This is a genomic window from Hymenobacter psychrophilus (assembly GCF_900107135.1).
Classification (GTDB): domain Bacteria; phylum Bacteroidota; class Bacteroidia; order Cytophagales; family Hymenobacteraceae; genus Hymenobacter; species Hymenobacter psychrophilus.
Map to the genome: position 1 here is coordinate 459,478 of NZ_FNOV01000002.1, position 57,671 is coordinate 517,148.

Below are 57,671 nucleotides of genomic sequence, written 5' to 3' on the forward strand. Positions count from 1 at the left end.
GGGCCGGCCGGTAGAATCAGACGTCAACCTGACATTTACCAACAACGTCACGGGCCAGCCCGAGTACAACTACGTGCACTACCGCAACGCCCAGGGCCAGCCCGACGCCCTCGAAATTGATGCGCTCCAGAGCTACGATTTAACCATCAACACGGTGCCGCCGGTACGGGCCGCCAACCTGGCCATCAAGCCCGGCCGGGCCAACGTGCTCACCTACAAAACGCCTCAGGGTACGCTGCGGCTACAAAACCCCAACCTCTCCCCCAACCTCTACGGCCGGGTGCAGGCCGTAGTGCGGGCCCGTGGCAACCCCGAAACCGTGCTGGCCCTGCCCTTCGGCAACCGCCAGCAGCTGCTGGCCGGCGACTACGAAGTGGAACTGCTGACGCTGCCCCGGCAGCTACGCCGCATCAGCATCCGGCAGGGCCAGGAAACGGCCGTTACTTACGAGGCACCCGGCATTCTCAACAGCATCTCCGACTACAAAGGTTATGGCAGCATCTACCAGCTCGGCCCCGACGGGGAGCAGACGTGGGTGTACGACCTGCCCGCCGGCGGCAGCAGCAAAATCAACCTGCCGATGCAGCCAGGGGCTTACCGCCTCGTATTCCGCACTGCCACCGCCACCGGCAGCCGCTTCACCGACGTGCGCAACTTCACCATCCGCTCGGGCCAAACCAGCTCGGTTAGCTTGTTTGGAAGATGAAGTGGCGAGGAGAAACAGCCGTAAACAGAACGTGTCATGCTGAGCATGACAATATTCCATCCAGACCCTAAGACTCCCAGACCCCATACCATGAAAGACTTTCCCTACACCGAATCGAAGGATACCCGCAGCGGCTTTGGTGCCGGCCTGCACGAGCTGGGCAAAACCAACCCCAACGTGGTGGCCCTCTGCGCCGACCTCATCGGCTCCCTGAAAATGGATGCCTTCGTGAAGGATTTCCCCCAGCGGTTCTTCCAGGTGGGCATTGCCGAGGCCAACATGATGGGCCTGGCGGCCGGCCTCACCATCGGCGGTAAAATCCCGTTCACGGGCACCTTCGCCAACTTCAGTACTGGCCGCGTCTACGACCAGATTCGCCAGAGCATCGCCTACTCGGGCAAAAACGTGAAAATCTGCGCCTCCCACGCCGGCCTCACCCTGGGCGAAGACGGCGCCACCCACCAGATTCTGGAGGATATCGGGCTGATGAAGATGCTGCCCCACATGTGCGTCATCAACCCCTGCGACTACAACCAGACCAAAGCCGCCACCCTGGCCATTGCCGACTACGAGGGCCCCGTGTACCTGCGCTTCGGCCGCCCCGTGGTGCCCAACTTCACCCCCGCCGACCAGCAGTTTGAAATTGGTAAGGGCGTACTGCTCAACGAAGGCGCCGACGTGAGCATCTTCGCCACCGGCCACCTGGTATGGAAGGCCATCCTGGCCGGCAAGCTGCTGGCCGACAAGGGCATCAACGCCGAAATCATCAACATCCACACCATCAAGCCCCTCGATGCGCGCATGATTCTGGAATCGGCCCGCAAAACGCGCTGCGTGGTAACGGCCGAGGAGCACCAGATGAACGGCGGCCTCGGCGACTCCATCGCCCAGCTGCTGGCCCGCGAGGAGCCCCTGCCCCTGGAAATGGTCGCCGTCAACGACTCCTTCGGCGAGTCCGGCACCCCCGATCAGCTCATGGAGAAGTACGGCCTCAACGAAAAGGCCATCGTGGCCGCTGTGGAGAAGGTAATGGCCCGGAAGGCCAAGTAGCTTTCGGTTAATTCGCAATACAGCAAAAAGCGCCCGCAACGTAGAGTTGCGGGCGCTTTTTTTTGATAACCGCTAACGGGCAGGGCTTGGCGAAGGTGTGGAATTAGCATTCCGTCCGCCCGGAACCGCTGCCTGGCTTTTTAATAAAGTTAAATAGTTAGTACCAAAGCTGGGCTTTATTCGTCAAGCCACGAACCGAAGTGCAGAAAAGTTACCGCTGCTCATTGTTATTCCGTCAAGCCACACTTGCACAAAACCCAATGTTGTGCACCGTTTTGGTTAGAAAAGTGAGTCCCAGTCATAAGTGTCGAAAAATCCACCATTTTGTGATTTCTCTAATCCTTTAACTAATTCCAAGGCTGTCTTGTAAGCATTATTAAGTTTGGAAGTACTGTCCGTTTGGGCTGTGTCAAAATGTGCATGAGCTAGCTGATTACGCACTTCTCTTAAATTTAGTATATCTAACTTAGTAATTCCAGAAACAAAATTATTATCAATCAAAATTTCCAAAAACCGTTCAAAAAAATGAGAACGTGGAGTCACGAATTTTGAAGTTGATGTCTTGTAACCCTTTCTAGACAAGCTATCAAACTCATTTTGTAAAAAGCCGAATGCTTGAATTATTGCCAAGTCAATTGAGAATTTTTTTAGTTTGTCCAACTGAAGAATTTCACTTCCTTCCAAACCTAAAAACTCAAGCTGGGCAATATCCAAATAAACAGCTAGCTCTTCTTTAAGTTCTATCGCAAATTCGTCTTTTAAAAATCGCTTGAAAAATGATATAATTCCGCTTAAATAATAGTAGACCGCTTCTTTATTTGGAAAACCGAATCTATGCTGGATACTATTTCTGTCATCGATTAAAAGTTCCAAAAACGCACGTTCAGGAATTTGAATATTCATTTTGCCTAACTCTTTCATGCAATCCCATATGCCAATGGTTCTATTGGTATTATTAATGTAAATAGTAATTCCAGAAGCGACCAACTTGTCTTTTAGTATTAGTTCTACAGCATTTGCTAAATGAAGGATGATGAATTTATATTTCTTGTCATCGTCGGTCCTAAATAATTCTGTCGAATGAGCCAGCAATTCAATAGAACTTATAAACAGAGGTGATTTTGGCAGCATGATGTCGGTTTAAGTGGCATATAACAGTAGGGTTGGCGAAGGTATGAGTTTCGTTAACCATACCTCAGTACGTAAGTAACCTTCGTTTACGGCACTGAATTGGACCGGTAAACGAAGGTTTACAAGTCGATGGTATCGAGTGGTGAGGGTGGGCGGCTATGTTGGGCAACGTGCGTATAGATTTCGGTCGTTTTAATGCTGCTGTGGCCGAGCAGGTCCTAGATGATGCGAATATCGGTGCCGGCTTCCAGCAGATGCGTGACGGAGCATGTGCAGCGTGACGGGGCGCGAGATACCAGCGCGGGCCGCAGCCTGCTTTATTACCAACTGCAGGCTGCGGGGGCTGTAGGCTTCGTTGGAACTCTGCCTCATGGGCTACGCCTCCCACTCCCGGCGCAGCATGGCGTATTGCCGCTCGCTGCCCCATTGGCCCTTGAAGAAAATATTGTCGCGGAACTCGCCTTCGAGGCGGAAGCCCAGGCTTTCGAGCAGGGCAATGGAGGCGGCATTTTCCGCGTCCACGGTTTCCACTACGCGGTGGAAATCGGGGAGGTTGAACAGGAAATTGAGCAGGGCCTGCAGCACCTCGCGGGCGTAGCCCTGGCGCTGGGCGGCGGGCGCGATGGTGATGCCGATTTCGGCCATCCTGGCATCTCGCTGCTGCAGCTGCACGGCGCAGTCGCCGATGAGGCGGCCGGTGCGCTGGCTTTCGATGCCGTACTGCACCCACTGCCCGGGCTGGCCGAATTCCAGCGGCAGCTGCTGGGCGATAAACGCGGCGGCCTGCTCGCGGCTGAATACGTCGAAGCCCTGGTAGCGGGTCACGGCCGGGTCGGCGCGGTAGGCGTGGAAGTCGGCCAGGTCGGTGGGGCGCAGGGGGCGGATGCGCAGCCGGGGGGTTTCGAGTGTGAGCAAGAACGGATCCATGAGTGCGTTTGTGGGCTGGGAATAATACGGACCGAAGCCGCATTTATGCAACTTAACAGCAGCTTCTGCAGCTATTGGCCCATCGACTCGTTCTTCTTCTCTTCCGCTGCTTCGCGGGCCAGCGACACCTTGGCTTCGGAGCGGTGGATTTCGAGGATGTACATGCTCTTGAGCTGGTCGTAGAAGCCGTGGCGGTTGACGAGGTTGGACACCAGGTTGGCCAGCAGGGCCGTAAGCATCAAATAGAAGATGATGTTGTGGCTGTTGGTCATCTCAATCACGAGGATGGATGAGGTGAAGGGGCTACGGGTAACGCCCGTCAGGAAGCCGACCATACCGCAGAGGATCAAGAGGTTGGTGGCCGTATCGGAGAGGTACATCCAGCCGGCTACCACGGCCCCGATGCTGGCCCCGGCGCTAAGCGCGGGCGCGAAAATGCCGCCCGCCACGCCCGTCGAAAACGAGAGAATGGGGCCGATGATGCGCAGCAATGGCACGTACCACGCCAGATGCTTGTGCTTGGTAAACAGCGTATCGAGCATAATTTCCTTGCCCGAGCCGAACATACGCTCATCAACCAGTATGGCCAGCAGGGCAATCAGCAGCCCGCATACCAGCGGGAATACGACCTTTTCGACGCTGGAGGTAATCCGCTCCTTGCGCCGCATAATATAGAGGATGGCCTCGCCCATACCGCTGGCCACAAAACCACCGATTACGGCCACCAGCATTACCACAAAAATTATCCAGATGGGAATGTTATCGAGGCGCGGGTAGCCCAGATACAGGTAGGGGCCGAGCAGGTTGAGGGCCGTGAGGCCGGCAATGATAACGCCGGTAAGCAGCGCCGATTTGAAAAAGTTGAGGTGGGTGCGCGTCAGCTCCTCAATGGCAAACACAATACCGCCCAGCGGCGTGTTGAAGGCCGAAGCCAGGCCGGCGGCCGCCCCGGTAATGAGCATGTTGCGCTTCGATATTTTGGGGTACCAGCCCGGCAGCCAGCGGTTGATCTGCCGGAAGATGGCCGCCGAAATCTGGATAGTAGGGCCCTCGCGGCCGATAACGCCGCCGCCCAGCACCACAAACAACGAGCTAAGCACCTTAATGCCGATTACCCGCATGCTCAACAACCGGTTGACCTTGTAGTTGTGGCGGGGATTGGAGAGGTCGATGGCCGCCGTAACCTGCGGAATGCCGCTGCCCCGCGCAAACGGCGCGTAGCGGTTTACCAGCCACCAACCCACCAGAAAGCACAGCGGCGTGAGCAGCACAAACCACCACTTCGACTCGGGCGAATGGTGGTACACGTAGCGGGTGCCGGCCTCGGCCCAGGCAAATAGCTTGGCGTAGAGCACCGCCACCAGCCCCGTAATAATGGCTCCTACCCAAAATGGCAGGGCATTGAGCAGGTCGCGTTTAAGGTGGATATTATCAATGGCATCGTAGCGGTGCTTCAGTTGCTTCCTGATTCTGTCCAGCGTTTTTATCATGCCAAGGCGGGGCGCCGCCGAAAAAAACGGCAGCAATACGTGCAAAGTGGTGGTTCCCCGCAAAGGTCAGGTATTTTGGGTGAAGCAGGCATGAGGGGATAATGTTCTGCTTCTACGCCCCTTACGCCTCCCCTCGCGCCTCCAAATTATCCACCCGAAACTTCGGGGCTTCGTAATCTTTGGGCAGGTACTGGGCCGGGATGTTGACCTGGCTGCCGTCGCGCACGGCGCGGAAATGGGGCGACATAATTTCGACGCCGGCCTCGTTGAAGCGGTCCTGGATGTTCTGGTGAATGCGCGAGTAGATGCCGGCCTGCCGGTTGGCGGCGCGGGTGTAGAAATTGAGCTCGTAGGCCACGTAATAGTCGTCGAGGCTGGTCTGGAGCACGAACGGGGCGGGGTCAGTCAGCACATCGTCGGCAACGGCGGCGGCCAGCAGCAGCTGATGCACCTGGGGCCAGGGCACGTCGTAGCCGATGGTGACGCCGGTGTGCATAATCAGGCCCAGCGTGGGGGCTACGGTGGTGTAGTTGGTGGTGTAGGAGCTCATCACCGAGGAATTGGGAATCGTGATTTCCTCGTTCTTGACGGTACGGACGCGGGTCACGAGCAGGGTTTTCTCCACAATGTCGCCCGTGACGTCGCCGATTTTCACCCGGTCGCCAATCTTGTAGGCCCGCATGTAGGTGAGCACGAGTCCGGCCACAATGTTGGAGAGCGAACCAGCCGAGCCGAATGTGAGCAGAAAACCCAGAAACACCGACACCCCCTGGAAAACGGGCGAGTCGGAGCCCGGCAGGTAGGGGAAAATCACGACCAGCGCGAAAGCCCACACCAGCACCCGCACAATCTGGTAAGTGGGGTTGGCCCAGTCGGCATAGAAGCCGTCGATGGTCAGGTTGCCCTCCCTGATTTCTTCCTTGATCGAATAAACGGCCTTGAGCACGTAGCGGAACACCGTCACAATCACGATGATGGTGAACAGGTTGGGCAGGTAATTCCAGAAGGCCAGCGCAATGCGCTTGAGCGGGTTGAAGATGTAGCCCAGCAGCGTGTCGGCAATGTCCTGGGTGCCGGGGAAGATGCTGAATACCACCGGCAGCACCAGGTAGATGGCCAGCAGTACCACCACCCACTTCAGCGCCGTAACCAGCAACAGCACGGTGCTAAGCTGGCGCTGCTCGTTGAAAAACTCGTAGTTGCCAAACTTGATGCCCTTAAACCAAGTCCCGCCCTTGGCTATCAGTTTCTGGCTCAGCCAGCGAAAAAAGACGAGGATGTACTTCACCGTGAAGAAAAGCACGATGAGCACGAGCAGCGTCAGGCCGATTTCCTTGGCGATGTTGAGCAGGCTGTTCTGCTGCTTGTACTGCTCGATAGCCACAATGATGCGCGCCCGGTGCTGTCGGGCGAGTGAGTCGCGGCTTACGTTGTGCCAGAGCGCATCGTTTTCGCTGATGCTTTGCAGCACCTGCTCGCCGTACATCAGGTCGGTGCTTTGCTCGGCGGGGTAGATGCGCAGCGAGTCGGGGCTGAAAAACACGGCCTTTTCGAGGCGCTTGATTTTGGCTTCCGTCAGCTGGGCCCGCTCCTGGGGCGAGAAGGGCCCGAGCTTGGTGTACACGTAGAACAGCGTGTCGTTGTGCGGGGCTACCGGAAAGCCTTTGGCATTGACCTTCAGCGAGTCGATGTAGCGGCGCGAGCGGGCCTTGCGTACCGAGTCGACCCGGCGCAGGGCGTCGAGCTCGGTCACCAGTTCCCGCTCGCGGCGCTTGTCGGTCGTGCTGGTTTTGAGCGTCAGCAGCTCGGTTTGAATTTGCTCCAGCCGGCTGGTATTAGCCCGCCGCAACGAGTCGATGCGGCGCAGTACTTTGGTATCGGTTACCAGATCTTCGGAGCGGGCCGAGTCCCGGGCCGTAGCCGGGGCAAGCTTTACCACGCCCGATTTGGCGGCCGTCGGGGCCTGCTTCATGGGCGGCGGAATCACCTGGGCTTCGGCCGGCCGCAGCCCGCTCACCCATACTACCAGCGCACAAAGCGCAACGCGAAAATGCATAAGAACAGCTTGCTGATGCGGCTGCCAGGAGCCGCTACGGGTTTCAGTTTGGGAGTAATGATACTAAAAAGCCACCTGCTTTGGGGCGGCGCACGGCCCGGTTTAGCCCTAAAAGCCATTTTCTTCGGCCAACACCTCCGTTTGGCCCGCTTACCTTTGATGCCGGGGAAGCCTTATTGCCCTTCGTGCCAACTTTTTGCCCGGGCATCGGCCTACCGCCAGTCCTGGGTGTTCACCCTTTCTGATGCCCAAACGCTACCTTCTGCCCGCCGCGCTGCTGCTGTTTACTTCGCCTGCCCGCGCCCAAAGCGCACAACCCACCGACACTACCCTTATCGTGTACGCAGGCCAGCTGACGGGCGCCTACAGCAGCGGCGGCGTCAACCGCACGCTGCTCTCCACTACTCACGACATCACTATTACGCGGGGCAAACGCTTCGGCCTGCCCATCAACGGTCGTTTTGCCTATGGTAAGCAGAGCGGCCTGCTGCAGGAGCGCGAGCTGCTGCTCACTACCACTCCCTACTACCATCGGGGCCGTTTTCGGGCTTATGCGCTGGGCGGCTTCGAGCGCAGCAACCTGCGCGGCATTACGCGGCGGGTGCAGTTGGGAGCCGGGCCGGGCTGGGCCTTTTACACCGATTCGCTGGGGCGCGAGCTGTCGGTGAGCAACCTTATCATTCGCGAGCAAACCAATTTCCTCGACGGCCGCACCGTAGTAACGGCCCGCAACTCGGCCCGCCTGAAAATGGTGTACTCCTACAAAAACCTCACCTTCAACTCCACCACGCTTTACCAGCCTTCGCTGGAAAAATTCAGTAACTACCGCTTCAGCAACGTGTCGTCGGCCGCGCTCAAGCTTATCAGCAACCTGGCCGTGGCCCTAACTTATAGCTACACCTACGACTCGCAGTTCAGCGAAGGCAAAGTGCCGGAAAACACCCATATTACGGTAGGCTTCTCTTACTCCACGAAGCGGTAAGCAGTGCACCAGCACTAGGGCTCCACTTCCACTGGCCTAGGCCAGCTCTGCCTCGGCGGCCGGCGCAACTGCCAGTGCCTTGGCCGCCACCGCGGCCCGGTACAGAACCATGCAAATAATAAAGCGCAGAAACCAACCACTGGTGCCAGTACTGCCCTCCCGGGGGGCCGCCATCATCGTCGTAGCCAGCACATCCAGCACCAACAGGCCAATGGCCAGGTAAAAAGCCAGCGAAGACTTTTTGGTGCGGGCCCACCATTCCAGCCCAATAAACAGGACCCCGAACCCCACTGTGCCGTAGCCCATGCCAAGCTCCTGCAACGAGTCAATCTGCCCGAACTCGACCAGGAGCCCCAGCCCAATATTGAGGGCAGCCACCAGCCAGAGCATGTAGCGGCCGTATTTAAACTGTTGCTGCGGATCGGTGGCGCTGCCCGGCAAGGGTTGCCCGTCCAGTAGCAACTCCAGCTGCTGCTGGCCCATCGAAGATCGGAGCTGCGCCGAAAGATTCCGGCCATCGGGCAGCATAAACATCACGCCTTCCTTCAGCGCCTTGCTCGAACTTAGCTGCCCAATTTCCTGGCCCTGGTACGCTACCGTGAAATCGCGCCACAGCATTTTCCAGCTTACTTTCAGTGCCTGGGTACGGGCGGCGTCGAGATAATAGATTTTAGCAGGCACTGCAACAGACGTAAAAGATGAATATTTTTAGCGAGTTGCAATATGAGGGTTTGGGCGACACGGAAAAAGCGTTTCATCCGGCCGCTCTAAAAAAAATGGCTGGCGCTTAAACCCTCGGGCCGTATTACCCTCCAACCGGCTCATCACCCGCTACCTCACCCGCCTTGCCTGCGCCCTTTGGAAGACCAGGAGATACTTGCCAAGTTCCGCGACCCGGCCTCCCGCAATGTGGCCTTCAACCAGCTTGTGCGCAAATATCAGCGCCAGGTTTACTGGCACGTGCGCAAAATGGTCATTGGCCACGACGATGCCGACGACCTGACCCAGGACGTATTTATCAAGGTCTGGAACCACCTCGAAGGCTTTCGGCAGGATGCTTCGCTCTACACCTGGATTTACCGCATTGCCACCAACGAGTGCCTGAGCTGGCTGAAAAGCAAGCGCCGCAAGTTTCTGCTGCCCCTCAACGATATCACGGCGGAGCTAGGTGCCCAGCTCGAAGCCGACGAAAGCCTGGCCGGCGACGAAATCGAGCTGAAGCTGCAAAAAGCCATTCTGACGCTGCCCGACAAGCAGCGCCTGGTTTTCAACCTGCGCTACTACGACGAGATGCCCTACGAACAGATGGCCGAAGTAACCGGCACCAGCGTCGGGGCTCTCAAAGCCTCTTACCACCACGCCGTAAAGAAGGTCGAGGCCTTTGTTACCGCTGCTTAAATCACGAGCAATCAGCGAGAATCAGTGATTACTTTAAACCTATTGCCCGCGACCTCCTCTAAACACTATGAACACGCCTTTTAACCTGGATGAACACCGCCGCAGCCGCCCCCGGCCCACGCTGGCCCCGCCGCCCGAGCGCTACTTCGAGCAGCTGCCGATGCGGATGATGCAACGGGTGCAGCCAGCCCCAACCGCCACCGCACCCGGCTGGGGCTGGCTGGCGGCCCTCACGGCTCCGGTACGTACTGCCCTGGCTTCGACGGTGGTGCTGGCCGGCTTTGCGGCCGCGTTCTGGCTAACCCCGGCCGCTCCGATAGTCGCCAGTTCCGATGCGCTGGCCCGCGTGCCGCAGGAGCAGCTGCTCAGCTACCTGCTCGCCTCCGACCAGCGCATCACGCTCACCGATCTGGCCGAGGTGCCCGGCACGGCTCACGCCACGCCCGCCAGCACCTACTGGCAGGCCTCGCCCGACGAGCTGCGGGAGCTGCTCGACCAGCAGTCTGCCGACGAAGGCTATCTGTAAACTCCGCTTTTCTTCTTTTTTCGCTTTCCCTTTATTCGCATGAACTACCTGTTTCGCACCCTGCTGCTGCTGAGCCTGCTAACGGCTGGCCTGTTGCCCGAAGCTGCCGCCCAGCGCGGCGGCGGAGGCCAGCGGCCGGAGCGGCTGAGCCAGCTCGAAAATGCCCGCGTGGCCTATATCACTCAAAAAGTCTCCCTTACCCCCGAGCAGGCCCAGAAGTTCTGGCCCGTTTACAACGAGTTCACGGGCAAGCGCCGCGACCTGAACCAGCGCCTGCGCCAGCTGCGGCCCAGCCAAACCGACGGCCTGAGCGACCAGCAACTGCGCGACAACCTCAACCAGTCGTTCAAGCTTCGCCAGCAGGATATCGAGCTAGAGAAAGACTACTTCGAGAAATTCCAGCGCGTTATCAGCGTACGGCAGGTAGCGGCCCTGTTCCTGGCCGAGCGCCAGTTCACCCGCGAAGTGCTCAAGCGCGTCGCCAACCGCCCCGGCCCCCAGGGCATGGCCGACGAATAGCCATTTTGTGCGTAGTGCTTTGTAGTTAGTGCTTAGGCCATTCAATCGTCGCCTGAATACCAACCGCAAAGCACTACGCACTAGCGAGCCGGGCGTACCTTTGTGGCTATGCTTACTCCTCGCCAGCTTTTCCTGCGCCACCAGGCCCAGACCTCCGATTTTCCGTTACTACTGGAAATTGAGCGGGCCGAGGGCGTGTACATGTACGCTCCCGATGGCACCCGCTACCTCGATTTAATTTCCGGCATCGGCGTCAGCAACGTGGGCCACCGCCACCCGCGGGTGCTGGCCGCCATTCAGGGGCAGCTCGATAAATACCTGCACCTGATGGTGTACGGCGAAGTGGTGCAGGCCCCACCGGCCCAGCTGGCCCAGGCCCTCACCGCCACGCTGCCCGCCCGCCTCGACAACGTATTCTTCACCAACTCGGGCACCGAGGCCGTGGAGGGGGCCCTGAAGCTGGCCAAGCGCCACACCGGCCGTACCGGGCTCATTAGCTGCCACAACGCCTACCACGGCTCCACCCACGGCGCCCTCAGCATCACCGGCTCCGAGGGCTTCAAGAACGCCTTCCGGCCCCTGCTGCCCGACGTGCGCCACATCCGTCACAACCACTTCGACGACCTGCAGCTCATCACCGAGCATACGGCGGCCGTGGTAATTGAAACCGTGCAGGGCGAGGCGGGCGTGCGCGTACCGGCTCCCGGCTATCTGCCGGCCCTGCGCCAGCGCTGCACCGAGGTGGGCGCCCTGCTGATTCTGGACGAGATTCAGTGCGGTTTCGGGCGGACGGGCACGTTCTGGGCCTTCGAGCAGTTCGGCATCGAGCCCGACATTCTGCTTACGGCCAAAGGCATGGGCGGCGGCATGCCTATCGGGGCCTTTATTGCGCCTCAGGCCATCATGGCGGGCTTCAAAACCGACCCCATTCTGGGCCATTGCACCACGTTTGGGGGCCACCCGGTGTCGTGCGCGGCCTCATTGGCCACGCTACGGGTTATTCAGGAAGAAAACCTGCTGGCCGGGGTAGAAGCCAAGGCGGCGCGATTCCGCGAAAAGCTCGTCCATCCCACCATCCGCGAGGTGCGCAACTGCGGACTGCTGATGGCCGTCGAGTTCGACTCATTCGCGGTGCTCAAGCCCCTGATCGACCGTGCCCTCTGGGACCAGCACCTACTCACCGACTGGTTTCTGTTCTGCGACAATTCGCTGCGCATTGCCCCGCCCCTCACCATCACTATGGAGCAGATAGAGGAAGCCTGCGCGGGGCTGCTTGAAGCAATTAGCAATTAAAAGGGAGGAGGTAAAAATGCCGTTGAACGGCCCGTCCTGGGCGTGTTCAACGGCATTTTTACCTCCTCCCTTTTAATTGCTAATTGCTAAGCAGCTTCATAGCCTCTGATTTAACCCGTTCGCGGGGCAAACCGTCGCGCACGCCCTGGGAGATGCTGCGTACTAGGCTGGCCACGATATTGGGGGCGAAACCCAGGCGCTGGGCCATATCGATGCAGAAACGCATTTCGGTATCGTCTACCACGCCGTCGGCCAACATCATATCCACGAGGTCGAAAATCTGGTCGAAGCGCTCCGAATCGTTGTCGGGCAGCAACATGTCGGTGGCGCTGGCATTGCCTACCAGCGCCCGCACTTCGCCGGCACGCATTCCGCTTTTGCGGCCCACAGCTACAATAAAGCTCATTTCCCGCTCGTCAATGTGGCCGTCGGCCTTGGCCAGGGCGGCCAGGTTTACGAGGTGGCTTTTGACCTTTCTGGTCTGCTCACTTTCAAAAAAACCGAACATGGGGCGGGTATTTGGCAGGGAAGAACGGGAGATAAGCAAGGGCATCCGGGTAGCATCGGAGTGGGGGTGCCCGCATGCAATTAAGGTTAAGTTAGGGCTTTAGCAGCCAATACGCAATAATGCCGATACGCAACTGCCGGAAAAATGGCTGACCCTGCTAATGGCTGGTTTGCATTTAGCGGGACCGACAGCGTACTTTCAGCGCGAATTCCGCACCTTTGCCAGTTACGGCCCGGTGGGCCGGTTTGCCCATAAATAAGAGCCAAATGAGTATGATGAAGCGCATTGCAGTTTTCACCAGCGGGGGCGACGCCCCTGGCATGAACGCCTGCATCCGGGCTGTAGTACGCACTGCCGTTTACCACGGCATTGAAGTGTATGGAATTATGCGCGGCTACAGCGGCATGGTGAAGGGCGAGTTCGTGAAACTGGATTCGGCCTCCGTTTCCAACACCATCCAGAAAGGCGGTACGATTCTCAAATCGGCCCGCAGCCAGTCGTTCCAGACACGCGAGGGCCGGCAGCTGGCCTTCGATCAGCTCGTCAACCACGGCATCGACGGGTTGGTGGCCATTGGCGGCAACGGCACGTTTACCGGCGCCACGCTCTTCGAGCAGGAGTTCGGTATCCCGATAGTGGGCGCGCCCGGCACCATCGACAACGACCTGTACGGCACCGATTACACGATTGGCTACGACACGGCCGTAAACACAGCCCTGGAGGCCATCGACAAAATACGGGACACGGCCGACTCGCACGACCGTTGCTTTTTTGTGGAGGTGATGGGGCGCGACTCGGGCTACATTGCTATTCCCTGCGCCATCGGGGGCGGGGCCGAAATCGTGATGATTCCCGAAACCCAGCTCTCGACTGAGGCAGTCATCGAAACGCTTAGAAGCGGCCGTAACCGCTCCAAAACATCGTTTCTGGTGGTTATTGCCGAAGGCGATGAGGAAGGCAATGCCCATGAGGTAGCCCGGCAGGTGAAAGCCGCCATTCCGCAGCTCGATACCCGCGTTACCGTTATCGGCCACATTCAGCGCGGCGGCGCCCCCTCGGCCGCCGACCGCATGCTGGCCTCGCAGATTGGCATTGCGGCCGTCGAAGGCCTCATGAACGGTATGCACAACGTAATGGCCGGCATCGTAGACCGTAAGCTGGTGTATACTCCTTTCGCCGACACCATTCACAAGCGCAAGCTCATCAACCAGAGCTTTATGCGCATGGTGGAGATTCTGAACGCCTAGCCGTTGTAAAATACGTTGAGCTTGCTCTCCCCGCCAGCGCCTCCGGGCGCTGGCTTTTTTTTGCCTGGGATTTATTAAACCAGCGTGTCCGTCATACTGAGCTTGTCGAAGCATCTCTACCGCTTCGTTGGAAAAGCCCTTAGCAAAACAGTAGAGATGGTTCGGCAAGCTCAGCATGACAATTCCCAAACACACTCTAAGTGTAACATCCTGTTGAAGCACAAATTCTCCTGTCTCAGCAACAGCAATTATTTAAATAGTATAATTATATCAACTTTAAAAGCTATATTTATTCAACAGTTTTACCATGCCGGACAGGCTCCTGATTCCCTGATTATATGCGGCAACGCTACTTTCTCCTGATTCTACGGCCGCTGGCAGGTGCTTGCGTGTCAATAATATTGCTGCTATTAAGCAGCTGCCAAACGGAGCTGGAGGTAGCTCCCGCAGTGCCTCCGGCGAGCAGCTACGACGCAGTAGTAGCTACCAAGTGGAGCGCCCTGACGCTGCAGCTCGTGCGCCAAAGCCCCGGCTTTACGCCGCCCGTAGCGGCCCGGGCACTGGGCTACGCCGGCCTTACGCTCTACGAATCGGTAGTGGCCGGTATGCCCGGCCACCGCTCGTTGGCCGGGCAGCTCCAGCAGCTCGGCAGCCTGCCTCAGCCCGAATTCGGCCCGGCTTACCGCTGGCCCTTGAGCGCCAATGCGGCCCAGGCTTCTATCCTGAAAAACTTATTTGCCAACGCCCCGGCCGCCAGTCGCGCCCGCATCGATTCGTTGGAGGGTGCTCTGGCTCGCGCGTATGCCGGCCCCGACGTGGCCACGGCTGAGCGCTCGGCTGCATATGGCCGGGCCGTGGCCGAGGCTATTTTTGCGTGGTCGAAAACGGATGGTGGCCATGAAGGCTACCTGCGCAACTTCCCCTCCAGCTACGTGCCCACCACCAACCCGGGCGATTGGCAGCCCACCGAGAACGGGCTGGGCCCGATGCAGCCCTACTGGGGCAGCAACCGCACCTTTCTGGCCCTCGATGCGGCCATGCCCATGCCCGCGCCGCTGCCCTACTCGGTGCTGCCTACCTCGCAGTATTACGCGCAATACCTGGAGGTGTATGCCAAAAATATCAGCCTGACCCAGGAGGAAAAGGAATTAGCCGTGTGGTGGGCCGATGACCCAAGCGACACCTTTACCCCCCCCGGCCACTCCTACAATCTGGCCCGCATTGTGGTAAACGCCACCCAGGCCGATCTGGGCAAGGCGGCCGAAACATTCGCCCGCACGGGCATTGCCGTGGCCGATGCCTTCGTTATCTGCTGGAAGTGCAAATACACCTTCAACAACGAGCGGCCCTACACCTTCGTGCGCCGGGTTATCGACCCCAACTGGGTGCCTTTCTGGCCCTCCCCGCCGTTTCCGGGCTACTCGTCGGGGCATGCTACGCAGTCGGCCGCCACGGCCGTGGTGCTGGAGGGCCTCTACGGCAGCCTCACCTTCACCGACGATTCGCACGTGGGCCGCGGGCGCGACGTGGGCCGGGCCACCGATTTCAAGGCCCGCACCTTCCACTCGTTCTGGGAGACGGCCGAAGAGTCGGCCCTCTCCCGCTTCCTGGGCGGCATCCACTCCCGCCAGGATAATGAGGTGGGCCTGCGCGAAGGCCGTAAAATCGGCCAGCACATCAATAGTTTGCAGTGGAAGTGAGAGAGGAAAAACGCTGTCATCCTTACCCCAGCAAACCCAACACCTCAGTGGGGTGCAGCCACTGGTACTGCGGGTCGCGGCGCAGCCAGGTGAGCTGGCGCTTGGCGTAGCGGCGCGAGTTGCGCTTGAGCAGACGCACGGCCTCGGCGTAATCGTAGTGGCCCTCGAAGTAGCCGAACAGCTCCTGATAGCCCACCGTCTGCAGCGCGTTGTGGTGGCGGTACGGGTGCAGGGCGCGGGCTTCGGCTTCCAGTCCGGCGGCCAGCATCAGCTCCATCCGTTCATCAATGCGCTGGTACAGCTCGTCCCGCTCGCGGGTAAGGGCTATTTTGATGACGCGGAAGGGCCGGTCGGCGCTGCTTTTGCGGCCGTGGAAAGAGCTGAACGGCTGGCCCGTGGCCCGGCAGATTTCCAGCGCCCGCAGCACCCGCTGGTGGTTTTGCAGATCAATGCGGCCGTGCGCTATGGGGTCGAGGCGGGCCAGCTCGGCTACCAGCGGCTCCAGGCCGTGGGCGGCCAGCTCGGCCTGGAGCGCCGCCCTGATTTCGGGTGGCGCTGCCGGCAACTCATCAAGGCCTTCGGTTACGGCCTGCAGATACAGTCCCGAACCGCCGGTCAGGATAACGGTGCTGTGGTGTCGGAACAGCTCGGCCAGCCGCGTCAGGGCATCCTGCTCGAAGCGGCCGGCGTTGTAGTCGTCCTCAATGCTGTGTGAGTCGATGAAGTGGTGCCGTACATCGCCCATTTCGGCCGGGGTAGGCTTGGCCGTGCCGATGCTCATCTCCCGGAAAAACTGCCGCGAATCGGCCGACACGATTTCGGTATCGAGCCGCCGGGCCAGCTCCACGCATAGCGCCGTTTTGCCCACGGCCGTCGGGCCGGTAATCACGAGCAGCGTCGGTTCAGCAGGAATAATCAGGTCGGCCAGCGGATTCATAGGAGCGCGTAAAGAGCCGCAAAGCTACGGCCGATTCGGGCTTATGCTCCGGCGGCCCCAGCCAGCCCCGTATTGGGCAGCAGCCCGGCGTACAGCCGCAGCAGCTCCCGCTCCTCGTGCTGCCAGCTGAGCACTGGGCGGGCCCGGCGGGCATTTTGGGCCAGTTGCCGGTAACGGTTCGCATCGCCACCGGGTAGCAGGCGGTTGAGGGCGGCGGCCAGCGTGGCCGGCTCCAGATCGGGCACCAGATCGGCTACGTCGTACTGCTCGTTGAGGGCGCGGTACTCTGGGAAATCAACCACCACCTGCGGTACGCCGGCGTGCAGATAGTCAAAAAACTTGTTGGCCAGCGAATAATAGTAGCTCAGGCCCACGTTGCGCAGCAGGTTTACACCTACCGTGGCATGGCGCGTCAGCTCGCGCAGGTTGTCGGGCCGCACGAAGCCCCGAAACTCCACCTGCCCCGATTGCAGCAGCCCCAGTGCCTCCGCTTGCCGGCGTAGGGGTTGCGACAGGTCGCCCTCGCCGCAGAGCACCAGCCGGCCGTTTATGTGGGGCATAGCAGCCAGCAGCTCCTCCAACCCCCGGCCGGTGTTCAGTGCCCCCTGGTACAGAATAAAACCGCTTGCCGGCGCCGCCGCGGGAGCCGGCGGCAGCGTTTCGGCGCTGAGGCGGCTGATGTTGCGCACCACGGCAAACGGCCGGCCGTGGCGCTGCTCGAACAGCCGGGCCAGCGCCGGACCCACGGTGTAGGCCAGCGCGGCCCGGGGTACAATAAAGTTCTCGACCCAACGCCACAGCCGCTGCACGCCGGGGCGGGCCATCACTTCGGGCACTTCGGTAAACAGCTCGTGGGCATCGTACACGAAGGGCTGCCCGCCCAGCCGGGCCCGCAGCCACACGGGCAGGGCCGTATCGAGGTCGATGGCGCACCACGCCGCGGCACGCTGGCCCGCCAGAAACAGCAGCAGGCGCAGGTTGTACTCTACATAGAATAATTTTCCGCGCTGAAAAAAACAGCGTAGCCGGTGCTGGGCGTAGGGCTGCGGCCCCAGGGGCAGCGCGCCCGGCCCCTGCCGGCCCACCAGCAGCACGGCGTAGCCGGCACGGGCCAGCGAGGCGCAGATGCGCTGCATCCGCTGGTCGTAGTTGAGGTCGGTGGTGACGGTGAAAACCAGGCGGGGCAGCAAAGCAGGCAGAAAGGTTGGTAACGCGAAAAGATGGATTATTCGGGAATTGTCGCCAATTTAAGAACTTCGTTCGGGGACCCGCTTGTTGGGGAAGCCACTTTGCCATTCTCTGCCTTCTTCATGCCTCCTTCTCCGAGCAATTCGGCTGCCGCCACATCCGCCGCACTTTCGCCCGACCTTTACCGGGCACTGTTCGAGCAATCGGCCGATGGGCTGCTGCTTTACAACGTTCGTGGAACGCTGCTCGACTGCAACCAGCGCGCCGTCGATTACCTGGGCACTACCCGTGCCATGCTGCTGGGCAGCGGCCTGATGGCCTTTGCCGGAGCCAATGTATCCTTTACGGACGCTGCACTTTCTACCGCCCCCTCGCCTGCTACGGATGCCGAGCTGAGCGAGCTGCTGGCGAGTTGCGCCCACTCGGGCGAGGCCCGCTCGTGGCGCTGGCACGGGCAGCAGGCGGGCGACGGCAACCGGCTCGAGGCCTGGGCCCTGGTTAGCCGACTGGCCGGGCCGGCCGGCGAAGGCGAGCCGTTGCTATTGCTGGCCCTCCGCGACCTGCACCAGTTCGCCCCGCCGGCACCAGCTACGGAGGCCCAGGAATTCCTTTCCGATAACTTTTCGCGCAGCCAATTGCGCGACGTGCTCAGCCGGGCCGGCATGTGCTACCTGCTGCTCAACCGCCAGGGCATGATTCAGGACGTCAACTCCTATTTCTGCGAAGTAACCGGGCACTCGGCCGAGGCGCTGACCGGACGCGAATACTTCGGCCTGTTTGCGCCCCCCGACGAGCAGGAACCTCGCCGCTTCGCCTTCCAGCGGGCCTTGGACCGGCAGGAGCTGCAGGATTTTTTTGAGCACTCGCTGCTCACAATCTATGGCCGGGGGCGCACCTTTTTCTGGCACTCCGAGTTTGAGCGCGACGCCGAGGGAACCATCAGCGGGGTGCTGTTTGTGGGCCGCGACATCACCGACAAGCAGGTGGCCGTGCGGGCGCTGACCGACAACCGCAACCGCCTGCAGGACTTTCTTGACAACGCCCACGACCTGATTCAGAACCTGAGCATCGACAACCGCTTTCTGTTCGTGAACAAGGCCTGGAAGGAGAAGCTGGGTTATGAAGACGACGAACTGCCGTCGCTGACGCTGGCCAGCGTGGTGCACCCCTACTACAAGGCCAAGCTGCTCTACCAGTTGCGCAACCTGTACAAGGGCGAGAAAGTCAACAAGCTCGAAACCGTATTCCTGACCAAATCGGGCAAACCCGTCCATCTGATTGGCTCCATTTCCTGCTCCTGGCAGGATAACGAGCCGGTAAGCACCCGCGCCATTCTGCACGACATTACCGACCGCATCAAGGCCGAGCGACTGCAGAAGGTGTATTACAGCATCGCCAATCTGGCCATCAGTTCCAAGGATTTGCTCTCCCTCTACGGGGCCATTCATCGGGAGCTGAGCAAGATTATCGAGACCAACAACTTCTACATCGCCCTCTGCGATGAGGCCCGCACCCAGCTGCAGTTCGCCTATTTTGTTGATCAGAACGCCCCCGGCGAGCAGGCCATGATGACGCGGCCCTTCTCGACGGGCGTTTCGGAGTATATTATCCGCACGGGCCGGCCGCTGTACTTGCTGCGCGACGATTTGCAGCAGCTCGTGGCCGGCGGCGCCATAACAGCCTACGGGCTGATGCCGGAAGTGATGCTGTGCTCGCCACTGAGCATTGGCGAGCGGATTATCGGCGTAATTGCGGTGCAGGACTACCAGAAGGCCGACGCCTACGCTCCCTCCGACATCGAGATTCTGCATTTTATCTCCAACCAGGTGGCGCTGGCCATTGAGCGTAAGCGCAATGAGGTGCAGATTCAGAAGCAGAACGCCCGGCTGAACGCCATTTTTGAGAGCGGCTCGCACCTGATGTGGTCGTTGGATACGCGGGCCCGGCTGGCCTCGTTCAACCGCAACTACGCGGCCTATTTCCTGCGCCGCAATGGCGTGTACCCGGCTCTGAGCATGAACATGTGGCAGGCCGATGTGGCCCTGATGGACCCCGAGGCCCGCGAGGCCTTCATCAGCAACTACCGCCGCGCCTTCCAGGGCCACCCGCAACGTTTCGAGGTGCGCCTGCGCGACGCCAAGGGCCAGGACTCGTGGCGCGAAATCTACCTCAACCCCATTTACCTCGACGACGGCTCGTTTGAGGAAATTTCGGGTATTGCCCACGACATCACCGACAAGAAACGTTCGCAGCTGGAGCTGGCGGCCCAGGAAGAGAAGTTCCGCGCCATTTTCGAGTCGTTTCAGGACGTGTACTACCGCACCGACCAGCAGGGTATCATCACGCTGCTTAGCCCGTCGGTCCACGATATGCTGGGCTACCAGCCCGAGGAGGCCCTCGGCCGGTTTATCGGCGACTTCTACATCAATCCACAGGAACGCGACAACCTACTGGCTCAGGTGCGCGAGCTAGGCGAAGCCCGCAACTTCGAAGTGGCCATGCGCCACAAGGAAGGGCACGCCGTGAGCGTGCTGGTTAACGCGCGCCGGCTGCTGGGCGATGAAGCCAACGGTACCCTGAACGGAACGGAAGGCATCGGGCGCGACATTACCGGCCTTAAGCAGATGCAGGATGATTTGCGCCTGGCCAAGGAAGAAGCCGAGCAGGCGCTGGAAGCTAAAACACTGTTTCTGGCCAACATGAGCCACGAGCTGCGCACGCCCATGAACGGCATCATCGGCATGATTGACCTGCTGCACCAAACCGTGGCCAGCGAGGAGCAGGAAGAGTATGTAGACACGCTGCGCAAGTCGTCGGACGCGCTGCTGGCCATTCTGAACGATATTCTGGATCTGTCGAAAATCCAGGCCGGCAAGCTCCAGCTCAACGAGGTGGGCATCGACCTGCACTACACGCTCGAGAAGATTTACTCGCTGTTCTCGAACCGCGCCGGCCAGAAGCGGCTCAAGTTCACTTACCACTTTACGCCCACCGCGCCGCGCTTCATCATCACCGACGAAACGCGCCTGCTTCAGATTCTGAGCAACCTGACTTCCAATGCCATCAAGTTCACTTCGCAGGGCACGGTCAGCATCATTATATCAGCAGTAGCCGCTGTGGGCACCGAGGAGGTGGGCACCGAGGCTGCGGATGCTGCGGATGACGGGTACGTGGTGCGCTTTGCAGTGCAGGATTCGGGCATCGGCATCTCGCCCGACGATGAGAAGCTGCTCTTTACCAACTTCACCCAGCTCGACACCACGCCCACCAAGGCTTTTGGTGGTACCGGGCTGGGGCTGGCCATCAGCAAGCAGCTGGCCGATATGCTGGGCGGCGAAATCGGGGTGTACTCCAATGTGGGCGAGGGCTCCACGTTCTGGTTCACCATTCGCTGCCAAGTGGCTTACAACGAGGAGGAAATCGTGCAGGAGCGCCGCTTGGCCCGCGAACGGCCGCAGGAGGTAGTGCGCTTCGAAACCAACCCGCGCATTCTGCTCGTCGATGACAACCCCATCAACCAGAAAGTAGCCTCGCGCCTGCTCGACAAGCTGGGCTGCACGGTAACGGTGGCCGCCGATGGCTTCGAGGCCATCAGCCGGGCCATCACGCCCGATACGCGCTACGACCTCATTTTCATGGATATTCAGATGCCGGAAATGGACGGCGTGACGGCGATGCGCGAAATCCGCCGCCGCCTGGGCCCCAGCTGCCCGCCAATAGTGGCCATGACGGCCTACTCGATGCGCGAAGATGCCGAGCGGTTTGTGCAGGAAGGCATGGACGACTACATTGCCAAGCCCGTAAAAAGTCAGGATTTACACGCCATGCTACGCCGCTGGAGCACGCCCATTGCCCCAACCGTGCACAGCCAGGTAACGCCCGCCGCCACCGGCACCCCGACCGCCGAAGCTCCGGCGACGGGAACAACCGAAGGTGCCATAGTGGTAGACATGGCCATTGTGGAGCAGCTGCGCCAGTTGGGCGGCGGCGACTTCGCGGCCCAGCTCTATTCCGATTTCGAGCAGGAAGCCGACCAGGTGCTTGGTGAGGCGGCCGCGCTGGTAGCCGACGGACAGTACGCGGCCATCCTGCCTCACCTGCACCAACTGAAAGGAACGGGCTTTACGCTGGGCATCCTGGCGCTGGCCGAGGGCGTAAAGCAGCTGGAGCATAAGCTGCGGGACCAGGATACGAAAAACACTCCGGCTGATTTTCAACTTTTACTTGTTTTATTTGCAGAATTCAGAGCCACTTATCCTGCCCTGACGCAGGCCCCCTGATGGACCTGGACACCGTTGCCCCATCGCCCTTTTACCTACCCAACCCTCTCTCTGCCTACCACCTATGGAAAACGTAAACCCAAAAACCATCCTCATTGCTGAGGACAGCTCTGTTATTCTCAACCTGACTAAAAAAATCCTGGAGCTGCAGCAGTACCGCATTGTGTCGGCTAAAAACGGGGGCGAAGTAATCCGGCAGATCGAAAGCCAGCCCATCGACTGCGTACTGATGGACATTAACATTCCGGTGAAAGACGGCATGGAATGCACGCGCGAAATCCGCCGTAATGCCGACCCGCGCATTGCCAAAATTCCGGTAATTGCCATTACAGGCAATGCCAACAACTACTCGATGGAGCAGTTCCGTGAAGCCGGTGTAACCGATTATCTGCCCAAGCCCCTCGATTTTGATGCGCTGGTGCGGGTGGTGAAACAGTACGTAGGGTAATTGGAGAAGCGAGGAGTCAAGAGCTAGAAGACAGAATACTTACTTGCTTGTTTCTCCTCGCTCTTTGCTTCCAACTTCTAGCTTCTGTTCATGCAAATCACTTTTCTGGGTACGGGTACGTCGCAGGGGGTGCCCATGATTGGGTGCACCTGCGCCGTATGCCGCTCAGTTGATTACCGCGATAAGCGCCTGCGCGTATCGGTGCACTTGCAGGTAGCGGGCAAAAGCATCGTTATCGACTCGGGCCCCGATTTCCGGCAGCAGGCGTTGCGCGCGCAAATCGACCACCTCGACGCGGTGGTGTTTACCCACGAGCACAAAGACCACACCGGTGGCCTCGACGACATCCGGGCCTACAACTTCCGGCAGCAGCAGGATATGCCCCTGCACGCCGAGCCCCGGGTGCTGGCGCAGTTGCAGCAGGAGTACGCCTACATTTTCGCCGACCACAAATACCCCGGCGTGCCCCGGGCAGAGTTGCACCCGATTGAAAGCGACACGGCGGTATTTGAGGTGGCCGGCGTGCCGTTTCAGCCCATCCGGGCGCTGCATTACAAGCTGCCAGTGCTGGGCTACCGAATTGGCGGTTTTACCTACATCACCGATGCCAATTACCTCAGTCCCGAGTCGTTGGAGTTGATGCGTGGCTCGGAAATTATCGTGCTCAATGCCCTGCGCCACGAGCAGCACATTTCCCATTTCACGCTGCGGCAGGCTGTTGATATTCTCGAAGATCTGGCCCCAACCCGCGGCTACCTCACCCACATCAGCCACCAGTTGGGCCGCCACCACGATGTGGAGGCGACGCTGCCCGAAAATATCCGCTTGGCTTACGATGGGCTAGTGGTTAGCTGCCAATAGCGTTGCTTTCGGCCTGCCCATCAAAATTTTGAACAATGCATGTTATCCGCCTAGAAGACAAATTCGCGCAGTTCACTGACCACTGGAACCCGCGGGTGATTGGGGAGCTGAACGACCAGCACCTGAAAATTGCGCGGGTGCAGGGCGAGTTCATCTGGCACAACCATGCGGCCGAAGACGAACTGTTTATGGTAGTGAAAGGGCAGCTGCTGATTGATTTCCGCGACGGCACTACGGCCGAGCTGAACCCCGGCGAACTGCTGGTGGTTCCCCGGGGCACCGACCACCGCCCCCACTCGGCTGCCGAAACCTGGATATTAATGATTGAGCCCAAATCAACCGTGAACACGGGCGACCAAGCGGCCAGCGAGCGGACCCGCACTCACCTGGAGCAGATTTAGCTGCTCCCCTATCAGTTGGCCAACGTCAGCAACTGCTACGGCCTGTCGCGCCCACTAATGGCCCACGCAGGCGCAACATGACCTGGAACTGCAAATCCCCTACCGCGCCATTAGCTCTGGTTGCGGCGTTTGGGGCGTGGCCGCGGCTTGCCGGTATTGCCGGATGTAAGCCCGACCGAAAGCGGCAGCTGTAATTTGCGGTTCGGCTCCAGAACTAACGCTTTTTCGGAAGGTAGTCTGACTGAAATAAGCTTAGCGCAACGAAGAAGATGCGGCTGCCTTCAGCAGGATTCGGGGCCAACGAATACGGTTGTATTGCCTTTGCCGATTGATTCCTGCGTTATTTGTGCCCCGACCGGCTCTGGGGCGCTGCCAGGGTGCAGGGCCGCTGTTTAACTCGTCCTGCTTATGCCCACCAACTACTACTTTCTGCGCCAGCTCGCGCCCGCCCTCACCCGCCAGCTAGCCGGCTACCGGGTGGCTACCTGCTTTTCGCAGGAGCGCGACGAACTGGTTATCGGCCTGACTAACGGCGGAGTTGAGTTTTGGCTCCGCCTCACGCTGGCCGCCGCCGGTACGCTGCTGGCCGTGCCCGAAAGCTTCCAGCGCACCCGCCAGAACTCGGTGGATTTGCTGCCCGGCCTGCTGGGCCAGCAGGTAGCAACCGTGGCTGCCTGGCCCCACGACCGGGTGCTGCAGCTCGAATTTGCGGGCGGGGCGCGGCTCGTGCTCAAGCTCTATGGCACCCGCCCCAACGCCATTTTCCATCCCGCCGACCCCGCAGCCCCGGCCGAGCTATTCCACCCGCGCTACCTGGCCGATGCCGACCTGCGCCCCCCCACCGACCCTGCCTCTCAGGCTGCTTCCGTTGCAGTAGCCGACCCGACTAAAGCCTACCCCGCCCTCGGCGACCTGGGCCGGGCCTACCTGCGCACGCTGGGCTACGACCCGGCCCCGCTGACAACCAAACGCGAGCTGGTAGCCCAGGTAGTGTGCCAGTTGGAGCAGCCCGCCGCCTTTTACATCGTCCGGCTCGACAACCGTACCCGCCTGAGCCTGCTGCAGGTGGGCGAGGTAGAAGCCGAGTTGCCCGCCAACGACCCAATGGGGGCGCTACGCCAATTTGTGCCACGCCTGCTGGGTCGCCAGGCCTACGAGGCTGAGCTGCGCCAAGTACGGCTGCTGCTGGAAAAACGCGCCGATACGGCCACTACCGCCGCCCAGCACGCCCGCAACCGCCTTCACGCCCTCGAAAACACCAGCGGCTACCGCCAAACTGCCGACCTGATTATGGCCCACTTGAGTCAGATTCCGGCCGGGGCCTCCGAGGTTGAGGTCGAAGATTTCTACCAGCCCGGGCAACGGCGAATCATCAAGCTAAAGCCCACCGAAACACCCCAGCGCACAGCCCAGAACCTGTACCGCAAGGCCAAAAACCAGCAGCGCGAAACCCGCGAGCTGGCTGAGCGCGCCGACCGCCGCGAAGCCGAAGCATTTGGGGCGCTGGAGCTGCTGGAGGAGCTGGGGGCCCTGCCGGCCGGCGAGCTGCGGGTGCTACGCCAGTGGCGCAAGCAGCACAGCCTCGATGCCGCCGCCGCCGCCAAAGCCGCCGCTTCCGAGTTACCATTCAAGGTATTCGAAGACTCCGGCTTCACGATTCTGGTAGGCCGCAACGCCGTCAACAACGACCTGCTGACCCAGCGCTATGCCCACAAAGACGACCTCTGGCTGCACGCCAAAGACGTAACCGGCTCGCATGTTGTCATCCGGCAGCGGGCCGGCCAGCCGGTACCCGTGCCGGTGCTGGAGCGCGCCGCCCAACTGGCCGCCTGGTACTCCAAGCGCCAAAACGATTCGCTGTGCCCGGTTAGCTACACGCCAAAAAAATACGTGCGCAAACCCCGCGGCGCCAAGCCGGGCCAGGTGGTAGTCGAGCGTGAAAAAGTAGTGCTGGTAATACCCGCCAATCCCTTTGAGCGGGAATAATACCAAAATTTTCGGGCAGTAGTTACAAAGAGGCTCTTTATCGTGTTGATCCGCAGGATAGCATATAAGATGTTTGTTGTTAAAGTTCAATAATAGGCACACCTAATACCTAGTCGGTATTAGGTGTATCCGTTTTTGCCACCAAACAGTGTAGTGTAGGCCTCCTGAATGCACGATTAGAATACCTTGGCTAATACCCTGACTTCCAACAATATTTTTAAGGCGAAGTATTTATTCCTCTCCACGATACATTTATTTTTATATAAAATTTAACTTATATAAGACAAGTGCAAATAATTAGAATTATTCAATATCATTGCGGTGCGACGACCATCTGCTACGCAGACAGTTGCCGCCCTCTGCTCTCACTCCACCTTCCTTCTACCGCACATGAGAACACCTTTCCTCTCCCCTCGGGGCAGGGCATCGCACACCCGCCCTATTTGCCGGCTGCTCGTAGCGTTAGGCCTGCTACTGTTATCTGCCAACAGGGCGTGGGCCCAGTTCCCGCGGATCGAATCGTTTAAGAACTCCACTACTTCCGGGGTTGGTTTTCGCCTTGGTGGCAACCCCAACCCCGCCGTGCTAACGGCCGCAACCGGCACGGATGCCAACGGCTCGGGCTATCTGCGCCTGACGGACAATACTACAAACCAAGCTGGTTTCGCCATCGATAACCAGTCGTTTCCGGCCCCAACAGGTTTCGCCATTTCGTTTGAATTCTTCTCCTACGGTGGTACCGGAGCCGATGGCTTTTCGGTTTTCCTCGTTGATGCCGACAAGACGTCGGCGGCCGCCTTTACCAGCGGGGCCTCCGGCGGTTCGCTGGGCTACGCCCAGAAGACAATCGCCCCTCTTAGTAACGGAGTGCCTAACGGCTACATCGGCATCGGCATCGACGAGTTTGGCAATTATGCCAGCCCCACTGAGGGCCGCGTGGGCGGCCCCGGTGTCCGGCCCGATGCCGTGTCGCTGCGCGGAAGCGGTGACGGCAACAGCACTACCGATTACCCCTTTATTGCCGGTGGCACCACGCTGCCTTTCAGCCTGGATGTGGCTACAGTACGGGCCCAGCAGGGCTCCGCTGATTTCCGGCGGGCTTACATCTACGTGATTCCGCAGCCCGACGGCACCTACCAGATTACCGTTCGCATTCAGAACGGCAACGCGGTAGCTACTACCATTGAGCGGGTGCGGGTGGCTACGCCGCCGAATAATCTGCGCATTGGGTTCGCCGGCTCGACCGGGGGCAGCACCAATGTTCACGAAATCCGCAACCTGGCCATTATTAGAGCCCCGGTGGCCAACGATGATGTGGCGAGCACGGTGTATGGTGTGCCGGTTTCGCTTAACATTCTCAGCAACGACGTGGCCCAGGGCAGCAACCTTGAACCGACTTCCATCGACCTCGATCCGACTACTACGGCCATCGACAACTCGTTCACGGTGGCCGGCAAAGGCACGTTCACGCGCGGTGCCAACGGCGTAGTAACCTTCACCCCCGTTGCCACTTTTGCCGGGGTGATAACCATTCCCTACACCGTGGCCTCGGTACTCGGCGACCTGTCGAACCCGGCCAACATCACCATCATCGTGAAGGGGGCCGATGTGGCTACGAGCATAAGCGGCCCCACGGCGGCCAGCCCCGGCTCGTCGGTTACGTACACCGTTAATACCAGCAACCTGGGCACCGAAACGAGCAACAACCTCGTGCCCAGCATTCAGCTGCCCGCCAACCTGACGGGCGTAGTTGTTTCCAGCGGCAGCTATGATTCCGGCTCTGGCCTGGTAACGTTTGCCCCCGTGGCCAGCCTGGCTCCGGGCGCACCAAGCATTGTGAATACCGTGAGGTTTACGGCCCCAGCCGGTGGTTCCGTAGTAGCTGCGGCGAGCGTCACGCTGAGCACGCCCGACCCGGTTCTGAGCAACAACACGGCCACCATTACGACGGTAGTGCAAGGCAACGCCAACGTGGCCACCAGCTGCGCCACGCCCGGTAAGGACGGCCCCCGTGCGCTCAACAGTGGCTCAACGACTCCCAACACCTATTACCCGGGCAACGCCACCACCGCCATGAGTGCTACCAGTATTCAGGTAGGAGCAGCCGTGGGCGGACCAGGCATTCAGGCCGGCGACCTGGTGATGATTATCCAGGTGCAGGGAGCCACTATCGACGTTACCAACACTACTAGCTATGGCGCGAGCACTGCCCCGGTAGCGGGCTTCTACGAGTACGCCGTGGCCACGAACAGCGTTCCGGTAACGGGCGGCACCCTGACGATAGCCAAGGCCCTAGCCCGCATTTATGAGCGCGTGAGCTACGCCGATGCCGGCAACCCCACCGGCCAGCGCCGGTTCCAGGTGGTGCGGGTGCCGCAGTACTCGGCCCTGACGGTAACGGGCACCGTGACCGGCCTGGCCTGGAACGGCGAAACCGGCGGCATCCTGGCCCTCGACGTAGCCGGCCAAACCACCTTCAGCGGCAGCGGCAGCCTGGACATGAGCGGCAAAGGTTTTCGCGGCGGCGGAGCCCGGCAGTACACCGGAGGCGGCACGGGCTACGGCACCAACGACATTCGCAATGTGGCTAGCCTGACTACCGCAGGCGTCCACGGAGCCAAGGGTGAAGGCTGGGCCGGTACGCCCCGCTTCGTATGGAATGGCACCAGCGTATCTGATACTGGCGTGGAAGGCTACCGCAACGGCAGCGTGGGCCTGGGTGCGCCCGGCAACGCCGGTGGTGGCGCCACCGATAACCAACTGGCCAGCAACACCGGCAACGCCGGTGGCGGCGGCGGTGGCAACGCGGCGGCCGGTGGCTTGGGTGGCTTCAATCGAAATGCTAACTCGGGTACCCAGGCGGCGGGCGGCGGCAGCATTGCTGGTGGCATCGGCCGCTGGCTGATGGGCGGCGGCGGCGGCGCGGGCTCGAGTGAGCAAGCCGGCACCCTAAGCAGCGGCGGCGTTGGGGGCGGCATCGTGGTGTTGCGCACTAGTCTGCTAAGCGGTACGGGCCAGCTGCGCGCCGATGGCAGCGGGGCGCCTACGGCCGGTTTGGCCACTAACTACACGAACGGCGGCGGCGGCGGTGGCGCGGGTGGCACAGTCGTGCTGCTGGCCAGCAATACGTCGGGCTTCGCGAATATGACTCTCAGCGCGGCCGGCGGCGACGGGGGCAACGCTATTACAGGCGGAAATAACGATGACTACGGCCCCGGAGGCGGTGGTGGCGGCGGCTTCGTATTCGCCAACAGCGGCAGCGGTACCGAGCTTATTGCGGGCGGCGCCAGTGGCCTCACGGAGCGGGGACGGCCAGCTGATACCAACTCAGCAAGGCCCGGTACCAGCGGCAGCGCCGTAGTCAATGCTACCGACCCGGGCGTGCTCATCAGCGCGGCCAGCGGCTGCCTGCCTTCTTTGTCGGTGGCACTGGCTACCGCTACGCCCAACGTGCAGCGCACCGGCGGCACGGGCAGCAGCGTAAATCCAGCCCTGTACACGCTCACGATTTCCAACACCGGTGGCCAGGCCGATAATGTTTCTGTGCTGGCAGCGCTGGCAGCGAATATTTTCCAGTACGACCCCACCTTTACGCCGGTCTTTACGCTCCAGCAGGCCAACGGCACTACTACCTCGATTCCAGCTACCAGCGCCAACACGCCCACTGGCGCCAACAGCACCCCGGAATTTGGCGGCAGCAGCCTCAGCATTCCGGCCGGGGCCACGCTCTCCATCAGCTTCCGGGCTACCATCGCGGCGGCGGCCCAGAACAATTTCGCTTATCAGGCCAACGCCACCGTAACTTACAACGACCCGTTCCGGACCACCGTCACCGGCACCGTCAGCCCGGGCGGCAACTACGCCAACGATGCGACGTTGGGCGCGGCCGGGGGCAGCAACTACTCGGCCTCGTCTTCCGCCAACGAAGACGTAAGCATCACCAGCCCCCTGCCCGTTACGCTCACCGCTTTCGATGCCATAGCCAGCGGCCGCGACGCGGTACTGACCTGGAAGACGGCTACCGAACTCAACAACGACCGGTTCGAACTGGAGCGCAGCTTCGATGGCGCCACGTTTGAAACCATCGGTTCGCAGCGGGGCCAAGGCACCACCCAGAGCGCCACCAGCTACCGTTATGTAGATGCCGGCGCGGCCCGCTTCGCCGCTAAACTGCTCTACTACCGCTTGCGTCAGGTGGATACCGATGGCACCGACAGCTACTCGAAGGTGCAGACGGTGCGCTTTGAGCAACGCAAGGTTACGGTGGGCCTCTACCCTAACCCGCAGCAAGGGCGCTTTACACTCGATCTACTTGGTTTGCCCGAAGGTTCGTACCAGGTTGACATTCTGGATCTAGCCGGACGGCAGGTACTGCGTACCCAGCTCAGCGGTGGGCAAGAGCATACTGTACTCGTGCCTACGCTGCCCCAGGGCTCCTATATCGTCCGGGTGAGTGGCCAGGCAGTGAACATCACCCTGCCAATGACGCGCAACTAAGCGAGCAGCTTAGCTTTATGCTGGCAATACTACCAACGCCCTCCGCACCCCGTGCGGGGGGCGTTTTGCGTAGCGCGCACCGCCTCATTACAATGAAGCTGTTTGCAAAGTCAAAAGGCGGTCATGCTGAGCTTGTCGAAGAATCTCTACCGCTTCGTTGCAGTCATCCAACGAAGCGGTAGAGATGCTTCGACAAGCTCAGCATGACCGCCTTTTGACTTTGTAAACAGCTTCAATACCAAACAGCCCCGGTAGCAAATGCTACCGGGGCTGTTTGAGTACGTCCACAAAATCTGCGAAGTCCGCGAAAAATCCGCGCTAATCAGTGGGTTAGCGGAGCGGGCCTTTCATGCCCATCATCTTGGCCATTTGGGCCATGCCGCCCTTGGTGCTGCTCATCTTGTTCATGGTCCGCATCACTTTGCGCATATCCTCGAACTGCTTCATCAGTGCGTTTACCTGCTGGATATCGGTGCCCGAGCCTAGGGCCAGGCGGCGGCGGCGCGAGCCGTTGAGCAGCTCGGGCTGGGCGCGCTCCTTGGGCGTCATGCTCTTGATGATGGCCTCAATCGGCTTAAAGGCGTCGTCGTCGATTTCGATGTCCTTCATGGCCTTGCCCACGCCCGGAATCATGCCTACCAGGTCCTTGATGTTGCCCATCTTCTTGATTTGCTCCAGCTGGGAGAGGAAGTCGTCGAAGTTGAACTGGTTTTTGCGGATCTTCTGGTTGATGCGCTTGGCCTCCTCCTCGTTGAACTGCTGCTGAGCGCGTTCCACGAGCGAAATCACGTCGCCCATGCCCAGGATGCGCTGGGCCATGCGGTCGGGGTAGAACAGGTCGAGGGCTTCCATCTTCTCACCCGTCGAGATGAACTTGATGGGCTTTTCGACCACCGCCCGGATGCTGAGGGCCGCGCCACCGCGCGAGTCACCGTCGAGCTTGGTAAGCACCACGCCGTCGAAGTTGAGGCGGTCGTTGAAGGTTTTGGCCGTATTCACGGCGTCCTGGCCCGTCATCGAGTCCACCACGAACAGGGTTTCGGAGGGGTTGACAGCCCGCTTCACCTGCTCGATTTCGGCCATCATCTGCTCATCGACGGCTAGGCGGCCGGCGGTGTCGATGATGACGACCTTCTTGTTGTTTTTGCGCGCAAACTCGATGGCATTGCGCGAAATGTCCACCGGGTTCTTGTTCTCGGGCTCCGAGTACACCTCCACGCCCACCTGCTCGGCCAGCACTTTCAGCTGGTCGATGGCGGCGGGGCGGTACACGTCGCAGGCCACCAACAACACCTGGCGATTCTGCTTTTTGAGGTAGGCAGCCAGCTTGCCGGCGAAGGTGGTTTTGCCCGAACCCTGCAGGCCCGAAAGCAGAATCACGGCCGGGTCGCCCTTCACCTGGATGTCCTGCTTTTCGCCGCCCATGAGCTGGGTGAGCTCATCGTAAACGATTTTGGTCATCAATTGGCCCGGCGACACGGCTACCAGCACATCGCGGCCCATGGCCTCGTCCTTAATTTTGTCGGTGACCTCCTTGGCGACTTTGTAGTTCACGTCGGCGTCCACCAGTGCCCGGCGGATTTCCTTGACCGTAGCGGCGACGTTGATTTCGGTGATGCTGCCCTGGCCTTTAAGTGTTTTAAAGGCTTTGTCGAGCTTGGTTGAGAGGTTATCGAACATGAATCGCTAATTGGCGCTGATTATTTTGATTTCGCTGATTTTGGGCCGATGGAGTGAACTACGACGCCTTTCTCAACACGATGGACTCCAGTATTTCGAGGCGACGGAGTACCTCGGGATTGGTAGCCGGGTCGGTTTCCGTTCTTTCCAAGCGCTGATCAATGTGCTGCACGTCGGTGCGCAAACCAGCTACCTCCTGCTTTACTCCGGCTACCTCCTGCTTTACTTCTGACACTTCCTGCTTTAAGTCATCAAACTTTTTTTCCATCTGAATGAAGCCGTCGGCAATGGCCTCACCGAAACGGTTGATGATGTTTTCGAACCGGTCGTTGGTTTCCTGGTTTAGTTGGCGCATTTCGGCGCGTAGCGTATCAGTTTGGCGGTCGGTGGCCCGCAGCAGGTCACTTAGCAGCGCAAGAATGTCAGAATTGTCGGATGCCATGACAAAGAGAAACAGGTAGAAAACCAGATTCAGCCTCCAAAAGTAACCAGAAAAGCCCGAAAAGCCGCCAGCGGGTTACCTTCGCGTTTCATCGCCCACCCGACGTTCCGTGCCCGATTCTGCCCGTCCACTTCGCCTGCTTGTTATTACTTACTACTGGCCACCCTCGGGTGGGGCGGGCGTGCAGCGCAGCCTCAAGTTCGTGAAGCACCTACCCGGGTTTGGCGTGGAGCCCACCGTACTAACGGTAGACCCGGCCCAGGCGGCCTACCCGGTGCTCGACGAAAGCCTGGCGGCCGATGTACCGGCGGGCGTGCGCGTTATCCGCACCAGCACTTTCGAGCCCTTCGACAGCTACAAGCGCCTGACGGGGCGGCGGCAGGTACCGTATGGCGGGTTTGTGGGCGAGAATAAGGCCAGCCGCAGCCAGCAGTTGTTCAAGTTTGTGCGCGGCAACCTCTTTATTCCGGATGCGCGCCGGGGCTGGAACCGCTTCGTGCTCGATGCCGTGGCTGAACTGGTGGCCGCCGGCGAGCAGTTCGACGCCGTGCTCACTTCCTCGCCGCCGCACTCTACCCAGCTGATCGGGCTGGAACTGAAGCGCCGCTACGGCCTGCGTTGGCTGGCCGATTTGCGCGACCCCTGGACCGACATCTATTACTACAAGGAGCTCAACCACCTGCCGCCCGCCCGCTGGCTCGATGCCCGCTACGAGCGCCAAGTGCTGGAGCAGGCCGATGTGGTGCTGGTAACCAGCCCGCACACCAAGCGGATTTTCGCGGCGAAGTCGCCCAACATCGACCCTGCTAAAATCCAGGTGCTGCCCAACGGCTACGACGAGGCCGATTTCCGGGAGCTCAGCCAGCCGCCCACCGATGCGCTGCTGGTAACGCACACCGGCACCATTTCGGAAACCTACCGCCTCGAGCAACTGCTGGCCGCCGCCGCCGAATGCGCCCGCCGCCACCCCGACGTACCGTTGCGCCTGCGCTTCGTGGGTAAAGTTTCCGACGGCATCCGGCAGCAGGCCGAAGCGGTGGGGCTGGCCGGGCACGTCGAGTTTGTACCCTTCGTGCCTCACCACGAGTCGGTGGGCTATTTACTGCGCAGTACGGCCCTGCTGCTGGCCATTCCGGACGTGGCCAACAACCGGGGCATTCTGCCGGGCAAGGTGTTCGAATACTTGGCCGCCAACAAGCCCATTCTGTGCGTGGGTCCCATCGGTTCCGATGCTGACCTGCTGCTGCGCGAAACCGGGGCCGGCCGCACCCTGCCCCCCGATGCCTACGCCGACCTGCTCGATGCCTTCGAGGGCCTGGTGGCCCGCTGGCGCATCAACCCCAACCTCGACCTGCCCGGCCCCCGCCCCACCCAATACTCCCGCCGGGCCCTAACGGAGAGGCTGGCCGGACTAGTTGGGAAGTGAGAAGTAAAAAGTGAGAGAAAGTTGCCATGACGTTTCTTTCCTCACTCGTTTCTCACTGTCCCAACACGTTGCGCAACTTGGCTGGCAACAGGCCAACGGCGCGGGCTTTCCAGTCGGCCCAGGGGGAGTGGGCTAGGCCCTGCCCCTGCCAGACGCCGATGGCCTGGGCCAGGTGCTGGGCCAGGGTGCGGTAGTGGCGGCGGTGATAGTGGCGCAGGTTGTTACTGACGTCGGCGGGCGTGCGCACGAACTCGCGCACGTCGAGCAGGAAGCAGTTTTCGGCCGAGGCCACGAATTCGGCCAGGGCCTGGTTCATGGTTTCGTGGCGCGCCCGGGCCCCGGTTTCGCCCGAGTCGGGTACTTCAATTTCGGCCCCGTTGAGCAGGAAGATGGGCACGGCGGCCGGCACCTGGGTCCGCAGCCAGCGCAGATTCTGCTGAAATTCGGCTAACGAAATCGGGCCTTTATACTCGTACTCACGGGCGAAACGGCGCAGAAAATCTTCGCCCAGCCCCTGAAAACGGCGCTGGGCGTAGCGGGTGGCCAGCGCGGCGGGCGGCTCGGCTGTAATGTCTTGGTAGGCGCCGAAGGGCACGCGGTGGCCGGTGGCCCGCTCGCGGTACAGCGGCTGGGTGTAGTCCATCAGCGGGCTGTACACCAGCACGTCGTAGCCGGGCTCCCAGAGGCGCGTATCGAAGGCCTCGCGGCCCAGAAAGGGCAGGGTGGCCGCCAGGCGCTGCTGCTCGGCTGCGGGCCACTCGCGGGTGGCGCGCAGCAGCAGCGTGTGCTCCAGGTGCACCGGAATCTGGTGCTCGTTGTTGAAGTTGAACTCCTCGGTAACGCCGAGGTCGAAGGCCTGCAGAAAGGGCGTGAGCTGGCCCAGGTCGCAACCACCTTTCAGCAGCACGCGCAACCGGTTTTTGGCCGGGCCCGCCGCCGGGATGGCTGGGGTTTCGGAGGCCGCGGCGGCTACGGTAATCCAAGTGGGTTTTTCGGTCGGGCTCAGCTCGGTGGCCACTTCGCCCCGCACTTCCAGCGCTGGAAAACCCAGGTGAGCATAGGTGAACTGCTCGATGCCCAGGTGCAGGATGCGGCAGGAAAACACGAACTGTTCCAGCCGGTTTTCGGCCCGGTTCAGGCAGTAGATACCCACCAGGCCGTAGTCGCCGAACCGGTCGTGCACGCGCACGGTGCCCCAGCGGCGGGCCGGGTCGCGCAGGCTGGCCTCCAGTTCGGGCAGCGTTACGCGGCGCTTGGTGAAATTGAGCTGGTTGGAGCGGTTGATGAGCTCTTCTAATCGGCCCGCATCAGGCAGCACGGCGGCCGGGCCCTCCCGGAATTCGATCTGCACCTGCGCGTCGCGCAGGAAAGCCAGGTTATCGTTGTACTGGGTGCGGGCCTGCTGCTGGCGTTCGAGCAATTTGTATTGGGCCAGACGCGAAAGTGTGGGGTCGGGCTGGCCGCTGGCCCGGAGCAGTGGGGCCAGCTGAGGCAGCTCCGTGGGGTCGGCCACCCGCAGGTCGGGGCTATAGAACTGGGCTTCGGCCCGGTTGGCCGCGTTATCGTCGAGAAACAGGGCATTGGCGGCCCGCAGCTGCAGCTGGCTTAGCAGTTCCTTTATAATAGGGCCTTTGGGTTGCCAGCTGATGCGCGCGAACACAAACATTTCCCAGATGCCCAGCTCCCGCAGCCGGGCCTCGGCCGGAGCGAAGTCGTTCTTGCTCACAATGGTGTGCACGATGCCGCGGGCCGCCGTGTCGCGCACCAGTTGCAGATTGGCTTCCAGCCCCGTTACGCTACCCTCCGAGAGCGTACCCTGCCAGAACGTGTCGTCGAGGTCCCAGATGACGAGCTTGATGGGTTGATAAGAATTGGCGGCAGGCATAAGAAGCAGATAAAACCGGCTGTCATCCTGCGCTTGCGAAGGACCTTACCACGCAGAAGTGATTTATGAGCAAGACCGCCTGGGTGTGCTAAGGTCCTTTGCAAGCGCAGGATGACAGCCGGCAGAGCAGACCACGCAAAACTACGCAAGCTCCGGCCGGAATGCCTACTTTTGCCCTCCCCCAAGCCGGCCGCTTTCCAGGCCGGTACTTCCTTCGCTCATTACCCTTCTCATGGCCCTCGACCTCAACCATAAATCCATCCTGGTAACCGGCGGTACCGGCTCGTTCGGCAAGCAGTTCGTCGAAACCGTGTTCCGGCTTTACCCGCAGGTGAAACGGCTGGTGGTGTACTCGCGCGACGAGCTCAAGCAGTACGAGATGTCGCAGCAGTTTCCGCACTCCGAGTATCCGGCCATCCGCTACTTTATTGGCGATGTGCGCGACGGCGACCGGCTCAAGCGGGCCTGCGAGGGCATCGATATTATTGTGCACGCCGCCGCCCTCAAGCAGGTGCCAGCCGCCGAGTATAACCCGATGGAGTGCATCAAAACCAACATTTTCGGGGCCGAAAACGTGATTAACGCCGCCCTCGACTGCGGCATAACCGATGTGGTAGCCTTGAGCACCGACAAGGCCGCAGCCCCCATCAACCTGTACGGCGCCACCAAACTCTGCTCCGACAAGCTGTTCGTGGCCGCCAACAACATGAAAGGCTCGCGCGACTTACGCTTTTCGGTGGTGCGCTACGGCAACGTAATCGGTTCCAGGGGCTCGGTGGTGCCGTTTTTTCTGCAGCGCCGCGAGTCGGGCGTGTTGCCCATCACCCACCCCGACATGACGCGCTTCCACATCTCGCTCGATGAGGGCGTGGACTTAGTGCTGTATGCGCTGGAGCACAGCTGGGGCGGCGAGATTTTCGTGCCCAAAATCCCGAGCTACAAAATCACGGAAGTGGCGGAGGCCATTGGGCCCAACTGCCGGCAGGAAATCGTGGGCATCCGTCCCGGCGAGAAGCTGCACGAGGAAATGATAACCGAAACCGACGCCCTGAGCACCGTCGAGCTCGACAAATACTACGTGATCCTACCCTTTACCCCGCGCTGGGATGTGGAGGAATTTATCCGCCACTTCGACGGCCGCCGCGTAGAAGCGGGCTTCCACTACGACTCGAGCAACAACACCGACTGGCTCTCGGCCGAGCAGATTCGCGAGGAAATCCGCCAGCACGTGGACGCCGGATTTACGGTGTAGGGCAGAGCTGATAGCGTTTCTAGCAGAGGTCCGCGGAGGGATGCGCGGAGGTAAAGGGAGGACCTCCCTTTAGCCTCTGCGCATCCCTCTGCGGACCTCTGCTAGAAAACCCGTTGTTAGGCTCTGAACAACTCCCCCACCGCCGTACTTTTGGTTTCCTATGAACACCTCCGTTTTCCAGCCCACCCGCCCCATCGCCTACGGCCGCCAGCACATCACCGAAGCCGACGAGCTGGCCGTGCTCACGGCCCTGCGCTCCGACTACCTGACCCAGGGGCCGCTGGTGGCCGAGTTTGAGCAGAAATTCGCGGCTTATGTAGGCGCCGAATATGCCGTGGCCGTGAGCAACGGCACGGCGGCCCTGCACCTGTGCGCGCTGGCGCTGGGCGTGCAGCCCGGCCAACGCGTCATCACTACGCCCATCACGTTTGCCGCTTCGGCCAACTGCGTGCGCTACTGCGGCGGCGAGGTGCACTTCGCCGACATCGACCCCGACACCGCCCTCATCGACCTTCAGGCCGTGCGCCGCCTGCTCGAAAGCCACCCCAAAGGCCATTTTCACGGCCTGATTCCGGTTGATTTCGCGGGCCTTCCCGTGAACCTGGAGCAAGCCCGCCAGCTCTGCGACGAGTTTGGTTTGTGGCTGCTCGAAGACAGCTGCCACGCCCCCGGCGGCTCGTTCGTAGACAGCCAGGGCCAGGCCCAGAACTGCGGCAACGGGCAATTTGCCGATCTGGCCATCTTCAGCTTTCACCCCGTCAAGCACATTGCCACCGGCGAGGGCGGCATGATTACCACCAACCGCCCCGACCTGTACGAGCACCTGCTGCGCCTGCGCACCCACGGCATCACCAAAGACCCCGCCCAGCTCAGCCGCCCCGACGAAGGCGGCTGGTACATGGAAATGAAGGAGCTCGGCTACAACTACCGCCTGCCCGACATGCTCTGCGCCCTGGGCATCAGCCAGCTGGAGCGTGCCGAAGCGGGTCTGGCGCGCCGCCGCGAGCTGGCCGCCCGCTACGATACGGCCTTCGCCGACCTGCCTGCCGTGCGCCCGCTGGCCGGGGCCCCGGGCCACGCCTACCACTTGTATGTAATTCAGGTAGCCGACCGGCGCGGGCTATATGATGCGCTACGGGAGAAGCAGATTTTTGCGCAGGTGCACTACATCCCGGTGCACCGCATGCCCTACTACCAGGGCCTGGGCTGGCTGGAAGGCGACTTCCCGCGGGCCGAAGCCTACTACGCCCATTGCCTCAGCATCCCGCTGTTTCCGAGCCTCACCGATGAGGAGCAACAGTACGTGATAACCTGCATCCGGGAGTTCGTCTCGCAGCCGGAACTGTCGTGAAAAAGTTCGGCATCATCTCGCAGGCCCGCATGACCAGTACCCGTCTGCCGGGCAAAGTGCTGAAGCTGATTGGCGGCCGGCCCCTGCTCGATTACCACGTAGCGCGGCTGCAGGCCAGCGGGCTGCCCCTGTACCTGGCCACCACCACCAACGCCACCGACGACCCGCTGGCCGCTTTCGGCGCGGCCCACCAGCTGCCCGTCTGGCGCGGCCCCGAGGACGATGTGCTGGCCCGCTACCAACAGTGCGCCGCCGCCCACGCACTCGACGTTATTGTGCGCGTCACGTCCGACTGCCCGTTGCTCGATGGCGAGTTGATTGCGCAGGCCGTGCAACAGTATCTGGCGGCCGACAACCCGCGCCTGTACCTCTCCAACGTGCTGGAGCGCACCTACCCGCGGGGCTTCGATTTCGAGGTGTTTTCGCGGGAGCTGCTGGAGGAAGCCTTCCACCACGCCACTACCGTGTCCGACCGGGAGCACGTCACGCCCTACATCCACCAGAACCGCTCGGGCCGGGTGCAGTTCCAGCACGTCACCCGCCCCACCGACCGCAGCGCCTACCGCCTGACGGTGGATACGGCCGAAGATTTCGAGCTGATTCGCCGGCTGCTAGAGGAGCATCAGGCCGATGCGTTGGGGGCCGAGGAGTTGATTGCGCTGCTTGAAAAGCATCCGGAACTGGTGGCTATTAATGCGCATATTGAGCAGAAGAAGGAGTAAAGCAAATGTTCATGAAGCGTATATCTCTTTTTTATAGGATAAGACTTCTATATTATCATCTCGATAGTTGACTATTAAGAGATTGAATGACACCTTCTAATTCTATCAAGTGTGACAATTCTATTTTCGGAAAATTTTCCAACAAAGGTCGGCACAATTTGCGTCTGCGTCGAAATGGAGTGTAATAATAATATACTATCAGAATCAAATGACATATCATCAACGAATGGACACCAAATAACTGTACAAGAATTTTATCTCATAGGTGATGATTTAGAGAAATCAGATTCCAAGGGATGGAGATTATTTATTTAGAAGACAAGTAACTACGAGGGAAAATTTAATTTTACGTGCAAACTAACTAATCCAGCACCCGAAATAGAAGCGAATGTTAGCTCGGGTCAATACCTGGACGCAATTGAAATAGAGAGCAAATCAGACCATGTTCACATCGGAACAGAGGATAGCGAAGCTATGCAGCATAGGGCTAAAACAGCTGACTGGATGCCTCAACGATTTATAAGTAATCTTAACAAAGAAGGTTCATTCACCAACTACACACCCTTCGGTTTCAATACGAAAATACCAATTTTAGAAGTTGGCGAGAAAATTTATTTTCACTTTATAGTATCAATAAGCCCTATAAGACAGAGCACAGAATATCCGGAAGAGCGCGATATTTCAACTTGGAACATCGTTAATAAATCTAAGAAATTTCTCGATAGAAAATTATAAATATATTCAGATACAATTTATCTATATCTGTAACCTCTCTCTCCAAACCCCATGCGCCTCCTCTTCCGCGCCGATGGAAACGCCCGCATTGGCCTGGGCCACGTAATGCGGCTGCTGGCGCTGGCTGAAATGCTGCGGCCCGATTTTCCGGAGCAGGTCTTCCTGATTCGGGAGCCCGATGCGGCCCTCACCGAGCAGCTCACGGCCGCCGGCCTGGCGGTGCAGGCCCTGCCCGTCCGGCCGCTGCCTGAGGAAGCCGCCCACCTCGCCGCTCACCTGTTGCGCCCCGACGACGTGCTGGTGCTCGACGGCTACGATTTTCGCTACGACTACCAGAACACCGTGCGCGGGGCCGTGCACCGCCTGGTGTACCTCGACGATTTGCACGCCTATCCGCTGGCCGCCGACCTCGTGCTCAACCCCGCCGGTGGCCCCACGGCAGCCGATTATGAGTTGCGTCAGCCGGGCGCCCGCCTGCTCAGCGGCCCCGCTTACGCCCCGCTGCGGGCCCATTTCCAGCACGAGTCCCCCGCAGGTAACGCGGCAGAGCCCGACCCATCCATGGTATTCGTGTGCCTGGGCGGAGCCGACCCCACCCACCAGACGAAACGCGTGGCGGTCGAACTGCTGGCGCTGCCGGGCGTGGAGCGGGTGCACGCGGTGGTGGGCAGCGCCTACCAGGGCTGGGAAACCCTGCACGCCTGGGCCGCCGACCAGCCCCGCCTCACGCTGCACCGCCACCTCGCGGCCCCGGAGCTGGCCGCCCTGATGCGCGAGTGCGGCGCGGCCGTGTGCTCGGCCAGCACCATAAGCTACGAGTACTGCGCGGCCGGCGGCGGCCTGCTGCTGCTGCTGCCCACCGCCGCCAACCAGTACGACCTCGACCACTACCTGCGCGGCGCTGGCTTAGCCCGTCCCTACACCGCGGCGGCCAACATCCTCACCTCCTCCGAAGCCGGCCGCCTGGCAACCGAAATGCAAGCCGCCCAGCGCAACGTGTTTGATGGGCAGGCCCCCACCCGCCTGCGCCAGGAGATACGGGCCCTGCTGCTGCCCCCGCCGCCCTTCGCCCTGCGCCCCGCCACCGCCGCCGACTCGGCCCAGCTGTTGGCCTGGACCAACGAGCCGGCCGTGCGGCGCTTCTCCTTCAACCCCGAGCCCGTAGCCGCGGCCGACCATGAGCGGTGGCTGGCCGCCCGGCTAACCGACGAAAACGCGCTGCTGCTGCTGGCCCGGGATGCCGCCACGGGCCACCCGGCGGGCCTCATCCGGTTTGCGGTGGATGGCGAAACGGCCACGCTCAGCTACCTGCTCGACGCCAATTTCCGGGGCCGGGGGCTGGCGCCGCTGCTGCTGCTGGCCGGCACGCGGCGGCTGCTGGCCCAGTTCCCGCGGGTGCGCCGGGTACTAGGGCACGTGCAGGCGGCCAACGCCGCCTCGGTACACGCCTTCGAGCGGGCCGGGTTTCAGCCTCAGCCTCCTACCGGTTCGGCCGATTCGCTGACGTTTGGCTGGCTGGGCGCGGTGTAGGCCGGACCAGTGGGCAACCGTGCGGATGTGCGTATTTTTGCCCCATGACCATCTCCTTTGGCTCCCGCCTCGTAGGCCCCGACCAGCCGCCGTTTATCATTGCCGAGCTCAGCGGCAACCACAACCAAGACTTGCAGCGCGGCCTGGCCATCGTGGATGCCATGGCCGCGGCCGGCGCCCACGCCATCAAGCTGCAGACCTACACCGCCGATACCATGACCCTGCCCGGGGCCTACCGCATCGACGACCCCGCTTCGCTCTGGTTTGGCCGCGAGCTGCACGAGCTGTACCAAGAGGCCCACACGCCCTGGGAGTGGCACCGACCGCTGTTCGAGCGGGCCCGGCAGCACGGCATGCTGGCGTTCAGCTCGCCGTTTGATGAAACCGCCGTCGATTTCCTGGAAACCCTCGACGTGCCGGCCTACAAAATTGCCTCCTTCGAGAATACCGACTGGCCGCTGCTGCGCCGGGTAGCCGCCACCGGCAAGCCCGTGATAATGAGCACCGGGGCCAGTACGCTGGCCGAAGTAGCCGAAGCCGTGCAGGTGCTGCGCGAAGCCGGCTGCCGCGAGCTGGTGCTGCTCAAGTGCACCAGCACCTACCCCGCCACGCCCCTCAATACCAACCTGCGCACGCTGCCTCACTTCCAGCAACTCTTCCCCGATACGCTGGTGGGCCTCTCCGACCACACCATGGGCGTGGGCGCCTCGGTGGCGGCCGTGGCCCTGGGCGCCTGCGTCATCGAAAAGCACGTAACCCTGCGCCGCGCCGACGGCGGCGTGGACTCGGCCTTTTCGCTGGAGCCCGAGGAAGTGGCCCAGCTCGTGACCGAAACCGAGCGGGCCTGGCAGGCCCTGGGGCAGGTGCAGTACGGCGTGCAGCGCGCCGAAGAAAAAAGCCGCCTCTACAAACGCTCCCTGTACGTGGCCCAGGACGTGCAGGCCGGTGAACTTTTCACGAAAGAAAACCTGCGCGTGGTGCGCCCCGGCGACGGCCTGCCCCCGCGCTACCTCGACCAGCTATTGGGCAAGCCCGCCCGCCAAGCGTTACAGGCTGGCACCGCGCTGACCTGGGAAGCGTTGTAGTTCTGTCTCACTCCGCTTCAATGCCTCACACCGCACCTCTTCCCAAATCGTCAGGCGCCCCGCTCTCCGGCGAAGAGGGGGGCCGGCAAGGTGAGGCGGCCCGCCTGCGCGATATTCTGCAGCTGCGCTTTACCAACCTGTTTGCCTCGCTACCGGCCCACACGCTGGAGTCCATTTCGCCGGCCAGCCCTTGGAAGCGGCTGCTGAAAGTGGCTGGCTACGCGGGGCTGCGACTGGTGGGCAACGTGTTTCGGAAGGTGCGCAACCCCGAGGACCTGCGCGGCAAGGTGTGGCTCTATGTGGTGAGCCAGAACAACTACGACTCGCTGCATTTTCTGCGTGAGGCGCTGCCCGACGCTGTGCTGGTGGCCGGCCAGCGCAAGCAGATCGGCCGCTACAACGGGGCCGTCAACCGCCTTTCGTTGCGGCGCAAGCTGCTGTATTATGGCCAGCTGCCGCGGGTGTATCGGGCGTTGCAGCGCACCGAGGGCGAGCGGGCCGGTCGGTTTTTCGACCTGATTTTCAATGCCGTTGGCTACTACGAGGTGTACCGGCGGGCGTTGCGCCACTACCGGCCCCGGGCCGTGGTGTTTGCCAACGACCACAACGACGACGCCCGGGCGCTGCTGCTGGCCTGCCAGGCCGAGGGGGTACCCACCGCTTACGTGCAGCACGCCACCGTGAGCACCAGCTTCCCACCTTTGGGTTTCGGGTTGAGCCTGCTCGAAGGGCAGGACGCGCTGGACAAGTACCGGCAGTGCGGCCCCATAGCAGGCCGCGTGGCGCTGGTGGGCATGCCCAAAGCCGATGCCTTCCTGGCCCGCCGCAACCTCGCGCCCGCCGTGCGCCGGGTGGCCCTGGCCTGCAACACCCTCGACGACACCGCCGCTATTACCGCCGCCCTCGACTACCTGCTGGCCCAGTTCCCCGACCTCACCTTCACCTTCCGCCCGCACCCCGGCGACACCCGCGACTTCTCGTTTCTGGCCGCCCGGCACCCGGCGCTGCAGTTTTCCGATGCCCGCCAGCAGAATGTATTTGAGTTTCTGGGTGAGCACGATGCGCTGCTGGCTGCCGATACCAGCACCCACCTGGAGGCCACGCTGCTGAACCTGGCCAGCCTGTACTTCCGCTTCGGCCCAGGCGGCATTGCCGACGATTACTACGGCTACGTGGCCCACGGACTGGTGGAGCGGGCCGATACGCTGCCGGCGCTGGGGGCCTGGCTGCGCCGGATGCAGCTGGCCAAGCCACCCGATTTGTACCAGCGGGCCGCTTACTACAACGCCACCCTCAGCACCCCCGACGAAGGCCACAGCCAGCAGCGGGCGACACAGGTGCTACAAGGGTGGCTGGCGGAAGTGGCCCCAACGACGCGGGCGTAGTCTCCCGCAGAGACGCGCGGAGGCAAACCGCGGAGGTTCACGGAGCCATTCTGATTTACTTTGCACTATGCCTGCTCCACCGCTGCCTACCGTTGATTGCATTACCGCCGAACTTCGGTTGACGTACGTGCTGCGGCATTTCAGGGAAGCGTATGCGGATGTGCCGACGGTCGGCATCGGCTACGTCGGCACGCAGCCGCCGGTGGAGGTTGCGGCTGTTGCGCACGATTTTTTTGCGGCTACCCACCCCTATCCTCCCGAACCGAACTGGCGCGAATGGGGCGGGCAGCGGCTGCCGTTCTTCTTTGATGACAGCGCTGCGCAGCCGCTGCTGGAACTGCTGCCGGGAGGTCGGGCGCGCATCAACGCCGACGTAATCTCCGCCGCCTTTTACCTGCTCAGCGGCTGGCAGGAGTTCTTTTCCGAGGAGCGCGACCAGCATGGGCGCTTCCCCTATGCGGCCAGCGTGCAGGCCCGCTACGGCTTTGTGGCCGTGCCGGTAGTCAACTATTATTTCGACATTCTGAAAACGGCCGTTGAGCACGTAACCGGCCAGCCACTGCATCCGCGCTGCTGGGCCAACGGCGCTGCCTGGGCTGCCTTTATTACCCACGACATTGATAACCTGCGCAGCGCCTGGAAAGCCCCCGCTAAAGCGGCTTTGCGGCGCGGTGATGTGCTCAGTTTTGGTTGGCAACTGTGGCGACATTTCACCCGGAAAGATGCCTGGAACAACCTTGCGCTGGTACGGCAAACCGTGGCGGAATATGGTGCCCAGAGCACGTTCTTTCTGCTGCCGGAACATCGCCCAGCCGCTACTAGCACACCCAACGCCGATTACCGGCTCAAGCGGGCCTGGGCGGGAATAGCCACCGCCATCCAGGATTCGGAGGTGGGCCTGCACGCCAGCTTGGGCACCGCTACGCACGGCGACAAGCTGAAGCGGGAGTGGCTTAAAATTCCGGTACCCTGCAGCGGCATCCGCTTTCATTACCTGGGCTGGGAGCCCCGCCTGACACCCACACTACTTAGCATGGACGGCTTCACGCACGATTCTACGCTAGGCTTCGCGGAGCACTTTGGGTTCCGGAATTCCTACTGCCAGCCTTTCCGCCCGTTTAATTTCAGCGCCGATTCGTTTACCGTCAACCCGCCGAAAGAGCGGCTTTACACGCTGGGAGCCGACGAGCCGGCTTATTTCACCCTCGGTCCCAAAAACTCCATTCAAACCTCCAACTTCCTCGAAATCCCGCTCAACGTGATGGACACCACCCTCCACCACCCGCGTTACTTACAGCTGGCGCCCGCCGAAATTCTGCCGGCCCTGCTGCCGATGTTCCAGGAAATCGAGCGGTTCGGCGGCGTTTGCACGGTGCTCTGGCACAACGAGAACTTCGATGCGGCCAACCTGCACAACGGTCCGGAGCAGTTCCGCGCCATCATGGAGTACCTTCGCGGCCGCAACGTGGCCTTCGTCAATGGCCAGGATATTTTAGGTGCGATGGTGAAACAGGAAGATGATGGGTTCGACGTTTAAGCGGTTCTGATTGCACCACTTGCGCCGGCGTAATCTTCTAAACACCAACTCCCTATCTCACTTTCTCACTTCTAAAATTGGGTATCGTTCAGCGGCAGGGGCTGCGCAACACCGTTATTTCGTACCTGGGGCTGGTGCTGGGCTTCGTGAGCACCACGCTGGTATTGCCGCGGTTTTTTGCGCCCGGGCAGTTGGGCGTTACCACCACACTGGCCTCGGTGGCGACGCTGCTGGCGCAGGTAGCGGCGTTTGGGTTTGCCAGCGTGGGCATCCGGTTTTTCCCCTACTTCCGCAACCGCGAAAACGGCCATCACGGCTTCCTGCCCTTCCTGCTGGGCGTGCCGCTGCTGGGCTTTGTGGCGGTGGCGGCCCTGTTCTGGCTGGGCAAACCGGTGCTACTGGGCTTCTACGAGGCCGATGTTGCGGCGCTGGGGCCCTACTACGCTTGGGGAATCGTTTTTGCGCTTTTCACGCTGCTTTATTCGCTGCTCGATGCCTACCTGAAGGCGCTTTACCACACCGCGTTTTCGTCTTTCTTGCAGGACATTGTGTTGCGGCTGCTCATTCTGGGCGGGGCGCTGCTGTTTGCCCAGGGACTGCTCTCGTTTCACGGCTACGTGCTTTGGTTCATCGGCGCAAACGGGCTGCTGGTCCTGGTGCTCACGGGGTATCTGCTGCGCATCGGCGAGCTGCACTGGCGGCCCCAACGGGCAGTGCTGGCGGTGCGGCCGGTGCGCGAGCTTTTCAGCGTGGGCGCCTTCACGCTGTTCAGCTCGCTGGCCGGCTCCATCATCATGTATATTGATACGCTGATGGTAGGCTCGCAGGTGAACCTGGCGGCGGCCGGTATTTACGCCATTGCCTTCAACATCAGCACGGCGCTGGCCATTCCGGCCCGCTCGCTCAACAAAATTGCCTTCCCGCTGCTGGCCGACTATTGGAAGGAGCAGAACCTGAGTGGCATGGCCGATTTCTACCGCCGCACCACCCGCCTCAACGCCCTCATTGGCTGCCTGCTGGCGCTGGGCATCGCCCTCAACCTGCCGTTTATCTACTCCCTGATGCGGGCCGAATACGCTCAGGGCACGCTGGTGGTGCTGCTGCTGCTAGGCAGCCGCCTCTTCGACGGCATTACGGGCCTCAACGGCCTCATCCTGATTACCTCGCCGCGCTACCGCTTCGATCTGGTCTTCAACGTCTCGCTTTCGCTGCTGATTATCGGGCTGAACTTGCTGCTGATTCCGCGGCTGGGGATGGTGGGCGCGGCCGTGGCGGCGGTGGCAGCGCAGGTCAGCATCAATCTGGCCCGTACCTGGTTTGTTTGGCACAGCTTCGGCATGCAACCCTTCACCTGGCAAATTCCGCTCATCCTGCTCATCACGACCGCCGCCGGCGTGGCCGGCTGGCTGGTGCCCACCCTGGCCTCGCCCCTACTCACGATGCTGCTGCGCTCCACCGTCATCACGGCCGTGTACGGCGGCCTCGCGCTGGCCACCGGTGCGGCTCCTGAAGCCGGGGCGCTGCTGCAAAAACTGCGGCGGCGCTAGTTTTGCGGGTGCGGTTGGGGTGAAACTGGGCTATTCGGCACATTTGCCCAGGCGGCGGGCAGGGGCTGCCGGCTCACGCGCCACAGCAGCAGCGCCAGCACGGCCGCTGCCAAGGCCACCAAGCCGGCGTAAGTCCAGTTCGAGCCGAACAAGGCGGGAAACGTAGCGTGGGTTTTAACCAATTCAGGCCGCCAAATCATCAGCCCAAAGAACAAGGAGTTGTTGAGCGCATGAATGCCGATGCACACCAGCAGCGAACCGGTACGGTAGCACAGCCAACCCAGCAGCAACCCGAGAAAAAAGGCGTTCAGACTCTGGGCCGGGTTGAAGTGGACGAGGCCGAAAAGCAGCGCCTGCTGCCCAATGGCCACCCACGGACGCCGCTGGCGCAACAGCCCCTGGAGTATGAGGCCCCGGAACAGCACTTCTTCCAGCACCGGAATCGCGATGCCACCGAACAGCATAGCGGCGGCCGGCTGCCGAGCCATGCGCTCGAACGAGGTCTGAAACCAATTGGGCAGTTCCAGAAACTCCTGCAACGACAGCACCATGATGGTGGCTGCGGCCAGCAGCGGCAGTGCCGCATACAGCCACCCCGGCGCCTGCCCCCGCACTTGCAGCGGCAGCATCCGTCGGCCGTAGCGCCAGTATAAAAAGCCCAGCAGCGCCAGGTCGCCCACCACACTCAGCCCCAGATTAGTGCTGGGTTGGTACCGCTCGTGGGGCAAAGCAGAGGTTACTAGCGCCAGCAGCCCACCCGTCACGACCAGTACCACGAGCAGGTACCAGCCCACAAATCCCCAGCTTTCCTTCAGGGTTGGATAAGGTAGCACTGGCTGCCGCCGGGGCTCTGGCAGAGGAATGGGAATAACTGTTTCCATAACTGAATAGAGATGTTAAGGTGCGCCTGAGATTAGTTAGCGTCCTTAACTAATGGTCTGCATGCGTGTTCTCAACGCCAATCCGCGGCGTCGTGGGCTACAGCTTGAAGTCCGGCTCTTCCTTGCGGAAGTGCTTGAGCACGAGCTTGTCGGCCAGGCCGGGGAGCAGGCGGTTGAGCCAGACGGTGAGCTTGCCCTGGCTGGTGAGCACCAGGTCGCGGCGGCGCTGGCGCACGGCTTCCAGCAGGTGGTCGGCCACTTCTTCGCTGCTCATCATCTGCTGCTCGTCGCGGGGCGACTCGCCCTGGGCCTGCCCATCGGCGGCCAGGGCCACGTTGCGGATGTTGGAGGCCGTGAAGCCCGGGCAGGCCAGCAGCACGTGCACGCCCTGGGGCAGCAGCTCGGTGCGCAGGGCCTCCAGGAAGCCGTGCATGGCGAATTTGGAGGCCGAGTAGCCCGTGCGGCCCGGCAGGCCCCGGTAGCCGGCAATGCTACTGATGCCTACCACCGAGCCTTTGGCGGCCGTAACGTAGGGCAGCGCGAACTTGGTGGCGTACACGGTGCCAAAAAAGTTGGTCTGCATCAGCTGGCGGATCACGTCGAGGTCGGCGTCGCGGAACAGGGCCCGCATACTGATACCAGCGTTGTTGATCAGGATATCGAGCCGGCCAAACGCGGCTACCGTTTCAGCTACTGCGCGCTCCGAGTCGGCCTCCACGCCCACATCGGCCCGGATGGGGAGGTGGGCAATGCCCAGCGCGGCCAGTTCGGCAGCGGTTTCGGCTAGGCGGGCCTCGTTGCGGCCGGTGAAGGCCACTTTGGCACCCGCCTGCCCAAACGCCAGGGCCGTGGCCCGGCCGATACCCGAGGTACCGCCAGTAATCAACACTACTTTATCTTTCATACTCAGCAGAAGTCAACAGGAATAAACCGCCCGCAAATTACGTCGCCCGTCTGCAACCGACAGCCCTAACGGCCCCTTGGCCTACTACCGAGTATAAAATCAGCGAAATCAGTGGAAAATCAGCGCGAATCAGTAGTTACCTTTGCCGCGTGAGGAAATCCGTTAAAAACATCCCCGCGGAGCTGCTCCGCGAAGTCGAAATTACCGACATGGTGGCCGAGGGCAAGTGCCTGGTACGCCGCGAGAATCTGGTCATCTTCGTGACCCAAGTAGCGCCCGGCGACGTGGTGGATTTGCGCGTGACCAAGGCCAAGAAGAACTTCCTGGAGGCCGTGCCCACCAAGTTCCATAAGTACTCCGAGCTGCGCGTGACGCCGTTCTGCGAACATTTTGGCACCTGCGGGGGCTGCAAGTGGCAGCATCTGGGCTACGACACCCAGCTCCAATTCAAGCACCAGCAGGTGGCCGATACTTTGCAGCGCATCGGCAAGGTGGCCCTGCCCGAAATCCTGCCCATCGCGCCCTCGCCCGACCAGACCTACTACCGCAACAAGCTCGAGTTCACCTTCAGCCACAACGGCTGGCTCACCAACGAGCAGATTGCCAGCGGCCACGACTACGAGCGGCGCGTGCTGGGCTTCCATACCCCCGGCCGCTTCGATAAGATTCTGGACGTGAACCACTGCTGGCTGCAGCCCGACCCCAGCAACCAGATCCGGCTGGCCGTGCGCGACTACGCCCTGGAGCACGACCTGCCCTTCAACAACCTCGTGACCCAGGAGGGCTTCCTGCGCAACCTCATCATCCGGACGGCCAACACCGGCGACCTGATGGTGATTCTGCAGTGCTACTACGCCCACGACGCGCTGGTGCCGCTGCTGGATTTCCTGGCCGAGCGGTTCCCGCAAATCACCTCGCTCAACTACGTGCTCAACGACAAGGGCAACGAAACCTTCAATGACCTGGAGGTGGTCTGCTACCGGGGCGAGCCCCACATCCACGAGGAAATGGAAGGCCTGCGCTTCCGCGTCGGCCCGAAATCGTTCTACCAGACCAACTCGGCGGGCGCCTACAACCTCTACAAAATCACCCGCGACTTCGCCCAGCTTACCGGCTCGGAGCTGGTCTATGACCTCTACACCGGCGCCGGCACCATCGCCAACTTCGTGGCCCGCCAGGCCCGGCACGTGGTGGGCGTCGAGTACGTCGAGTCGGCGGTGCAGGACGCCTACATCAACTCCGAAATCAACGGCACGACCAACACCGAGTTCTACGCCGGCGACATGAAGGACGTGCTCAACGCCGAGTTCATCCAGCAGCACGGCCGCCCCGACGTCGTCATCACCGACCCGCCCCGCGCCGGCATGCACCCCGACGTGGTGGCCCGCCTGCTCGAAATGCGCGCGCCCCGCATCGTCTACGTCAGCTGCAACCCCGCCACCCAGGCCCGCGACCTGGAGCTGCTGGATGCCGCGTATAAAGTAGTGCGGGTGCAGCCGGTGGATATGTTCCCGCACACCCACCACGTGGAAAATGTGGTGCTGCTGGAGTTGCGGTAACCGCCTGTCATCCTGAGCGGAGCGAAGGACCTTATCACGTTGGAATGAGTCGTTTGTAGTGTCGTTCACACGTGACAAGGTCCTTCGCTCCACTCAGGATGACAGAATTTATTTTTAACAGCTACCATTATTATTTATGCCCTATTACGTGTACGTCACCACCAATCCAGCTAAGCGGGTGCTGTACATCGGCATAACCAACGACCTGGCAAACCGAATGTCCCAGCACTACGCTAATCGAGGTTCGGCCCAAACATTTGCGGGTAAATACTTCTGTTACAACCTGCTCTATTTTGAAGAGCATCAGGACAGCAAAGCAGCTATTGCTCGTGAAAAAGAGTTGAAAGGCTGGACGCGAGCGAAGAAGCAAGCATTAATCGCAACTGATAATCCAGAGTGGATTTTTCTGAAAGCATGAACCAATTTCGTCATCCTGAGCGGAGCGAAGGACCTTACCACGTGAGACGGATACGTTCAGGCATGATAAGGTCCTTCGCTCCGCTCAGGATGACAGATTTATACCATAGCTCATGGACTACACCAACGACCCCGAACTGAACGGCAAATACCTCGGTACCATCACCAAGGATTTCGCCACCGTTTCCGATACGCTCAGCGAAGCCTCGTCGCAAATCCGCAAGCGCGACATTTCGAAGTACCCCATCTTCGTGTTTGCCCGCCAGGAAGTGCCGCTGGGCGGCCTGCTCGTAAATGCCGACGAGATGAACCTGGAGTGGCATGTGTTTGCCAGCTACCTGGAGCTGTTCGTGCAGCAGGGCATCATCAGCGAGGAAGGCATCGAGGCCTTCCAGCAAACCTACCGCGAGCCAAACGAGTACTGCTGCCTATTCGTGCTCGACGAGGAGTTCACCAACTTCGTCTACATCCCCTACCCAGAAGATTAAAAAAACCGTGTCATCCTGAGCGAAGCAAAGGACCTTACCACGTTTGAACAGACCGTTGTTACGGCACTCGTTCAGACGTGGTAAGGTCCTTCGCTTCGCTCAGGATAACACGGTTTCTATTCCTTAGCCTATCCAAAATGGCTAAAACCCTGCGCTTTCAGCGGCACGGGCTGGCCGGCTTTGGTGATGAGGTTGGCGCCTTCGCTCTTGTCGACCATGTGGCCGATAATGGTGATGTCGGGGTGGTTTTTGAGCTTGGCGTGGTCGGCGAGCGGGACGGTGAACAGCAGCTCGTAGTCTTCGCCGCCGTTGAGCATGCACATGATGGGGTCGAGGTTGAATTCCTCGGCCACTTCGAGCGTGGGGTTGGCGATGGGCAGGTTCTCGGTGAAGATACGCGCCCCGGTGCCGCTGGCCTGGCAGAGGTGGAGCACCTCGGAGGCCAGCCCGTCCGACACGTCAATCATGCTGGTGGGCACCACGCCCAGGTCGCGCAGCTCGTGGATGACGTCCATGCGGGCCTCGGGACGGAGCTGGCGCTGGAGCACGTAGGGGTACTTATCCAGCTCGGGCTGGGATTCGGGGTCGGCCTGCCAGACCTGCTTTTCGCGCTCCAGCACCTGCAGGCCCAAATAAGCGCCGCCCAAGTCGCCGGTAACGCAGAGCAGGTCGTTGGGGCCGGCTCCGCTGCGGCGCACGGCTTTGCCGGCTGCTACCTGGCCAAGGGCCGTGATGCTGATGGTAAGGCCGGCGCGGCTGCCGGTAGTGTCGCCGCCCACCAGATCCACATTGTAGGCCTCGCAGGCCAGCTTGATGCCCTCGAACAGCTCCTCCACGGCCTCCACCGTAAAGCGGGCCGGAATACTCACCGCCACCACAATCTGGGTGGGCAGGGCATTCATGGCGGCAATGTCCGACACGTTGACGGCCACGGCCTTGTAGCCCAGGTGCTTGAGGGGGCAGAACGTGAGGTCGAAGTGCACGCCTTCCACCAGCAAATCGGTGCTGATGACCAGTTCCTGACCGGCGGCCGGGGCCAGGATGGCCGCGTCGTCGCCGATGCCGAGGATGGTGCTGGGCTGGGTGATTTCTACGGTTTGCTGGATGCGGCCAATCAGGCCGAACTCGCCTACTTTATCGAGAGGGGTCATAAATCGTTGATTTTCGCTGATTTTTCCGTTGCGTATACTACTGCCAGCGGCACGGGGCCGCCCATTGGCGGGGCTGCAAAGGTACGTGGTAGGGCTAAGTGCGCTATGAACTGGCAGCTACCCTTATTCAACCCCCTGATTGTTTGGAAAATAGTCCGAACAACCAGACAAACTTTTCTTTGCTAACGAACGTTAGGATTAGTACATTTGATTCCCGCTCCCCTCCTTCCCACCTGCCCTTCATGGAAACTGCCCAGCTTTCACGCAAAGACCAGATTGACCAGACGGCCACGGCCCTGTTCCGGACCCGCGGCTTTGCGGCCACGAGTATGCGCGAACTGGCCGCCGCGCTGGGCATGGAGGCCGGCAGCATCTACTCGCACATCCGCAGTAAAGAAGAACTGCTGCACCGCATCTGCTTCCGGCTAGCCGACGAGTTTTTTGCTGGTTTCGATGCGGCCTCTGCCGATGCGGCTTTGCCGGCGGCCCGGCGCCTGCGCCGGGCCGTAGAAAGCCACGTGTGGGTGCTTACCAACGATGTCGCCGCTTCGGCCGTGTTTCTGCACGAGTGGCGACATCTTTCCGAGCCAGCCCGTACCGAATTTCTGGCCCTGCGCGAGCGGTACGAAGCCGGTTTCCGCGAGCTGATTGCCGAAGGCGCGGCCGCTGGCGAGTTGTTTACCCTCGACCCGGCCTTTGCGGCCCTCACGTTGCTGGCATCCCTCAACTGGCTGCCCACCTGGTACCGCCCCGGCGGTTCGCTCACCACTTCCGACATTGCCCACCGCCTCGCCAACCAGCTGCTGTTCGGGCTGGAAGTGCGTTTATAGCGCTTAGAATTGAGATGTCAGCACATAGCGTTCAGCAGGAAATGCGCTATGATTTCGCATCTAAACTTTAAGTTCTATCATCTCAGCTCTAAGCTCCAACTTCTCACCCCCTAACTTCTCTGCTCATGTACGGTTCCGCTTCCACCCACGATATCCCTACCAAGGCTACCACCGGCCTCGAAAACGAAGACCCGATTCTGCTGGCCGAGTTTGAGGCCCGCATTGCCCGGGGCGAGAAAATCGAGCCCACCGACTGGATGCCCCAGCTCTACCGCAAGCAGCTCACCCGCATGATCGAGCAGCACGCCCACTCGGAAATCATCGGCTCGCTGCCCGAGGGCACCTGGATTACCCGCGCCCCCGGCTTCCGCCGCAAAATGGCCCAGATGGCCAAGGTGCAGGACGAGGTGGGCCACGCCCAACTGCTGTATTCGGCTGCTGAAACCCTGGGTAAAACCCGCGAGCAGATGCTTTCGGACCTAGTGAACGGCAAGAGCAAGTACAGCAATGTATTCAACTACCCCACCCCCACCTGGGCCGACTCGAACGTGATTTCGTGGCTGATTGATGCCGGCGCCATCGTGAACCAGATGGCCAACGCCAAGGGCAGCTACGGCCCCTACTGCCGCGCCCTCGACCGGATTTGCGCCGAGGAGGCCTTCCACCTCAAGTATGGCCACGATGCCGTGGTGCACATGGCTACCGGCACGCCCATTCAGCGCAAAATGATGCAGGAGGCCCTCAACCGCTGGTGGCCCGCCATCATGACCTTCTTTGGCCCGTCGGACAAGATGAGCACGCACACCGAGATTCTGATGCGCTGGAAGGTGAAGATGGCCACCAACGACGCCTGCCGCCAGCAATTCCTGGATATGTACGTGCCCAAGATCTGGGAAATCGGCCTGACCCTGCCCGACGCCAACCTGCGCAAGAACGAGGACGGCGTGTGGGAGTTCTCGGAGCCCGACTGGGAAGATTTCAAGCGCGTGATTAACGGTGACGGTCCCTGCAACGCTGAGCGCATTGCCGTGCGCCGCGCCGCTGAGGAAAACGGCGCCTGGGTGCGCCGTGCCATGCAGCAGCCCCAGGCCAAGTACGTTCGCCCGCTGGCGTAAATGCTGAGTGAACGTCATGCTGAGCGAAGTCGAAGCATCTCTACCGTTTCGTTGCAATGGCAATTGATTAGTTAGCGGTAGAGATGCTTCGACTTCGCTCAGCATGACATGTTCTGCTTTCCCTCTTATCCTTAATTCCTCCTCCTCTTGCTTTCATCTTTCGACCCGCGCATCAGCCGGCTGGAACTACCCGAGTCGGCGCCGCCCCCGTCTGATAAGGCGGCGCTGGACCAGTTTCCGACCTACGAAGTATTCCATCAGCGTAAGGAAAACGCGGCCTACGTGTACGTGGGGCCGGTGCATGCGCCCGAGGCGGATGTGGCCTTCCTGTTTGGTAAGGAGCAGTTCAGTCGGCGCTTTCCGTGCACCGGCATGTGGGTGGTGCTCACCAGCGCCATTCAGGTAACCGAGTACGGCGACGACCAGCAGTCGGTGTACGACCGGCTGCCGCTGCCGCTGCTGCCCGCCGACCAACTAGCCGCCGCAGATGCGGCCGGTATGGAATCTTACGACATCTTCCACCTCAAGAAGCGTGGCAAAGCCCACGCCCATGTGGGCCAGGTTTCGGCTACCTCGCCCGAAGCGGCGTTGCAGGCCGCCAAAGCTGCTTTCGGCGACCAGCGGCCGGTGGTAAATGTGTGGGTAATCCGCAGCGCCGACCTGCTGCGCTCCGACGAGGCCGACCGCGACATGTGGACGACCACGCCCGACAAAAAGTACCGCGAAGCCATTTCCTACAAAGTGCAGGACCGTATCGACCGGTTCAAGCAGGAAGGATAATCAGCATACTAGCATTATGAATCCGAAGCTCGACCTACTTTACCGCCTCGCTGACGACCAGCTGATACTGGGCCACCGCAACTCCGAATGGAACGGCTTGGGCCCAATTCTGGAGGAGGACATTGCCTTTTCGAGCATGGCCCAGGACAAGCTGGGCCACTCGCTGCAGCTCTATATGCTGCTCCACGAGTTGGGCGAGGCCGAGCCCGACACGGTGGCCTTCACCCGCAATACACCCCAGTTTCACTGCTGCCAGCTGACGGAGCTGCCCATCGGCGAGTACGATTTCAGCCTGATCCGGCACTTTCTATTTGATCATGCCGAACTGCTGCGCTTCGAGGCGTTGGCCGACAGTTCGTATGAGCCGCTGGCCTTGGTGGCCCGCAAGGTGAAAGGCGAGCTGAAGTACCATGTGCTGCACGCCAATACCTGGGTGAAACGCCTAGGCACCGCCACCGAGGAGGCCATTGAGCGGATGCAGGCGGCCCTGGAGTTCACGTTGCCCTACGCGCTGGGCATCTTCGAAACGACTGAGGCCGAGCCGGAAATCATCAGCAGCGGCCTGTTTATTGGCGAGGCCGAGCTACAGCGCCGCTGGGAAGCCAGCATCAGCAAAGTGCTGGCTCAAACTGCCCTCACGCTCCCCGACCTGCGCCTGCTGACGCCCGTAACCGGCGGCCGCCACGGCCAGCACACCGAGCACCTGCAGCCCCTACTCGACGAAATGGCCGAGGTTTTCCGCCTCGACCCAACGGCCGACTGGTAAGACTGCGTGATGCTGCTGAACTATGATAAAACCGTTGTGATGCTAATTGCTGCCTCACCCGAAGAAGTGAGGCAGCAATTAGCATTAGCAAAGGAAACGAAACTGGTAAAGTGGTATAGTGGTTTTTCGCTCCAGGAATTTGAAGGTGAAGTATTCACGAATGGTTTCCGTTTTCGGACAACTGGCCGAACTACACTTTTAATTCAGGGCACAATTACGAACTCTGGTTCCGACCAAAGCATGGTGGAGCTACGATTCACAAATACCACAGCCGACAAGAGCTTACGTTTCCTTTCCATCGGACTAAGCACATTGCTAATTTTGATTTTTAGCTTGGGCTCTGGTTTTTACAAATCCTCTTGGTCATTTATAGCAGTCCTTTTATTTCCTATTTTACTTATCGCAGGCATAGGAAATTTGAGCTGGGCTATAGCTTCCAGCAGTGCTACAATGCGCCTCAAAGAGCTTCTGGCTGCAAAAGAAATGGTTTAAAACAGCCTCAATTATTATTCCAATCACTATCAACGAAGCACTAAGCACCAACCCACCATGCCCACCACCAAAGCCCAGATTCTTGACTGGCTGCAAGCCGTTACCGACCCCGAAATTCCGACGATTTCGCTCGTGGACCTCGGCGTGATTCGGGAGGTGCGGGTGGAGGACGACGGGGGTGTGTACGTGCGCCTAACACCCACCTTTGCCGGCTGCCCGGCCATGGATTATATGCGCCGCGACGTGGAAACCACCCTCAAGGCCCACGGTATTCCGCGCGTCACCACCGAAATCAGCCTGCGCGACCCTTGGACGTCGGACATGGTGACGGACCGGGGCCGCGAGGGCCTGCGCCGCCACGGGTTGGCAACACCACCCAAGCTCAACGGCGGCTTGCTCGACCTTGATATTCTGGAGTACGCCGAGTGCCCCCGCTGCCACACCAACAACACGGAGCTACGCACGCCTTTCGGGGCCACGCTGTGCCGCGCTGTGCATTACTGCCACGACTGCCGCCAGATCTTCGAGCAGTTCAAACCGATTTAGTGGTTGTTTAACTGTCGGTGCTGCGGCATGATGGCGGCGGATTTTTCTGGTTGCGGGAAAGATTTCGCCGGTATCTTCGTTGGAGGCTTGTTCGCTTTTTCTCCTAGTTTTTATGATGCGTTTTGTCGCGCTACTGCTGGCGCTGGGGTTGCTGATGACCAGTTGCAACCGCACTCCGGCCCCCATCGACCCGGCCTCGGCCCAGGCCGTAAAAGTTCAACTTAATATTCTGCGGGATACTGTGGCCGCCCGTTGGGGCGAGATGCAGCAATCCGACAACGCCAAACAGCGTGACACCAAGGAGTTGCTGCGCGAGTTAAGCGGCCTTCCGGGTGCCGACCGCGCCGCGCTGGCCCGCTTGCAGTACGCCAACGACCGGCTGCCCGCCCGCCGCTACTCCGAGCAAAGCATGGCCGACTCGGGCCTCATTGATGCCTACGATACGGCCCAGGATTCGCTGTTGCAGGCCGTATATGCCTTGGTGCCGCTACCCACTTCACCCGATGCGGAGGCCACGCCCGCCTTGGTGCTAACCGGCCAAATTCAGGAAGCCGACGCGGAACTGGTGGGCTTTCGAACGCGCTACGACCAGGCCGCCATGCGTTTCAACAGCTACTTGCAGCTGCATCGGGCCGAGATGGAGCAATTAGGCAGAGAATACACGAAACTGCAACCGCTACCGCTGTTCACGCTACAGAACTAATTAGGGGTTCGATTCCAGTTGGGCCCACGCAAAAGCCCCCTTACAGCGCTGTAAGGGGGCTTTTGCGTGGGCCCAACTGGACTACCAACCTTTTATTCTACCCTTCTTAAACCTGCCTTCAAATAGCTGTTTAGGCACAATCAGGCAACATTTGTAATAATTAAGAACCAGTTAGAACAGGGGAAGATCGGAAATTTTGTCCCGTGACTTGTCCCAGCACACAATCTCGTATACCTTTGGTCGAAGCTATAAACCCTCCCCTGTGTTACGGACCAAGTACTACCTCACGGATCCCCAAACGGAATCCACTACGGCTATCTATGCCGCTTGC

The 57,671-nt window shown here is 60.7% G+C and carries 49 protein-coding genes (2 of these 49 only partly in view); 35 read left to right on the forward strand and 14 right to left on the reverse strand.

The window, feature by feature from the left end:
• Together BLW21_RS04410 and BLW21_RS04415 are read left to right on the forward strand one after the other, a co-directional pair.
• A protein-coding gene (locus BLW21_RS04410; protein ID WP_092738228.1) for a vWA domain-containing protein crosses the window boundary here: on the forward strand, positions 1-706 show its 3' portion. Its footprint begins 692 nt before the window's first position; only the last 706 of its 1,398 coding nucleotides appear in the window; its start codon lies beyond the left edge, outside the window; the stop codon is at positions 704-706.
• 90 nt (positions 707-796) lie between these two features.
• A complete protein-coding gene (locus BLW21_RS04415; protein ID WP_092738229.1) occupies positions 797-1,756 on the forward strand; it encodes a transketolase family protein in 960 nt (319 codons plus the stop codon).
• A gap of 279 nt (positions 1,757-2,035) precedes the next feature.
• Here BLW21_RS04415 and BLW21_RS04420 read toward each other — a convergent pair whose 3' ends face one another.
• The 4 genes from BLW21_RS04420 to BLW21_RS04440 form a co-directional block, all read right to left on the reverse strand.
• Positions 2,036-2,887, reverse strand: a complete 852-nt coding sequence (locus tag BLW21_RS04420; protein WP_092738230.1) for a DUF3644 domain-containing protein — start codon at positions 2,885-2,887, stop codon at positions 2,036-2,038.
• Between the two features lie 375 nt (positions 2,888-3,262).
• Positions 3,263-3,814: a GNAT family N-acetyltransferase gene (locus BLW21_RS04430; RefSeq protein WP_092738231.1), complete on the reverse strand. Its 552-nt coding sequence runs from the start codon at positions 3,812-3,814 to the stop codon at positions 3,263-3,265.
• Between the two features lie 71 nt (positions 3,815-3,885).
• Complete coding sequence (locus BLW21_RS04435) at positions 3,886-5,304, reverse strand: chloride channel protein (RefSeq protein ID WP_092738337.1); 1,419 nt, start codon at positions 5,302-5,304, stop codon at positions 3,886-3,888.
• A 121-nt stretch (positions 5,305-5,425) separates the two neighbouring features.
• Positions 5,426-7,360 carry a mechanosensitive ion channel family protein gene (locus tag BLW21_RS04440; RefSeq protein WP_092738232.1) on the reverse strand — a complete coding sequence of 645 codons (1,935 nt, stop codon included), beginning with the start codon at positions 7,358-7,360 and terminating at the stop codon, positions 5,426-5,428.
• Between the two features lie 244 nt (positions 7,361-7,604).
• Between BLW21_RS04440 and BLW21_RS04445 the strand changes: the two genes are divergently transcribed.
• Positions 7,605-8,342, forward strand: coding sequence for a DUF481 domain-containing protein (locus BLW21_RS04445; protein WP_092738233.1), 738 nt, complete (start codon positions 7,605-7,607; stop codon positions 8,340-8,342).
• Positions 8,343-8,378: 36 nt separating this feature from the next.
• Here the strand turns inward: BLW21_RS04445 and BLW21_RS04450 are convergent, their stop codons facing one another.
• Positions 8,379-9,023, reverse strand: coding sequence for a hypothetical protein (locus BLW21_RS04450; RefSeq protein WP_092738234.1), 645 nt, complete (start codon positions 9,021-9,023; stop codon positions 8,379-8,381).
• Positions 9,024-9,200: 177 nt separating this feature from the next.
• On the opposite strand from BLW21_RS04450, the gene BLW21_RS04455 reads away from it, so the two are divergent.
• The 4 genes from BLW21_RS04455 to BLW21_RS04470 all read left to right on the forward strand — a co-directional run bounded on the left by BLW21_RS04455 (position 9,201) and on the right by BLW21_RS04470 (position 12,078).
• On the forward strand, positions 9,201-9,740 hold the full coding sequence (locus BLW21_RS04455) for an RNA polymerase sigma factor (RefSeq protein ID WP_092738235.1): 540 nt from the start codon (positions 9,201-9,203) through the stop codon (positions 9,738-9,740).
• A 67-nt stretch (positions 9,741-9,807) separates the two neighbouring features.
• A complete protein-coding gene (locus BLW21_RS04460; RefSeq protein ID WP_092738236.1) occupies positions 9,808-10,266 on the forward strand; it encodes a hypothetical protein in 459 nt (152 codons plus the stop codon).
• Positions 10,267-10,305: 39 nt separating this feature from the next.
• The gene (locus tag BLW21_RS04465; RefSeq protein WP_092738237.1) at positions 10,306-10,785 is read left to right on the forward strand and encodes a hypothetical protein; all 480 of its coding nucleotides are present in this window, start codon (positions 10,306-10,308) and stop codon (positions 10,783-10,785) included.
• 108 nt (positions 10,786-10,893) lie between these two features.
• The gene (locus BLW21_RS04470; protein ID WP_092738238.1) at positions 10,894-12,078 is read left to right on the forward strand and encodes an aspartate aminotransferase family protein; all 1,185 of its coding nucleotides are present in this window, start codon (positions 10,894-10,896) and stop codon (positions 12,076-12,078) included.
• A gap of 79 nt (positions 12,079-12,157) precedes the next feature.
• Here BLW21_RS04470 and BLW21_RS04475 read toward each other — a convergent pair whose 3' ends face one another.
• Positions 12,158-12,586, reverse strand: coding sequence for a tellurite resistance TerB family protein (locus BLW21_RS04475; protein WP_092738239.1), 429 nt, complete (start codon positions 12,584-12,586; stop codon positions 12,158-12,160).
• A 275-nt stretch (positions 12,587-12,861) separates the two neighbouring features.
• Here BLW21_RS04475 and pfkA point away from each other — a divergent pair, with 275 nt between their 5' ends.
• Together pfkA and BLW21_RS04485 are read left to right on the forward strand one after the other, a co-directional pair.
• Positions 12,862-13,833: a 6-phosphofructokinase gene (pfkA, locus tag BLW21_RS04480; protein ID WP_092738338.1), complete on the forward strand. Its 972-nt coding sequence runs from the start codon at positions 12,862-12,864 to the stop codon at positions 13,831-13,833.
• Between the two features lie 449 nt (positions 13,834-14,282).
• Entirely contained in the window at positions 14,283-15,533 is a 1,251-nt protein-coding gene (locus BLW21_RS04485; RefSeq protein ID WP_394331643.1) for a vanadium-dependent haloperoxidase, read from the forward strand.
• A gap of 22 nt (positions 15,534-15,555) precedes the next feature.
• Here BLW21_RS04485 and miaA read toward each other — a convergent pair whose 3' ends face one another.
• The gene (miaA, locus tag BLW21_RS04490; RefSeq protein ID WP_092738240.1) at positions 15,556-16,470 is read right to left on the reverse strand and encodes a tRNA (adenosine(37)-N6)-dimethylallyltransferase MiaA; all 915 of its coding nucleotides are present in this window, start codon (positions 16,468-16,470) and stop codon (positions 15,556-15,558) included.
• A 41-nt stretch (positions 16,471-16,511) separates the two neighbouring features.
• Positions 16,512-17,660 carry a glycosyltransferase gene (locus tag BLW21_RS04495; protein WP_092738241.1) on the reverse strand — a complete coding sequence of 383 codons (1,149 nt, stop codon included), beginning with the start codon at positions 17,658-17,660 and terminating at the stop codon, positions 16,512-16,514.
• A 120-nt stretch (positions 17,661-17,780) separates the two neighbouring features.
• On the opposite strand from BLW21_RS04495, the gene BLW21_RS04500 reads away from it, so the two are divergent.
• The 6 genes from BLW21_RS04500 (at position 17,781) to BLW21_RS04525 (ending at position 30,131) form a co-directional block, all read left to right on the forward strand.
• Entirely contained in the window at positions 17,781-21,938 is a 4,158-nt protein-coding gene (locus tag BLW21_RS04500; RefSeq protein ID WP_092738242.1) for a PAS domain S-box protein, read from the forward strand.
• A gap of 64 nt (positions 21,939-22,002) precedes the next feature.
• Positions 22,003-22,386: a response regulator gene (locus BLW21_RS04505; RefSeq protein ID WP_092738243.1), complete on the forward strand. Its 384-nt coding sequence runs from the start codon at positions 22,003-22,005 to the stop codon at positions 22,384-22,386.
• Positions 22,387-22,476: 90 nt separating this feature from the next.
• Entirely contained in the window at positions 22,477-23,247 is a 771-nt protein-coding gene (locus BLW21_RS04510) for an MBL fold metallo-hydrolase (RefSeq protein ID WP_092738244.1), read from the forward strand.
• Positions 23,248-23,282: 35 nt separating this feature from the next.
• Positions 23,283-23,648 (forward strand): cupin domain-containing protein, encoded by a 366-nt coding sequence (locus BLW21_RS04515; protein ID WP_092738245.1) that lies wholly within the window; start codon positions 23,283-23,285, stop codon positions 23,646-23,648.
• Between the two features lie 408 nt (positions 23,649-24,056).
• Complete coding sequence (locus BLW21_RS04520) at positions 24,057-25,634, forward strand: NFACT RNA binding domain-containing protein (RefSeq protein WP_092738246.1); 1,578 nt, start codon at positions 24,057-24,059, stop codon at positions 25,632-25,634.
• Between the two features lie 582 nt (positions 25,635-26,216).
• Complete coding sequence (locus BLW21_RS04525; protein WP_175470855.1) at positions 26,217-30,131, forward strand: T9SS type A sorting domain-containing protein; 3,915 nt, start codon at positions 26,217-26,219, stop codon at positions 30,129-30,131.
• A 330-nt stretch (positions 30,132-30,461) separates the two neighbouring features.
• Here BLW21_RS04525 and ffh read toward each other — a convergent pair whose 3' ends face one another.
• Positions 30,462-31,811 carry a signal recognition particle protein gene (gene ffh / locus BLW21_RS04530; RefSeq protein WP_092738248.1) on the reverse strand — a complete coding sequence of 450 codons (1,350 nt, stop codon included), beginning with the start codon at positions 31,809-31,811 and terminating at the stop codon, positions 30,462-30,464.
• Between the two features lie 58 nt (positions 31,812-31,869).
• Positions 31,870-32,253: a hypothetical protein gene (locus tag BLW21_RS04535; protein WP_092738249.1), complete on the reverse strand. Its 384-nt coding sequence runs from the start codon at positions 32,251-32,253 to the stop codon at positions 31,870-31,872.
• A gap of 109 nt (positions 32,254-32,362) precedes the next feature.
• Here BLW21_RS04535 and BLW21_RS04540 point away from each other — a divergent pair, with 109 nt between their 5' ends.
• Positions 32,363-33,679 carry a glycosyltransferase family 4 protein gene (locus BLW21_RS04540; RefSeq protein ID WP_245711808.1) on the forward strand — a complete coding sequence of 439 codons (1,317 nt, stop codon included), beginning with the start codon at positions 32,363-32,365 and terminating at the stop codon, positions 33,677-33,679.
• Between the two features lie 52 nt (positions 33,680-33,731).
• Here BLW21_RS04540 and BLW21_RS04545 read toward each other — a convergent pair whose 3' ends face one another.
• The gene (locus tag BLW21_RS04545) at positions 33,732-35,564 is read right to left on the reverse strand and encodes a hypothetical protein (protein WP_092738251.1); all 1,833 of its coding nucleotides are present in this window, start codon (positions 35,562-35,564) and stop codon (positions 33,732-33,734) included.
• 232 nt (positions 35,565-35,796) lie between these two features.
• Between BLW21_RS04545 and pseB the strand changes: the two genes are divergently transcribed.
• From pseB to BLW21_RS04585, 8 genes are all read left to right on the forward strand, one after another.
• Complete coding sequence (gene pseB / locus BLW21_RS04550) at positions 35,797-36,816, forward strand: UDP-N-acetylglucosamine 4,6-dehydratase (inverting) (RefSeq protein WP_092738252.1); 1,020 nt, start codon at positions 35,797-35,799, stop codon at positions 36,814-36,816.
• A 160-nt stretch (positions 36,817-36,976) separates the two neighbouring features.
• Positions 36,977-38,167, forward strand: a complete 1,191-nt coding sequence (gene pseC / locus BLW21_RS04555) for a UDP-4-amino-4,6-dideoxy-N-acetyl-beta-L-altrosamine transaminase (protein ID WP_092738253.1) — start codon at positions 36,977-36,979, stop codon at positions 38,165-38,167.
• Positions 38,164-38,889, forward strand: a complete 726-nt coding sequence (locus tag BLW21_RS04560) for a cytidylyltransferase domain-containing protein (protein ID WP_092738254.1) — start codon at positions 38,164-38,166, stop codon at positions 38,887-38,889. Before pseC ends, BLW21_RS04560 begins: the two co-directional genes overlap by 4 nt.
• Positions 38,890-39,675: 786 nt before the next feature.
• A complete protein-coding gene (pseG, locus tag BLW21_RS04565; protein ID WP_092738255.1) occupies positions 39,676-41,154 on the forward strand; it encodes a UDP-2,4-diacetamido-2,4,6-trideoxy-beta-L-altropyranose hydrolase in 1,479 nt (492 codons plus the stop codon).
• A gap of 44 nt (positions 41,155-41,198) precedes the next feature.
• Positions 41,199-42,239, forward strand: a complete 1,041-nt coding sequence (gene pseI, locus BLW21_RS04570; RefSeq protein WP_092738256.1) for a pseudaminic acid synthase — start codon at positions 41,199-41,201, stop codon at positions 42,237-42,239.
• Between the two features lie 20 nt (positions 42,240-42,259).
• Positions 42,260-43,624, forward strand: coding sequence for a hypothetical protein (locus tag BLW21_RS04575; RefSeq protein WP_245711809.1), 1,365 nt, complete (start codon positions 42,260-42,262; stop codon positions 43,622-43,624).
• 67 nt (positions 43,625-43,691) lie between these two features.
• Positions 43,692-45,161: a DUF7033 domain-containing protein gene (locus BLW21_RS04580; RefSeq protein ID WP_139255078.1), complete on the forward strand. Its 1,470-nt coding sequence runs from the start codon at positions 43,692-43,694 to the stop codon at positions 45,159-45,161.
• 77 nt (positions 45,162-45,238) lie between these two features.
• The gene (locus BLW21_RS04585) at positions 45,239-46,708 is read left to right on the forward strand and encodes a lipopolysaccharide biosynthesis protein (protein ID WP_092738258.1); all 1,470 of its coding nucleotides are present in this window, start codon (positions 45,239-45,241) and stop codon (positions 46,706-46,708) included.
• Here BLW21_RS04585 and BLW21_RS04590 read toward each other — a convergent pair.
• Positions 46,705-47,589 (reverse strand): CPBP family intramembrane glutamic endopeptidase, encoded by an 885-nt coding sequence (locus BLW21_RS04590; protein WP_217633834.1) that lies wholly within the window; start codon positions 47,587-47,589, stop codon positions 46,705-46,707. The two genes, BLW21_RS04585 and BLW21_RS04590, sit on opposite strands and share 4 nt — an antisense overlap.
• Before the next feature lie 97 nt (positions 47,590-47,686).
• A complete protein-coding gene (locus BLW21_RS04595; RefSeq protein WP_175470856.1) occupies positions 47,687-48,493 on the reverse strand; it encodes an SDR family oxidoreductase in 807 nt (268 codons plus the stop codon).
• Between the two features lie 149 nt (positions 48,494-48,642).
• On the opposite strand from BLW21_RS04595, the gene rlmD reads away from it, so the two are divergent.
• From rlmD to BLW21_RS04610, 3 genes are all read left to right on the forward strand, one after another.
• On the forward strand, positions 48,643-50,052 hold the full coding sequence (rlmD, locus tag BLW21_RS04600) for a 23S rRNA (uracil(1939)-C(5))-methyltransferase RlmD (protein ID WP_175470857.1): 1,410 nt from the start codon (positions 48,643-48,645) through the stop codon (positions 50,050-50,052).
• Between the two features lie 136 nt (positions 50,053-50,188).
• Complete coding sequence (locus BLW21_RS04605; RefSeq protein WP_092738260.1) at positions 50,189-50,470, forward strand: GIY-YIG nuclease family protein; 282 nt, start codon at positions 50,189-50,191, stop codon at positions 50,468-50,470.
• Positions 50,471-50,582: 112 nt separating this feature from the next.
• Positions 50,583-50,957 carry a hypothetical protein gene (locus BLW21_RS04610; protein ID WP_092738261.1) on the forward strand — a complete coding sequence of 125 codons (375 nt, stop codon included), beginning with the start codon at positions 50,583-50,585 and terminating at the stop codon, positions 50,955-50,957.
• 128 nt (positions 50,958-51,085) lie between these two features.
• Here the strand turns inward: BLW21_RS04610 and thiL are convergent, their stop codons facing one another.
• A complete protein-coding gene (thiL, locus tag BLW21_RS04615; RefSeq protein WP_092738262.1) occupies positions 51,086-52,108 on the reverse strand; it encodes a thiamine-phosphate kinase in 1,023 nt (340 codons plus the stop codon).
• A gap of 242 nt (positions 52,109-52,350) precedes the next feature.
• Here thiL and BLW21_RS04620 point away from each other — a divergent pair, with 242 nt between their 5' ends.
• The 8 genes from BLW21_RS04620 to BLW21_RS04655 form a co-directional block, all read left to right on the forward strand.
• The gene (locus tag BLW21_RS04620; protein WP_092738263.1) at positions 52,351-52,938 is read left to right on the forward strand and encodes a TetR/AcrR family transcriptional regulator; all 588 of its coding nucleotides are present in this window, start codon (positions 52,351-52,353) and stop codon (positions 52,936-52,938) included.
• A gap of 125 nt (positions 52,939-53,063) precedes the next feature.
• On the forward strand, positions 53,064-54,053 hold the full coding sequence (gene paaA, locus BLW21_RS04625; RefSeq protein ID WP_175470858.1) for a 1,2-phenylacetyl-CoA epoxidase subunit PaaA: 990 nt from the start codon (positions 53,064-53,066) through the stop codon (positions 54,051-54,053).
• A 147-nt stretch (positions 54,054-54,200) separates the two neighbouring features.
• Complete coding sequence (locus tag BLW21_RS04630; protein WP_092738264.1) at positions 54,201-54,833, forward strand: phenylacetic acid degradation b; 633 nt, start codon at positions 54,201-54,203, stop codon at positions 54,831-54,833.
• A 16-nt stretch (positions 54,834-54,849) separates the two neighbouring features.
• Positions 54,850-55,599 carry a 1,2-phenylacetyl-CoA epoxidase subunit PaaC gene (gene paaC, locus BLW21_RS04635; RefSeq protein WP_092738265.1) on the forward strand — a complete coding sequence of 250 codons (750 nt, stop codon included), beginning with the start codon at positions 54,850-54,852 and terminating at the stop codon, positions 55,597-55,599.
• A gap of 6 nt (positions 55,600-55,605) precedes the next feature.
• Positions 55,606-56,091, forward strand: coding sequence for a hypothetical protein (locus tag BLW21_RS04640; protein WP_092738266.1), 486 nt, complete (start codon positions 55,606-55,608; stop codon positions 56,089-56,091).
• Between the two features lie 57 nt (positions 56,092-56,148).
• Positions 56,149-56,637 (forward strand): 1,2-phenylacetyl-CoA epoxidase subunit PaaD, encoded by a 489-nt coding sequence (gene paaD / locus BLW21_RS04645; RefSeq protein WP_092738267.1) that lies wholly within the window; start codon positions 56,149-56,151, stop codon positions 56,635-56,637.
• Positions 56,638-56,749: 112 nt separating this feature from the next.
• The gene (locus BLW21_RS04650; RefSeq protein WP_092738268.1) at positions 56,750-57,340 is read left to right on the forward strand and encodes a hypothetical protein; all 591 of its coding nucleotides are present in this window, start codon (positions 56,750-56,752) and stop codon (positions 57,338-57,340) included.
• 262 nt (positions 57,341-57,602) lie between these two features.
• Positions 57,603-57,671, forward strand: partial view of a site-specific integrase gene (locus BLW21_RS04655; protein ID WP_139255080.1) — the 5' end (the start) only. 1,164 nt of this gene lie beyond the right edge of the window; 69 of the gene's 1,233 nt are visible here — the first part of the coding sequence; the start codon lies at positions 57,603-57,605; its stop codon lies beyond the right edge, outside the window.

Bases quoted from the DNA above. Each gene is read 5' to 3' on its own strand.
- BLW21_RS04415 (WP_092738229.1), top strand. From the start codon at position 797: ATGAAAGACTTTCCCTACACCGAATCGAAGGATACCCGCAGCGGCTTT.
- BLW21_RS04420 (WP_092738230.1), bottom strand. From the start codon at position 2,887: ATGCTGCCAAAATCACCTCTGTTTATAAGTTCTATTGAATTGCTGGCT.
- BLW21_RS04430 (WP_092738231.1), bottom strand. From the start codon at position 3,814: ATGGATCCGTTCTTGCTCACACTCGAAACCCCCCGGCTGCGCATCCGC.
- BLW21_RS04435 (WP_092738337.1), bottom strand. From the start codon at position 5,304: ATGATAAAAACGCTGGACAGAATCAGGAAGCAACTGAAGCACCGCTAC.
- BLW21_RS04440 (WP_092738232.1), bottom strand. From the start codon at position 7,360: ATGCATTTTCGCGTTGCGCTTTGTGCGCTGGTAGTATGGGTGAGCGGG.
- BLW21_RS04445 (WP_092738233.1), top strand. From the start codon at position 7,605: ATGCCCAAACGCTACCTTCTGCCCGCCGCGCTGCTGCTGTTTACTTCG.
- BLW21_RS04460 (WP_092738236.1), top strand. From the start codon at position 9,808: ATGAACACGCCTTTTAACCTGGATGAACACCGCCGCAGCCGCCCCCGG.
- BLW21_RS04465 (WP_092738237.1), top strand. From the start codon at position 10,306: ATGAACTACCTGTTTCGCACCCTGCTGCTGCTGAGCCTGCTAACGGCT.
- BLW21_RS04470 (WP_092738238.1), top strand. From the start codon at position 10,894: ATGCTTACTCCTCGCCAGCTTTTCCTGCGCCACCAGGCCCAGACCTCC.
- BLW21_RS04475 (WP_092738239.1), bottom strand. From the start codon at position 12,586: ATGTTCGGTTTTTTTGAAAGTGAGCAGACCAGAAAGGTCAAAAGCCAC.
- pfkA (WP_092738338.1), top strand. From the start codon at position 12,862: ATGAAGCGCATTGCAGTTTTCACCAGCGGGGGCGACGCCCCTGGCATG.
- miaA (WP_092738240.1), bottom strand. From the start codon at position 16,470: ATGAATCCGCTGGCCGACCTGATTATTCCTGCTGAACCGACGCTGCTC.
- BLW21_RS04500 (WP_092738242.1), top strand. From the start codon at position 17,781: ATGCCTCCTTCTCCGAGCAATTCGGCTGCCGCCACATCCGCCGCACTT.
- BLW21_RS04505 (WP_092738243.1), top strand. From the start codon at position 22,003: ATGGAAAACGTAAACCCAAAAACCATCCTCATTGCTGAGGACAGCTCT.
- BLW21_RS04510 (WP_092738244.1), top strand. From the start codon at position 22,477: ATGCAAATCACTTTTCTGGGTACGGGTACGTCGCAGGGGGTGCCCATG.
- BLW21_RS04515 (WP_092738245.1), top strand. From the start codon at position 23,283: ATGCATGTTATCCGCCTAGAAGACAAATTCGCGCAGTTCACTGACCAC.
- BLW21_RS04520 (WP_092738246.1), top strand. From the start codon at position 24,057: ATGCCCACCAACTACTACTTTCTGCGCCAGCTCGCGCCCGCCCTCACC.
- ffh (WP_092738248.1), bottom strand. From the start codon at position 31,811: ATGTTCGATAACCTCTCAACCAAGCTCGACAAAGCCTTTAAAACACTT.
- BLW21_RS04535 (WP_092738249.1), bottom strand. From the start codon at position 32,253: ATGGCATCCGACAATTCTGACATTCTTGCGCTGCTAAGTGACCTGCTG.
- BLW21_RS04545 (WP_092738251.1), bottom strand. From the start codon at position 35,564: ATGCCTGCCGCCAATTCTTATCAACCCATCAAGCTCGTCATCTGGGAC.
- pseB (WP_092738252.1), top strand. From the start codon at position 35,797: ATGGCCCTCGACCTCAACCATAAATCCATCCTGGTAACCGGCGGTACC.
- pseC (WP_092738253.1), top strand. From the start codon at position 36,977: ATGAACACCTCCGTTTTCCAGCCCACCCGCCCCATCGCCTACGGCCGC.
- pseG (WP_092738255.1), top strand. From the start codon at position 39,676: ATGCGCCTCCTCTTCCGCGCCGATGGAAACGCCCGCATTGGCCTGGGC.
- pseI (WP_092738256.1), top strand. From the start codon at position 41,199: ATGACCATCTCCTTTGGCTCCCGCCTCGTAGGCCCCGACCAGCCGCCG.
- BLW21_RS04575 (WP_245711809.1), top strand. From the start codon at position 42,260: ATGCCTCACACCGCACCTCTTCCCAAATCGTCAGGCGCCCCGCTCTCC.
- BLW21_RS04580 (WP_139255078.1), top strand. From the start codon at position 43,692: ATGCCTGCTCCACCGCTGCCTACCGTTGATTGCATTACCGCCGAACTT.
- BLW21_RS04590 (WP_217633834.1), bottom strand. From the start codon at position 47,589: ATGGAAACAGTTATTCCCATTCCTCTGCCAGAGCCCCGGCGGCAGCCA.
- BLW21_RS04595 (WP_175470856.1), bottom strand. From the start codon at position 48,493: ATGAAAGATAAAGTAGTGTTGATTACTGGCGGTACCTCGGGTATCGGC.
- BLW21_RS04605 (WP_092738260.1), top strand. From the start codon at position 50,189: ATGCCCTATTACGTGTACGTCACCACCAATCCAGCTAAGCGGGTGCTG.
- BLW21_RS04610 (WP_092738261.1), top strand. From the start codon at position 50,583: ATGGACTACACCAACGACCCCGAACTGAACGGCAAATACCTCGGTACC.
- thiL (WP_092738262.1), bottom strand. From the start codon at position 52,108: ATGACCCCTCTCGATAAAGTAGGCGAGTTCGGCCTGATTGGCCGCATC.
- BLW21_RS04620 (WP_092738263.1), top strand. From the start codon at position 52,351: ATGGAAACTGCCCAGCTTTCACGCAAAGACCAGATTGACCAGACGGCC.
- paaA (WP_175470858.1), top strand. From the start codon at position 53,064: ATGTACGGTTCCGCTTCCACCCACGATATCCCTACCAAGGCTACCACC.
- paaC (WP_092738265.1), top strand. From the start codon at position 54,850: ATGAATCCGAAGCTCGACCTACTTTACCGCCTCGCTGACGACCAGCTG.
- paaD (WP_092738267.1), top strand. From the start codon at position 56,149: ATGCCCACCACCAAAGCCCAGATTCTTGACTGGCTGCAAGCCGTTACC.
- BLW21_RS04650 (WP_092738268.1), top strand. From the start codon at position 56,750: ATGATGCGTTTTGTCGCGCTACTGCTGGCGCTGGGGTTGCTGATGACC.